The sequence below is a fragment of the Rathayibacter sp. AY1H3 genome (genome assembly GCF_002932015.1).
Genome location: NZ_PSUU01000003.1, coordinates 57,672 through 112,979, shown reverse-complemented (window position 1 = coordinate 112,979; position 55,308 = coordinate 57,672). Strand labels below are relative to the sequence as shown.

Here is a 55,308-nt window from a genome sequence, read left to right as displayed (position 1 = left end):
CGGCGCGCATCCGCCCGCTGATGCGCGCGCACGGGCTCGAGCGCGGCGAGGAGGACCCGGCCACCGGCTCCGTCAAGTCCTCCGCCCTCGGTTCGCTCGGGACGCTGCGGACCCTCGGCGGCGAGCGGCGCTCCCTCCAGCACGACGGGCTGCTGGTCGGGGAGCTCGGGCCGGAGCGCGCCGCGATCCTGCCGGGCGTCGGGCAGCCGACGCTGTTCTGAGCCGGGGGCGGGCCCGGCCGCGGCTAGGATCGTCCGCATGGTCACCCGCTCCGGTGAGCCCTCGGGCTCCTCCGCCCGGAGCGCCCGCGACGCGGCACCCCGTGCGGTCCGGCTCGGCCTGCTCGACCCGCGCGAGGACCTGCTCGCGGCGACGAGCGCGTGGATCCGCACCCACGCCCCGGACTTCGAGGTCGTCGTGGCCGCTTCCACCTGGCACGACCTGGTGACGAGCGATGTCTTCCCCACCCAGGTGGTCGTGATGGACGTCGAGCTGCGCGAGCCGATCTCGATCCAGGCGCGGATCCGGACCTGCCGGGCGGCCGGAGCCGCGGTCGTGGCGCTCTCCGCGAGCGAGGACGACGAGGTCCGCGAGCGCGCCCTGAAGGCCGGAGCGGTGCGGCACCTGGCGAAGTCGCGCCCGCTCGCCGAGGTGATGGAGCAGACCCGCGCCGCTCTCGAGATGCGCTCTGCCGACGTCTCGTCCGCGCAGTGGCGGCCCCTGCCGTCCGGAGTCGCGGCGCAGCAGCGCCCACGGCTCAGCGCCGGCGAGCTGGAGGCGCTGCGCCTCTACGCGTCCGGATCGAGCACCCCCGAGGTCGCCGCCAAGATGAACGTGCAGTTCGAGACCGCGAAGACCTACCTGCAGCGCGTGCGCCGCAAGTACGTCGCCGTCGGCAGGCCCGCGAGCCGCCGGGCCGATCTGATCCGCCGCGCCGGCGAGGACGGGTTCCTCCCGTGACCGGCCCCTGCTCACCCCGGGGGCCCCGCCTCCGGACCCGCCCCGAGGAGACCTGATGGCCAAGCTGTACTTCCGCTACGGAGCGATGAACAGCGGGAAGAGCACGTCGCTCCTGCAGGCCGCGCACAACTACGAGGAGCGCGGGCACCGGGTGCTGCTGGCCAAGCCGGCCGTCGACACGAAGGGCGAGGAGCTGATCGTGTCGCGGCTCGGCGTGACCCGTCCGGTGGACATCCTGTTCGAACCCGACGGGGACCCGGTGGCCGTCTTCACCGCCGCCCGGGCCCGCGTGCTGGCCGAGTCGAAGCGCGACGTGAGTGCTCTGCTCGTCGACGAGGCGCAGTTCCTGCCGGAGTCGCACGTCGACGATCTGCTCCGGATCGCCATCCTCGAGAACGTGCCCGTCCTGGCGTACGGCATCCGCACGGACTTCCGCACCGCCGCGTTCCCGGGAAGCAGGCGGCTCCTGGAGATCGCCCACAGCCTCGAGGAGCTGAAGACGATCTGCCGGTGCGGGCGCAAAGCGATCTTCAACGGGCGCGTCGTGGACGGCCGCTTCGTGTTCGACGGCGATCAGGTCGCGATCGACGGAACGGCGGTCACCTACGAGTCGCTGTGCGGCGCGTGCTACCTCCAGGAGAGCCGCGGCCGGCTCCGCGGGTGACCGGTCGAGCGTTCCTCACCGGCGCGACACCCCTCCGAAACGAGGAAGTGGGTAGCCTGACGACGTGACAACACCGGAAACGGAATTACGCCTTTCGAAGCAGCAGGAAAGGTCGGGGGAAACGATGACGGCGCAAGGGGCACCGCTGAGGCGTCGGCCGTCGTGGGAGCAGGACTACCGGCGACGGCTGCTCATCACGGACGTCGTCGCGATCGTCCTCTCCGTCTTCGGCACGCAGCTCTTCTGGTTCGACCTGAACCTGAACTCGGACCTGGGGTTCAAGAACCCCGCCGACATCGCGGTCAGCTACACCTGGGTGTCCGTCGCCCTGTCGGTCGGCTGGCTCCTCGCCCTCCAGGTCTTCGACACGCGCGACCGCCGGATCGTCGGCACCGGCTACGTCGAGTACCGCCGCGTCGTCGACGCCTCCATCTGGCTCTTCGGCATCGTCGCGATCATCGCCTACCTGCTCCAGATCCTGCTCGCGCGCGGCTACATCATCACGGCGTTCCCCGCCGGGATCGTGCTGATCTGCGTCGGCCGCCTGGTCTGGCGCTCCTGGCTCACCCGGCAGCGCCGGGCGGGCCGCTTCTCGAGCCAGGTCGTGCTCCTCGGCTCCCGCGCGAGCGTCCTGCACACCGCACGCGAGTTGCGCCGCGGCACCGAGGCCGGCTACAAGCTCGTCGGCGCCGTCTCGACCTCGGTCGGCGGTGCGGACGCGCTGCGGAGCGAGCAGGAGCTCTCGGGCCTCGCGGTCCACGGGTTCACCGGGATCGACGGCGTCCGCGCCGTGATGGACGCCACCGGCGCCGACACGGTGGTCGTCACGAGCTCCGACGAGCTGGCGCCGCAGCGGATCCGCGAGCTGAGCTGGACGCTCGAGCCCGGGCGCGAGCACCTCGTCGTGGCGCCGAGCCTCACCGACATCGGCGGTCCGCGCATCCACACCCGCCCCGTCGCGGGCCTTCCGCTGATCCACGTCGAGACCCCGCGCTTCGACGGCCGCCAGCGGTTCGCCAAGCGCCTCTTCGACATCCTCGCGTCGACCATGCTGATCATCCTCAGCGCGCCGGTGCTCGTCGTCGTCGCCGTGCTGGTCAAGGTCACCAGCCCCGGGCCCGTGCTCTTCCGGCAGGAGCGCATCGGTCTGAACGGCGCGACCTTCGAGATGCTGAAGTTCCGCTCGATGGTCGTCGACGCGGAGGCGCGACTGGCGGCTCTCGCGTCGCAGCAGCGTGCGGAGGGGAACTCGATCCTCTTCAAGATGGCGAAGGACCCGCGCGTCACCCGGGTGGGCGCGATCCTCCGGCGCTTCAGCCTCGACGAGCTGCCCCAGTTCCTGAACGTCTTCCGCGGCGACATGTCCCTGATCGGCCCCCGCCCGCCGCTGGCCCGCGAGGTCGAGCAGTACGAGGAGCACGTGCACCGCCGCTTCCTGATGAAGCCGGGCATCACCGGGCTCTGGCAGGTCAGCGGACGCTCGAACCTCTCGTGGGAGGACACCGTCCGCCTCGACCTGTACTACGTCGAGAACTGGTCGATGACCGGCGACATCGTCATCCTCTTCAAGACCGCGCGCGCCGTCCTCGCCCGCGACGGGGCGTACTGATCGCCGGGGGGAGGGGCGCCGAGCCCCGCACCCTGTCCGTCTCGGTCCTCGAGACCCCGTTCCGCGTGGTCTTCGGACGCGGCGTCGGCGACGAGGACGCGGCGCGGATCGCCGACAGCTGGGCCGCCTGCGCGTCCGAGCCCGACGCGGGAGCACGCGACGTCCTCGCCGAGGTGGGGCACGATCCCTCCGTCCCGGTCGACGGCTCGCCCCGGGTCTCGAGCGCCACGCTCGCGCAGCTCGAGGAGTCCCTGACCTCGACCCTGACCCTCGAGGCGATCGGCGCCCGGCGCGCCGACCTGCTGATGCTCCACGCCTGCGGGATCTCCGACGAGTCCGGCCGCGTGCTGGCCTTCGTCGCCGCCTCCGGGACCGGCAAGACCACCATCGCCCGGACGCTCGGGTCCCGCTTCGGCTACGTCACCGACGAGACGGTCGGCGTGACCCCGGAGGGGCGCGTCCTGCCCTATCCCAAGCCGCTGTCGGTGAAGCCGCTGACCGGATCGGCGCCGAAGGCGCAGCTGGCCCCCGGGTCGCTCGCCCTCCGACCGGTCCCGGAGGCGCCCCTGCGTCTGGCGGGCGTCCTCCTGCTCGAGCGCCGCGACGGCGTCGGGACGCCCTTCCTCGAGCACGTCGACCCGGTCGACGCGATCGAGGATCTGGTGCCGCAGACCTCGTACCTCTCGGCCCGACCGCGGCCGATCGCCGATCTCGTCCGCACCCTCTCGGCGCTGGGCGGCGTCCGGCGACTGGTCTACTCCGAGGCCGCGAGCGTGGTGCACCTGGTCGAGGAGGTCTTCGCGTCCCTCGGCGCCGAGGCCCCGTCCGCCTGGTCCGACGTGGTCTCCGTGCAGCTCGACCCTGTGGGCGAGGCCCTGCCCGGCACCGTCCTGCGCACCCCTGCGGACGACGCGGTGGAGCTCGCCGACGGCCAGCTGCTCGTGTTCTGCGGCGGCACCCTCGTGCGCCTGTCCGGCATCGGCCCGACGATCTGGCGCCACGCCGGCCGGGGCTCCGATCTGCCCGGTCTCGTCGCCGCGGTGCTCGAGGAGGCGGGCCCGCCGCCCGCCGGCGTCGATGCGGAGGCGGTCGTCGAGTCGGCGGTCGTCGAGCTCGAGGGCCTCGGAGTGATCACGAGAGGGACTCCGCCGGAGCCCACCCCCGACAGGTGGCACGGTTGACGCGCCTGGCGCCGAGGGCGCGGAAGCGCTGTGTCAGAATTCGGAAGAACCCGTCGCCGGCGCCCGCCGCGTGATCCGTACCAGCGAAGGAAATCTGACTCTGTGGAACTTCGAGACGTCCTCCGGCTGCTGCGCGACCACTGGATCCCGATCGTCGCGGCGATCCTCCTCGGCACTCTCGTCGCCTTCGGCTGGTCGCTGACGCAGAAGCCGCGGTACGTCGCCGACTCGCAGGGCCTGGTCTCCGTCGCCACCACCGGTGCCGACGACAGCCAGGCGATCTACACGCAGCAGATCGCGCAGTCCGTCGCCAAGTCGAGCCTCGCCACGTACGTCCCGATCGCCACCTCGCGCGACGTGGCGCAGATCGCGATCGACAGCCTCGGCCTCGACGTCTCGCCCGCCACGCTGATCTCGGCGATCACGGTGCAGGCCGACACGGTCGCCCCGGTGATGAAGGTCAGCGCCACCGCCTCCACCCCCGAGGGCGCGCAGAAGCTCGCCGACGCCTGGGTCGCGGCCATCGCCACCAAGGTGCAGCAGGTCAACCAGGAGACGGGCGTCGGCGACACGGTCTCCCTCACCGTTCTGCAGGCCGCGGCGCTCCCGTCCTCGCCGGCGTTCCCGAACCTGCGCCTCGTCCTCGCGGTCGGCGCGCTCGCGGGCCTCGTCCTCGGTCTCGTCTACGCGTTCGTCCGCAACACGCTGGACCGGCGCATCCGCACCGCCGAGATGGTCGAGCGCCTGTTCGACCTCCCCGTGGTCGGCACCCTCCCCGTCGACAAGCGCCTCAGCGAGACCAACCGCATCGTCCCCGAGGCCGACACGACCGACTACATCAAGGCCGACGGCAAGCACGCACTCGCCGAGGCGCTGCGCGAGCTCCGCACGAACCTGCAGTTCATGAACATCGACAGCCCGCCGCGCATCATCGTCGTGACGAGCCCGCTGCCCTCGGACGGCAAGTCGACGGTGACCGCGAACCTCGCGGTGACGCTCGCCGCCTCCGGCCAGCGGACCGTCGTCGTCGATGGCGACCTCCGCAAGCCCACCGTCGCCAAGTCGTTCGGCCTCGTTCCCGGCGTCGGCCTGACCGACCTGCTGATCGGCAAGGCGGAACTGCAGGACGTCCTGCAGCCGTGGGGCCCGTCCGGCAACCTCTGGGTGCTCGGAGCCGGGTCGATCCCGCCGAACCCGTCCGAGCTGCTCGGCTCCAACGGCATGGACATCCTCCTGCACGAGATCGCTCGCGAGGCCATCGTGATCGTCGATGCGCCGCCGCTCCTGCCCGTCACGGACGGCGCCATCCTCACCGCCCGCACCGACGGCGCGCTCGTGGTCATCTCCGCGGGCAGGACGACGACCGACGAGCTGGGCAAGGCGATCCAGAACATCGAGCGGGTCAGCGGCCACACCCTCGGCGTGATCCTCAACCGCGTGCCCGCGCGCGGCCAGGTCGGCCGGGGCTACGGCTACTACTACACGAGCTACTACGGCTCCGAGCGATCGGGTGCCCGCCCGGACACGGCCGTCGAGCCCGAGCCCGCGTCGACCTCGGCCTGAGCGCCCCGCGATGATCTTCCCGGGAGACGACTCCGCCCGCCCCGCCCGCCGGAGCTGGCGACCGGACGAACCGGTCGCCGCCTCCGCCGCCCCCGTCTTCACCGTGCTCTCGGTCTGCACCGGCAACATCTGCCGGTCGCCGATGGCGGAGCAGCTGCTGCGCGCCGCACTCGCCGACGCGACATCACCCGCGGGAGGTCCGCTCTTCGCGTTCACGAGCGCCGGAGTGAGGACGCGCGACGGACTGCCGATGGACCCGGTCTCGGCCCGCTTCTCGGCTCAGCACGGGGGAGACCCGGCCGCGCACACGAGCGCGGTGCTCGGCGACGCGATCGTCGGCGACGCCGACCTCCTGCTCACGATGACGCGCGACCACCTGGTCGACGCCTCCCGGCGCTTCCCGTCGCTCCTCCTCCGCGGCTTCACGCTGCTCGAGTTCGCCCGCGTGCTGCCGTTCGTGCTGCGGGAGGTGCCGCTGCCGACGGTCGAGGACCCCGCCGCGCGGCTCCGCGCCGTCGTGCGGCTCGCCGCCGCCCACCGCGGGCGCGCCCCGCGGGGCGAGGGCGGCGACGACATCGAGGACCCGATCGGCCGCAGCGAGGCCGTGCACGAGCGCGTGGCGGCGCAGATCGCGGCGGCTGTCGCCGACGTCTCCCGCGATCTGAGAGCATTGGCGCGGCGGTAGTCGCGCGTCCGCGGGCGCGCTGACGCCTCGCCGCATCGCATCGCTCCTCCTCACCGTCGCGACCGCGACACGAACCCGCCACGATTCGGAGAACCCCTGTGAAGCTTTCTGTCATCGGCTGCGGCTACCTCGGTGCCGTCCACGCTGCCGCCATGGCCGAGCTCGGCCACGACGTCATCGGCATCGACGTCGACCAGAAGAAGATCGACGCCCTGGCCGCCGGCACCGCGCCGTTCTTCGAGCCCGGCCTCCCGGAGCTGCTGTCCTCCGGCGTCGCCTCCGGGCGCCTGCGCTTCTCGACCGACATGGCCGACGCCGCCGGTGCGGCCGTGCACTTCGTCGCCGTCGGCACCCCGCAGAAGCCGGGCGAGAACGCCGCGGACATGACCTACGTCGACTCGGCGATCGACGGTCTCCTGCCCTACCTCGAGGCGGACTCCCTCGTCGTCGGCAAGTCGACCGTCCCCGTCGGCACCGCCGCCCGCCTGGCCGACCGCATCGCCTCCTCCGGTGCGACCCTCGCCTGGAACCCCGAGTTCCTCCGCGAGGGCTTCGCGGTCAAGGACACGATCAGCCCCGACCGGCTCGTCTACGGCGTGCCCGCGGGCGAGGCCGGAGCAGCGGCGAAGGCGACCCTCGACGAGGTCTACGCGACGGCGCTCGCGGCCGAGACCCCGCTCGTGGTCACCGACTACGCCACCGCCGAGCTGGTGAAGGTCTCGGCCAACGCCTTCCTCGCGACCAAGATCTCGTTCATCAACGCGATCGCCGAGATCGCGGAGGTCACCGGCGCGGACGTCACGCAGCTCGCCGACGCGATCGGCTACGACGTGCGGATCGGCCGCCGCTTCCTGAACGCGGGCATCGGCTTCGGAGGCGGCTGCCTCCCGAAGGACATCCGCGCCTTCTCTGCCCGCGCCGACGAGCTCGGCGTCGGCGAGTCCGTCGCCTTCCTCAAAGAGGTCGACGCGATCAACCTGCGTCGCCGTCAGCGCGTCGTCGACCTCGTCACCGAGGGCCTGGGCGGCTCCGTCGAGGGCCGCCGCATCGCGGTGCTCGGTCTGGCGTTCAAGCCGGAGTCGGACGACATCCGCGACTCGCCGTCGCTCGACGTCGCCGCTCGCCTGCACGACCTCGGTGCGACCGTGGTCGCGACCGACCCCGAGGCGATCGAGAACTCGCGCCGCCGCTACCCCGAGATCACCTACACGACCGACGTCGACGAGGCGCTGGCCGGTGCCGACGCCGTGGTCGTCGTGACGGAGTGGAAGCAGTTCCGCGCCCTCGACCCCGCGGCCACGGCGGCGAAGGTGGCCAACACCTTCCTCGTCGACGGTCGCAACTGCCTCGACCCCGCCGCCTGGCGTGCTGCCGGCTGGGAGTACCGCGGCCTCGGCCGCTGACGCGGCGGAGCCGTCGTCTCAGCGGACGCGGCTCGGCTGATCCGCCACCACGCCGGAGGTGCCGCGGAGGGGGATGTGCGCGAAGGCGTCGTCCCACTCCGCCGCCCTCCGGCGTCGTCGTGCGCGGACGACCATCCGGAGCAGGACGCCGGCGACCGCGCCGAGAAGCGCGCCGGAGGTGTTCATCACGACGTCGTCGACGGTCGCGAAGCGCGCCGAGAGGAAGAGCAGCTGGCCCGCCTCGATCAGCGAGCTCACGACGGCGCCGACGGCCACAGCGACCCACGCCCTCCGGAGCCGCAGGTTGAGGGCCAGGAGCAGCCCCAGGGGCACGAACAGGGCGATGTTGGCGGTCGACTCGATGAACGCGTAGTCGACCATCGGGAGGCCGTGCCGGGCGAACCAGGAGGTCACCCGGCCGAGATCCCCCCGCACTCCCGCATCGACGGGCGTCGGCCAGAAGGCGATGGCTGCGAGCGCGACCACGTAGGGCACGCTGATGGCGAGGGTGAGGCGGGTGAGCGACCGGGTCACGGTGCTCCTCTCGTCGGTCGTCGGGCGGGGGCGGCGACGACGGCGGAAGAACAGTCTCGCTCCCGGCTGCTGGGATCGGGCCGGGAGGCGCGGGGGAGTGGGCTGGAGGCACGCCCGTGCGCAGGACGCTCGGGACGCCGTCAGGGGTGCTCGAGCCGGAGAGCGCGGGGCGGTGATCGCGCCGGCTCCGTCGTCGACCAGGCTCCGGCCCGGGCGAGCATCCGCCTGCGGGCGAGCCCCGCCACAGCAGAATTCCGAGAACGCCCCGGGAACGACGAAGCCCGGCCGGATCATCGATCCTGGCCGGGCTTCTCACCGGTCGGGGTAGCGGGATTCGAACCCACGACCTCCTCGTCCCGAACGAGGCGCGCTACCAAGCTGCGCCACACCCCGGTGTGCTCATCACGGAGAACCGCTCACGAGCCTCGACAATAGTAGCCGATTTCCGGACCGCCGTCGGACACCCCTCGTCAGGCCGCCGGAGTGAGCGTGACGAGGGTCACCTCGGGCCGGCAGGCGAAGCGCACCGGTGCGTAGATCGAGGTGCCGACTCCGGCGGACACGTTGAGGTACGAGCTGCGCAGTCCGTTGTCCCACGTCGTCGAGCCGGCGACCTTGTCGCGCGGGATGTCGCAGTTGGTGACGAGGGCGCCGAAGCCCGGGACGCAGACCTGCCCGCCGTGCGTGTGCCCGGCGAGGATCACCTCGGCGCCGCGGGCGACGAAGTCGTCGAGGATGCGCTGGTAGGGCGCGTGCGCCACGCCGATGCTGACCCCGGCCGGTCCGTCCTCCGCGCCGCGCAGCTCGTCCACGGCTCCGGCGACGAGGTCGATGCGGTCGAGGCCGATGTGCGGGTCGTCGACGCCGAAGAACTCGATGCGCGTCCCCTTCACCGTGATGCTCTCGGCGCGGTTGTTGAGGTCCACCCACCCGAGCCCGTCCGAGAAGAAGCCGGTCAGCCCGTCGGTGTCGAGATCGGCCTCGTGCTGCTTGGGGTTCTTGGAGGGGCCGACGAAGTAGCGGAGCGGGTTCTTGATCCGAGGGCCGAAGTAGTCGTTGGATCCGTTGACGAAGGCGCCGGGGATCCCGGCGAAGGGCTCCAGGGCTCGGCGGATGCCGAGCACGCCGTCGCGGTGGCCGAGGTTGTCGCCGGTGTCGACCACGACGTCGGGCGCCAGGGCGAGGAGCGAGCGGATCCACTCCTGCTTCTTCGTCTGCCACGGGGCCATGTGCAGGTCCGACACGTGCAGGACGCGGATCGGCTCGGAACCGGCGGGCAGCACCGGGAACGACGTGCGCCGGACGGTGAACAACGTCCGCTCGACGCCGATGCCCCAGGCCGCGGCGACGGCTCCGGCCGCGGCGACGGTCGCGAGGGCGGTGGTGAGGGGGCGACGGGTGCGTCCGGTCATGGGTCCTTCTCTCGCACGTCGGCCGCGAGCGCGGCCGCGTTCATTCTGCCGGACGCTCCCTCGGGAGCAGCCGGGGGTGCGGGGCTCAGCCCGCGCGGGGCGGGGCGCCCGGTCCGGCGCTGATCTGCAGGGTGATCTCCGCGCCCCGGGAGACGCGCGACCCGGCGGGCGGGTTCGTCTGCGCGACCTTCCCTGCCGGGCGGTCGGAGGGGACCGGAGAAGTGTCGACGCGGACCGTGAAGCCGACGGAGCGCAGGCGTGAGGCCGCCGCAGAGGGGCTCTGGCCGGTGACCTGGGGCACGGCCTCCTGCGGAGCGTCGACGAGCGAGCGGACCGGAGCCGGGAACGCCGTCCCGCCGTACTTGGCGTCGGCGACGCGCATGATGCGCGGCCAGATCTGGTGGCGCACCTGACCGGCGTTCACCCGGTTGAGACTGAATCCGCGCATGGAGGTGAAGCCGGTCACGTTGCCGACCCAGGTGGCGGTGGCGACCTCGGTGCTCGCGCCGACCATCCACGTGTGCAGCGCGTCGTCCGTGGTGCCGGTCTTGCCGATGTGCGGCACCCCGGTGCGGGGGTTGGAGGGGGCGCCGGTGCCGCCCGTCACCACCTGCTGCAGGGCGTAGCCGGCGGTCGCGGCCACCTCCTCGGACATCCCCTGGCTGCACTCGGAGGCGGGCGGCGCGACGTCGGCGCCCGTGCGGTCGACGATGCGGTCGATCGCGATGGGCGTGCAGACGGTGCCCTTGTTCGCGAAGCCGGCGAAGGCCGTGGCCATCGTGAGCGGAGCGATCTCGTTGGTGCCGAGGATGGTCGGCGCGAGCTTCTGCAGCTCGGTCCCGTCGGCACGGTGCACGCCCATCGCCAGCGCCGTGTTGCGGATGCCGCAGAGGTCCAGCTGCTGGGCCATGGCGGCGAACGAGGTGTTGATCGAGCCGGTCGTGGCCTGCAGGGCCGTGGTCACTCCTCCGTTGCCGCCCTCGTCGTTCCCGGGGTTCCAGGACTCGCCGTAGTAGACGCCGTCGGGCTCGCAGCTGTCACGGAAGGTCGTGTAGGCGCGGCGGGTGCCGTCGACGCTCTCGCCGAGCGAGTGCCCCTCCTGCAGCCACTCCGCGAGGGTGAACACCTTGTAGGTCGAGCCGACCTGGAATCCCGAGGAGCCGCCGTACCCGAAGTCGGTGTTGTAGTTGACGCTCGTGTAGTTGGGGCCCGTCAGGTCCGGATCGTTGGAGTAGTCCTTGTTCTGGGTCATCGCGAGGATGCGGCCGGTGCCGACCTCGACCGAGACGCTCGCGCTGCCGATGTTCACGTTCGCCATCGACTTGGGCACCCAGTCGTCGGTGGCCGAGACGGCGGCCTGCTGCAGGTCGGAGTCGAGGGTCGTGTAGATCCGGTAGCCGCCGCGCTTGAAGGTGGCGTCGCGCTCGTCCTGGCTCGCACCGAACGCGTCGTCGTTCTTGATGACCCAGGTGACGTAGTCGCAGAAGAAGGCCGCGACTCCGGCCGTCTGGCAGCCGGTGCTCGGCTCGGTGATGTTCGGCGTCACGGGCTCGGCGACGGCCGCCTGCGCCTGCTCGGACGTCACCTTCGACTCGAGGTCCATGCGGGTGACGATGTAGTCGCGCCGGTCCCGGGTCTGCGGGTAGCCCTCCGCGGCGGGGTTCGCCGGGTCGCCGGGCCGGTCGAAGCGGAACTTCTCGGGGTTGTTCACGATCGCGACGAGCGCGGCGGACTGCGCGAGCGAGAGGTCCTTCGCGCTCACTCCGAAGTAGTAGCGGGCAGCCGCCTCGACGCCGTAGACGGTGCCGCCGAACAGGGCGATGTTGAGGTAGCCCAGCAGGATGTCGTTCTTCGGATACTCCTTCTCGAGCCCGATGGCGAGCCGCATCTCCGCGACCTTGCGCTCCGGAGTGGTCTCCGTGGCCTCGCGGTAGGCCGCGTCGCGCTCGATCGGATCGCTGAGCGCCTCCGCCTTCTGCACGAGCACGTTCTTGACGTACTGCTGCGTGATGGAGGAGCCGCCCTGGACGTCCCCGCCCGTGGCCGTCGTCGCGGCCGCGCGGACGGTGCCGAGCAGATCGATGCCGCCGTGCTCGTAGAAGCGGGGGTCCTCGGAGGCGACCACGGCGTCCTTCACGAACGGCGAGATCTCGTCCCAGCCCACCTCGACGCGGTTCTGGGCGTAGAAGGAGGCGAGCAGCACGTCGCCGCCGGAGGAGTCCTTCGCGTACACGTCGCTCTTCTCGGCGAGCGTGCCGATCTCGAGGTACTCGGGGAGGTTGTCGAACATCTCCACCGTGTTGCCGGCGGCCATGCCGCTCAGCGCGATCGCCGGCGTCACCGAGGCGGCCACCAGGACTCCCGCGACGACGCTCATGGCGACGATGCCGATCAGACCGCCGACGGCGCCCCCGATGGTCTTCACGACTCTGGTCCCGCCCTGCCCCGACATAGAATCAGCGTAGTCGCCGCGCTCGGACGAGCCGCGGCGCTCATCCCGCCGACGCGCGGCGCTCAGCAGTCGTCCCGCACCGGCCGCACCCGAGGAGAGCCATGTCCGTCCCGCGCTGGGAGTACATCACCACCCCGCTGATGATCCACAACACCACGGCGATCCTGAACACCTGGGGATCCGAGGGCTGGGAGCTGGTCCAGATCGTGACCGGTCCCGAGGGCGGCCTCGTCGCGTACCTCAAGCGCCCCGTCGCCGAGGCCGGCGCGTGATCGCCGAGCGCCTCGCGGAGCTCGGCGTCGAGCTGCCCGCGGTCGCGGTCCCCGCCGGCGCCTACGTCCCCGCCGTCGTGCACGGCGGCCTCGTCTACACGGCGGGGCAGATCCCCTTCGTCGACGGCGCTCTGCCGCTGGTCGGCAAGGTCGGCGACGAGGTGTCGCCCGAGCAGGCGAAGGACCTGGCCCGCACCTGCGCCCTCAACGCGCTCGCGGCCGTCGCCGACGCGATCGGATCGCTCGACCGGGTGACGCGGATCGTGAAGCTCACCGGCTTCGTCGCGTCCGCCTCCGGCTTCACCGGGCAGCCCGGCGTGATCAACGGCGCCTCGGAGCTGCTCGGCGACGTGTTCGGCGAGCCCGGCCGTCACGCGCGCTCGGCCGTCGGGGTGGCGGAGCTGCCCCTCGGCGCTCCCGTCGAGGTCGAGCTGATCGTCGCCTTCGACTGACGCACCGCCCCCTCCGGCCCACGCGGTGGGAGGGGGCGTGCGGTGCCCGGTCAGTCCGCGGCGATCGCGGAGGAGATCACCGCCATCACCTGCGTGTCCGCGAGCGTCGTCGTGTCGCCCACGGCGCGTCCCTCCGCAACGTCGCGCAGCAGCCGGCGCATGATCTTCCCCGAGCGGGTCTTGGGCAGCTCCTGCACCACGAAGATCCGCTTCGGGCGGGCGATCGCGCCGATGTGCTCGGCGACGTGCGCCTTCAGGGTGGCCTCGAGCTCGTCGTGTCCGTGGGCCAGCGCCTCGGCCTGGCTCGCCTTCGCGATCACGAACGCGACCACGGCCTGGCCGGTGGTCTCGTCCGCGGCTCCCACGACGGCCGCCTCGGCGACGACCGGGTGGGAGACGAGGGCCGACTCGATCTCGGCGGTCGAGAGGCGGTGGCCGGAGACGTTCATCACGTCGTCCACGCGCCCCAGGAGCCAGAGGTCGCCGTCCTGGTCGCGACGCGCTCCGTCACCCGCGAAGTAGCGGTCGCCGAACTTCGACCAGTAGGTCTCGACGTAGCGCTCCGGGTCGCCCCAGATGCCGCGCAGCATCGCCGGCCAGGGCTCGGTGATCACGAGCAGTCCGCCCTCGTCGGCGCCGACCGGCGTCCCGGAGTCGTCGACCACGTCGATCGAGATGCCCGGCAGAGCGACCTGCGCGGACCCGGGCTTGAGCGTCGTGACGCCGGGCAGAGGGGACACCATCATCGCGCCGGTCTCGGTCTGCCACCACGTGTCGACGATGGGGGTGCGGCCGCCGCCGATGACGTCGCGGTACCAGACCCACGCCTCCGGGTTGATCGGCTCGCCGACCGATCCGAGCAGGCGCAGGCTCGAGAGGTCGAAGCGCTGCGGGATCTGCCGGCCGAGCTTCATGAAGGAGCGGATCGCCGTGGGCGCCGCGTAGAGGATCGTCACGCCGTGCTTCTCGACGATCTCCCACCAGCGGCCGGGATGCGGGCTGTCCGGAGTGCCCTCGTACATAACCTGGGTGGCGCCGTTGGCGAGCGGGCCGTAGACGACGTAGCTGTGCCCGGTGATCCAGCCCACGTCCGCGGTCGACCAGTAGACGTCCGACTCGGGGTGCAGGTCGAAGACCGCGCGGTGCGTGAAGGCGACCTGGGTGAGGTACCCGCCGCTGGTGTGCAGGATGCCCTTGGGCTTACCCGTGGTGCCACTGGTGTAGAGGATGAAGAGGGGCTGCTCGGCGGGGAACGGCTTGGCGACGTGGTCGGCGTCGACCGCCACGATCTCCTCGTGCCACCAGAGGTCGCGCCCCTCGTGCCAGGCGACCTCGTTGCCTCCGCGGCGCACGACCAGGACGTGCTGGACGCTGGACTCGCCGCCGAGGGCGAGCGCGGCGTCGACCGCCGGCTTCAGGGGCGAGACGGCGCCCTTGCGCCAGCCGCCGTCGGCGGTGATGACGAGTGTCGCCTCCGCGTCGTCGATGCGCGCGCGCAGGCTCTCGGCGCTGAAGCCGCCGAAGACGACGGAGTGGACCGCCCCCAGCCGGGCGACGGCCAGCATCGCGATGACCGCCTCCGGGATCATGGGCAGGTAGATCGCGACGCGGTCGCCGGCGCGGACGCCGAGGCTCGTGAGCAGGTTCGCGGCGCGCTTCACCTCGGCGGTGAGCTCGGCGTAGGTGATCGAGCGGGAGTCGCCGGGCTCGCCCTCCCAGTGCAGGGCGACGCGGTCGCCGTGGCCGGCCAGGACGTGGCGGTCGAGGCAGTTGTAGGCCACGTTCAGCTCACCGTCGTCGAACCACTTCGCGAACGGGGGCTCGCTCCAGTCGAGGGTGCGCGTGAACGGTCGGTGCCAGTGCAGGAGCTCTCGGCTCCGGTCGGCCCAGAAGGCGAGGCGGTCGGCCGCGGCCTCGTCGTAGAGCGCGGCGGTCGCGACCGCTCCGGCGGCGAGATCGGCCGGCGGCGGGAACCGGCGGGTCTCGTGGAGGAGGTTGTCGATGGCGTTCCGGTCGGCGGCCGGGGCGTCGGGGGGAGTGGACATCTGCGATTCGCTCCTTCGCGAGTGAGACGTTCGCCGGCCCGCGCGGTCGGCGTCGCACCACCGTAGCGCCCGTCTCCGGCGGGGATCGCTGCGCGCCGCAAGCTGGGTGCGGGGCGGGTGTCGGATAAGAGTCCGCAGAGAACAGGATCCGGGCTTGGCGAATCGCGATCCGTCCCCTACAGTTGCATACGGCCGAATGAACTTCGGCCCAGCGGCGCAAGTGATTCCCCCCAATCCAGCGCCGCCGAGGCGGCACCTGTTCCCCCCAATGGGTGCCGCCCCCTTCTTCCCGCCGGATCCGGCGGAGGGACGCCCCCGCTCGAGCCCTGCTCGCGGGGGCGTTTCCGCGTTGCCGGGACGTCTCCTCGTCGACCGGGCTTCTCTGCGCCGTGGGGCCCCTCCTCGGAGCGGCTCCCTGCCGAGAGCCCCGGGCCGCCCCTGCGCGCGCGTCCGGCCCGGGTCGCTCCTCCACAGGCGCCGACGCGGGCGTCTCTCCTCCGATCGGGCAGGGAGCGCCCCGGCGCGCGGAACGGGCTCCTAGCGTGCCGGGATGACCCGCGACTTCGTCCCCCTCGTCCCCGCCGAGCACCGCCGCGACCCGCTGCCGGTGCGGCCCGCCGCCGCCGGTCTCGGGCTGCTCGCGCCGCACGCCGCGGATCCCGCGGTGACCGACCTCTTCGTGAACGGCGGCGCGGGCCTCTGGATCGACCGGGGCGGTGGTGCGGAGCGGGTTCCGGAGTGGACGCTCGACGCCGCCGGAGCACGGCGGCTGGCCGTCGCGCTGGTCGCGGCCGGTGGACGGCACGTCGACGAGGCGAGCCCGTGCGTGGACGTCAGGCTCCGCCACGGGGTCCGCGTGCATGTCGTGCTGCCGCCGGTGGCTACCGGTGGAGCGCTCGTGTCGGTGCGGGTGCCGCGGTCGGACTCCTGGACGCTCGGGGAGCTGCAGGCGGCCGGGATGCTGGACGACGACGGAGTGCGGCTTCTGCGCCGGGCGGTCCGCGAGCGGTGGAACCTGTTGATCACGGGAGCCGGTGGATCAGGCAAGACCACCCTGCTCGGCGCCCTGCTCGGGTGCGCGGCGCCGACCGAGCGGATCGTCGCCATCGAGGACGTCGGCGAGCTCCGGCCGGCGCACCCGCACGTCGTCTCGCTCGAGGCGCGGCAGCCCAACCTCGAGGGCGCCGGTGCCGTGGGCCTGGACCGGCTCGTGCGGGAGGCGCTGCGGATGCGTCCGGACCGCCTGGTCCTCGGCGAGTGCCGCGGCGTCGAGCTGCGCGAGCTGCTGTCCGCGCTGAACACCGGGCACGACGGCGGTGCGGGGACCCTCCACGCGAACTCCCTCGAGGACGTGCCCGCGCGTCTCGAGGCGCTCGGGGTCCTCGCGGGGCTCGGGCCCGAGGCGATCGCCCGCCAGACGGTCAGCGCGATCGACCTGGTGCTCCACCTCGAGCGCCGCGACGGTCGGCGGCGGCTGGCGGCGTCCGGGACGTTCGCGCTCGACGCGGACGGCCGCCTGAGGGTCGAGGACGGGTCGCTCCCGAGCGCCTCGAGGTCGAGCGCGTGACGGGCCGCGACGGGCTGGACGAGGTCGCGGCCGTCGTGCGCCGACTGGCCGTCCTCCTCGCGGCGGGAGTGGCTCCCGCGTCGGCCCTCGGGCATCTCGCGGGGGCGGAGGGGGCGGACAGCGGGGACGCGCGGCGGCGGCGACTGCTCCGGGCGGTGTCGGAGGAGGCCGGCCGCGGGGGCGACGTGACGGAGGCGCTGCTGCGCGGGACGCCGGTTTCGCGGCGGAGCGGCTCGGAGCGGAAGCGGCCGCGACGGCGAGCGCCGGACACCGGTGAGGCGACCGCGTGGGCGGCGCTGGCCGCCGCGTGGCGGGTGGCCGCCGACTCCGGCGCGCCGGTCGCCGCCGCTCTCGGCGAGCTGGCGGAGTCCCTGCGCGAGCTGGCGCGCGCCCGCCGGGACATCGAGGTGGCTCTGGCCGGTCCCTCCGCCACCGGGAGGGTCGTGAGCGCGCTGCCGCTGGCGGCGCTGGGTCTGGGGGCACTGCTGGGCTTCGACGTGGTCGGCGTGCTCCTCGGGACGGTGCCCGGTGCGGTCTGCCTGGTCGGGGGAGCCGGGTTGATGGCGGCCGCGCACGCGTGGACGCGGCGCCTCGTCCGAAGCGCGGCCCCGGCCGATCCGGCGCCCGGGCTCGCGCTCGACCTCCTCTCGGTGGCGCTGGCCGGTGGCGGCTCGATCGAGTCGTCGCGCGCCCGGGTCGTGGCGGCGCTCGCCGAGTGCGGGCTCGACTCGGGCGAGCGCGTGCTCTCCGACGCGGACCCGGTGCTCGCCCTCTCCGCGGCGGCGGGCGTGCCGGCCGGACGCCTGCTCCGGAGCGAGGCGGCTCTGGTCCGGGCACGGGCGTCCTCCGGGGCGCGGGAGCGAGCCGCTCGGCTCGGCGTGACCCTGATGCTGCCGCTCGGGATCTGCGTGCTGCCGGCGTTCCTGCTGCTCGGAGTGGCTCCGATGGTCGTCTCGGTGCTGCTCTCGACGTTCTCGGTGGCGGCGTGACGCGGTCGACCGCTCCTCCACAGGGGCGGGATCGGGAGGCGTCTCCACGGATCGGCCGGAGGGTCGATCGGTGGGATCGGGAGTCGGCGATCCTCGGAGGAGGGGCATGGAGCGGGGCGGAACGGAGCAGGACACATGAGCAGTGACACGGCGATCAGCGGCGGGGGAGTCTCCCGGAGTCGAGGACTCGGTAGGAGCAGGGATGCGGGAAGTCGTGTGCCCGGAACGAGCCGGGGCTCGAGGAGCGGCGGAGGTGCGGCGTCCGGCGGAGGAACGGGCATCGACGTCTCCGCGGGGCGCGTCGAGTGGCGCCGACCCGGGTGGGGAGGTCTCGGCGCTCTGGGCGACGAGGAGGGGTCGGCGACGGCGGAGTACGCGATCGCGACGATGGCCGCGGTCGGCTTCGCCGGGCTGCTGGTGGTCATCCTCAAGGGCGACGAGGTGCGGAGCATCCTGACCGACCTGGTGACCCGCGCGCTCACCGCGGCGGGATGAGAGGCCTTCCGCTGCTGCGCGGGCGGCTCGTCCAGGAGGAGGGCTCGGCCACTGCCGAGCTCGCGCTCGTGCTCCCGGCGGTGGTCGCGGTGCTGGCGCTGTGCCTGGGGTCGGTAGCGGCCTCGGCGCAGTACGTCCGGCTCGTCGACGCGGCCGCCGACGCGGCCCGGTCCGCGGCCCGGGGCGACGACCCCCGCGCGCCGCTCGCCCGGGTGACGGGGGCGTCGCTCACGGCGGGGGAGCAGGACGGACTGGTCTGCGTCGACGTCGCGGCCCGGCTGCGCCCGCTCCCGGCGGTCTCGCTCCCGGTCTCGGTCCGGTCCTGCGCGCTGGGCGGGGGCGGATGATCCGCCGGCTCCCCGGGGCTGTCCGCGACCGGGAGGAGGGATCGGCCGCGGTCGTGGCGATCGGAGTCGTCGCGGGCACGATCCTGGCGACGGCCGCCGTCCTCGCCGGCTGCGCAGGAGTCGTCGGGCACCAGCGAGCGGTCGCCGCCGCGGACGCCTCGTCCCTGGCAGCGGCCGACGTCGCCTCCGGCCTGCTGGCCGGGGATCCGTGCGGACGTGCCGCCGCCGTAGCCCGCGCGAACGGCGCCGAGCTCGTCCTCTGCGACGTCGACGGCGGCGTCGCGAGAACGGAGGCGGCCGTCACCGCGGGTCCGCTCTCCCTCACGGCGCGGTCGAGGGCCGGCCCGCCGCCCTGAGGGCGGGGGCAGCAGCGGGCGTCGTCCGGACCGAGGTCCGGACGACGCCGCGGGAGCGCGTCAGTCGGAGGAGAGTCGCTGGTACCGGTACGCGGCGGCGGTCGGCAGGGCGCCCGCGCCCTCGTCGTGCTCGAGGCCGCCGGCGAGGAGGTAGATGTAGCGGGAGCCCGCCCTCGCCCCGGGGATCTCGAGGCGTGCGGCGGGGGCCTGATCGTCGCCGTATCCCCGGCGGAGGGTCTTGCCCTCCAGCGGTCCGTCGAGGAGCTTGGCCGTGTAGGCGGAGGTCGTGGTGGTGTGCGTCGTTGCCATGCCTCATCATGCGCCGATCGGCGCCGCGCGTCACCCCCGTCGACGGCAGGCCGGGCAGGCGGCTCCGGGGCCGTGTCCAGCGTCCTCCCGAGGTCCCCGTGTCCTCGGGAGGGGGCAGCACGTCCGGGGTCAGTGTGTATGGTGTGCCTGTCGGGCGCCCCCGCCGATGGGGACGCGTCGCCGTTCCCCGCACCACGTCGCCGCGCACCGTCTCCCCGCAGCAGGGGACGTCGGACCACTGGTCGTCCGACCCGACAGCACCAATCGAGGAGAACTGTGTCCGGCACGAAGAAGCTGGTGATCGTCGAGTCGCCGGCGAAAGCCAAGACCATCGCCCAGTACCTGGGCGACGGCTACGAGGTGCTCGCCTCCGTCGGGCACATCCGCGACCTCATCGAGCCGAAGAACCTCCCCCCGGAGCTGAAGAAGGGCCCGCTGGGCAAGTTCTCCGTCGACGTCGACAACGGCTTCGAGCCCTACTACGTCGTGTCCGACCAGAAGAAGAAGACGGTCGCCGACCTCAAGCGCGCGCTGAAGAACGCCGACGAGCTCTACCTCGCCACTGATGAGGACCGCGAGGGCGAGGCCATCGCGTGGCACCTCCTCGAGGAGCTCAAGCCCAAGGTCCCCGTGCACCGCATGGTCTTCCACGAGATCACGAAGGACGCGATCCAGAAGGCGCGCGACAACACCCGGGACATCGACACCTCCCTGGTCGACGCCCAGGAGACCCGCCGCATCCTCGACCGCCTCTACGGCTACGAGATCTCGCCCGTGCTGTGGCGCAAGGTCGGCCCCGGGCTCTCGGCCGGCCGGGTGCAGTCGGCCGCGACCCGCCTGGTGGTCGACCGCGAGCGGGAGCGCCTGGCGTTCGTGTCGGCGAGCTACTGGGACCTCGCCACCGTGCTGGCGCCCGAGTCGGACGCCGCGGCGGGCTTCGACGCCCGCCTGGCTCGGCTCGACGGCAAGCGGATCGGAAGCGGCCGCGACTTCGACGACCGCGGTCAGCTGAAGGGCGACGTCACCGTCCTCGACGAGTCCACCGCCGGTGCCCTCGCCGAGGCCCTGCGTGACCCCGCCACCACGGTCCGGGTCTCGAACCTCGAGTCCAAGCCGTACTCGCGCCGCCCCGCCGCCCCGTTCACCACGTCCACGCTCCAGCAGGAGGCGGCGCGCAAGCTCCGCTTCTCGGCGCGCCAGACGATGAGCGTCGCGCAGTCGCTCTACGAGAACGGCTTCATCACGTACATGAGGACCGACTCGCCCGGGCTCTCGCAGCAGGCGCTGAACGCCGCACGCACCCAGGCCGCGTCCCTCTACGGAGCCGAGACCGTCCCGGACAAGCCCCGGCTGTACTCCGGCAAGAACAAGAACGCGCAGGAGGCGCACGAGGCCATCCGGCCCGCGGGCGAGACCTTCCGCACCCCGGATCAGCTCTCGGGCACCCTCCGCGGCAACGACCTCCGCCTCTACGAGCTCATCTGGAAGCGCACCGTCGCCTCGCAGATGGCCGACGCCAAGGGCTCGACCGCCACCGTGACGCTGCTCGCCGAGCCGGCCGGCGACGTCGCGAAGACCGCCGAGTTCACCGCCTCCGGAACCGTCATCACCTTCCGCGGATTCCTCCTCGCCTACGAGGAGGGGCGCGACGAGGAGCGTCACGGCGCCCGCGACGAGAAGGACGCCAAGCTGCCGGTGCTCGAGGTCGGCCAGAGCCTGGTCGTCGCCGAGGTCGAGGCCAAGGGCCACGAGACCTCGCCGCCCCCGCGCTACACGGAGGCGAGCCTGGTCAAGGCGCTCGAGGAGCTCGGCATCGGCCGGCCCTCCACCTACGCGTCGATCATCTCCACCATCGTCGACCGCGGCTACGTCACTCCGCGCGGCACCGCCCTCGTGCCCAACTGGATCGCCTTCTCGGTGGTCCGGCTGCTCGAGGACTTCTTCTCCGACCTGGTGGAGTACGACTTCACCGCCGAGATGGAGGGCGACCTCGACCGCATCGCCGGCGGCGAGGAGGACCGCGTCGCCTGGCTCAACCGCTTCTACTTCGGCGGAGGCACGCACCCCGGGCTCCGACACGTCGTGGACAACCTCGGCGAGATCGATGCGAAGAGCATCAACTCCGTCCGGATCACCGACGACATCACCCTGCGCATCGGCAAGTACGGCCCCTACCTCGAGGTGGCCCAGGAGGAGGGGCAGGAGACGCCGCGTCGCGTCAACCTGCCGCTCGAGCTGGCTCCCGACGAGCTCACGCCCGCCAAGGCGCAGGAGCTCGTCGACGCCCCGGTGCAGACCGACCGCGTGCTGGGAAGCAACCCCGACTCGGGCAAGACCGTCGTCGTCAAGGACGGGCGCTTCGGCCCCTACGTGACCGAGGTCGATCCGGAGCCGGAGACCACGGCGGATCCCGCCACCGGGGAGGTCGTCGAGCCCGCGCCCGCGAAGCGCGGCGCGAAGAAGCCCGCTGTCGTGAAGCCGCGCACCTCCTCCCTCTTCAAGTCGATGGACGTCGCGTCGATCGACCTGGCGACGGCGCTGCGCCTGCTCGACCTGCCGCGCACGGTCGGCGACGACCCCGAGAGCGGCGAGCCGATCACGGCTCAGAACGGCCGGTACGGCCCGTACATCAAGAAGGGCACCGACAGCCGGTCGCTCACCAGCGAGGACCAGATCTTCGAGGTCGACCTGCCGACGGCGCTCGAGATCTTCGCCCAGCCGAAGTACGGGGCGCGACGCGCGTCGAGCGCGCTGAAGGAGTTCGAGGCGGACCCCGTCAGCGGCAAGCCGATCCGGATCCGCGACGGACGCTTCGGCGCCTACGTGACCGACGGCGAGACCAACGTCACGATCTCCAAGGGCCTCACGATCGAGGAGATCGACTTCGAGCAGGCGGTCCAGATGCTCGCCGACAAGCGCGCGAAGGGCCCGGCCAAGAAGGCTCCGGCCAAGCGCGCGCCTGCCAGGAAGCCCGCGGCCAAGACCACGGCGGCCAAGACCACGGCGGCCAAGACGACGGCGGCCAAGACGACCGCGGCCAAGACGACCGCGGCGAAGACGACGGCGGCCGCCAAGAAGACGACCGCAGCGAAGAAGCCCGCCGCGCCCCGCGCCACCGCCGCGAGTCGCGCGGCCGCGGCGGCCGCCGCCGAGACGTCGGACGCGACGGAGTCGTGACCGGGCTGTTCGTCACCCTCGAGGGCGGGGACGGCGCGGGCAAGACCACGCAGGCCCGGCTGCTCGAGGAGTGGCTGGGCGCGCGGGGCGAGACCGTCGTCCGCACCCGCGAGCCCGGAGGCACTGAGGTGGGCCTGCAGATCCGCGAGATCGTTCTGCACCACCGCGGCGAGATCGACCCGCGGGCCGAGGCCCTGCTCTACGCGGCGGACCGCGCCCAGCACATCGGGACGCTCGTGCGACCGGCGCTCGAGCGCGGCGAGGTCGTCGTGCAGGACCGCTACATCGACTCCTCCGTCGCCTACCAGGGAGCCGGGCGGGTCCTCGACGCCGTCGAGGTCCGGCGGCTCTCGGAGTGGGCCACCCACGACCTGAGGCCAGACCTCACCGTCCTGCTCGACCTCGACCCCGCCGTCGCGCGGGGCCGGCTCGACGCGGCCCGCACCCGCTTCGACCGGCTGGAGGCCGAGAAGGCGGAGTTCCACGGGCGCGTGCGCGAGGCGTTCCTGGCGATCGCCGAGACGGACGCCGAGCGCTTCCTCGTCGTGGACGCCGGTCTCCCCGTCGAGGAGATCGCGGCCGCGGTGCGGGAGCGGGTCGCCGCGCTCCTCGACGGCGCGTCGGCTGTCGGTGCTCGCGGTTAGCCTGGTGGCATGACCGTCTGGAGCCAGCTCGTCGGGCAGGAGCACGCCATCGGCGCCCTGCAGGACGCCTCGACGCCCCGGGACGACCGTGGCCGGGAGTCGTCGTCGATGACGCACTCCTGGCTCATCACCGGCCCTCCCGGGTCCGGCCGCTCGAACCTCGCCTACGCGTTCGCCTCCGCACTGCTCTGCCGCCACGGCGGCTGCGGGGAGTGCCCCGACTGCCGCCAGGTCGCCGCCCGCTCCCATCCCGACCTCGCCGTGCTGACCACCGAGCGCGTGATCATCTCGATCGACGAGGTGCGGCGGCTGGTCAGCAGCTCGCAGTACTCGCCCTCGGTGTCGCGCTACCGCGTCATGGTTATCGAGGACGCCGACCGGATGAGCGAGCGCACGTCCAACGTGCTGCTGAAGGCGCTCGAAGAGCCGCCGGAGCGCACGGTCTGGATCCTGTGCGCCCCGAGCGAGGCCGATCTGCTCCCCACCATCCGCTCCCGCGTCCGCTCCGTGCGGCTCCGCGTGCCGAGCGTCGAGGACGTCGCCGGTCTCCTCGAGCGCCGCGACGGGGTCGACCCCGAGACCGCCGAGCGCGCCGCCCGCCAGGCTCAGAGCCACATCGGGATGGCGCACCGCCTGGCGACCGACGCGAACGCGCGCGAGCGGCGCGAGGAGACGCTCCGCATCGCCCTGCGCCTCCGCGGCGTCTCGGACGCGGTGCTCGGCGCTGCGCGGATGATCGAGGTCGCGACCGAGGACGCCAAGGCGATCACGCTCGAGCGCGACGAGGCCGAGCGGCAGCAGGCGCTGCGCTCGCTCGGCGTCGAGCCCGGGGGCACCGTGCCCGCGCAGCTCCGCTCGCAGCTGCGGGCGCTCGAGGAGGATCAGAAGCGACGCGCGACGCGGAGCCTCCGCGACGGCCTCGACCGGATCCTCGTCGACCTGCTCTCCCTTTACCGCGACGTGGTGCGCCTCCAGCTCGGAGCGCCCGGCGGCGTCATCAACGAGGAGGTCCGGACCGAGATGACCGCGCTCGCCGACGCGACTCCGCCCGACCGCACGCTCGCCGTCCTCGACGCGATCGCGACAGCCCGGCAGCGGATCGACGCGAACGTCTCCCCGGTCCTCGCTCTCGAGGCGCTGCTCGTCGTCGCGGCGCGCCGCCCGGTGGCCGCGTGAGGCGGGGGCGCCGGTCGGCCGTCGTCGTCGCGCTCGTCGCGGCCGCGTCCCTCCTGACCGGCTGCTTCGCGCCCGGCCCGAGCGTCGACCGGACCTCCACCCCCTATCCGCAGACCGTCGACGACTCCCTGGAGCGCTACTACTCGCAGGTGCTGGTCTGGGACGACTGCGGCGACGGCGCTCTCTGCACCGACGCGACCGTCCCGCTCGACTGGGACGACCCCTCGGGGGAGATCGCGTCGATCGCTCTGGTGCGCCGACCCGCGACGAAGGGCCCGGCGATCGGCTCCCTGCTCGTGAATCCGGGCGGACCGGGAGCGTCGGGCGTCGACTTCGTCCGCGACAGCGCCGACTACGCGGTCGACTCCGCGCTCGCCGCCCGGTACGACGTCGTCGGCTTCGATCCGCGCGGGGTGGGCGCCTCCACCGCGGTCTCCTGCCTCGACGCCGCGGGGCTCGACTCCTACCTCTACGACATCACGCCGGGGGAGCGGGGCAGCGACGAGTGGATCCAGGCGCAGCGCACGACCGCTGCCGCGTTCGCCGCCGCTTGCGAGGAGCGTAGCGGGCCGCTGCTGCCCGAGGTCGGCACCCCGAGCGCCGCCCGTGATCTCGACGTGCTGCGCGCGGCGCTCGGCGACGAGACGCTGCACTACCTCGGCTACTCCTACGGCACGTTCCTCGGAGCGACCTACGCCGGGCTGTTCCCGGACCGGGTCGGCCGCCTCGTCCTCGACGGCGCGATCGACCCGGCGGCCACCTCGTTCGACGTGGTGCGCGAGCAGGCGAAGGGGTTCGAGAGCGCACTGCGCGCCTACCTCTCCGACTGCCTCCGCTCGGACGACTGCCCGTTCACCGGCACCGTCGACGCGGGGATGGCCCAGCTGAAGCGCATGCTCGAGGACGTGGACGCCTCGCCGATCCGGGCCGCCGACGGCCGTGAGCTCGGCGCGAGCACGCTGTTCACCGCGATCGTCTACCCGCTCTACGACGCCACGGCGTGGGGAGCGCTGAGCGAGATGCTGGCCGGCGTCCGCCGGGGCGACCCCGCGGTCGCGTTCCAGTACGCGGACGCCTACAACGGGCGCGACGCGGACGGCCGGTACGCGGACAACACCACCGAGGCGTTCCTCGCGATCAACTGCGTCGACTACCCCTACGACGCCGTCACCGCCTCGATGCGCGCCGACGAGGCCGCTCTCGAGCAGGCCGCGCCGACCATCGGCCGTTACATGGCCTACGGCGACATCCTCTGCAGCGAGTGGCCGGCGGCGTTCGAGGGCTCCCGCGAGCCGATCACCGCGGAGGGCTCGGCGCCCATCCTGGTCGTGGGCACCACGAACGATCCCGCGACGCCCTACGTGTGGGCGCAGGCGCTCGCGGGCGAGCTCTCCGCCGGACACCTGGTCACCTACGACGGCGAGGGCCACACGGCCTACAACAAGTCGACGTCCTGCGTGAACGACGCGGTCGACGCGTACCTGCTCGAGGGGACGGTCCCGGAGGTGGACCCGAAGTGCTGACCGAGCAGGAGCGGTCCCGCGAGCAGCAGCCCGGGCTTCGCGAGCGCAAGCGCCTGGCCACGCGGCGGGCGATCGAGATCGCCGTCCTCCGCCTCGCTAGCGAGCGCGGGCCGGAGCGCGTGACCATCGACGACGTCTCGCGCGCCGCCGACGTCTCCACGCGCACCTTCTTCAACTACTTCGCCTCGAAGGAGGACGCGCTGGTCGGCGGGCTCCCGGTCATCGCCGACGAGACGGCGGCGGCGTTCGTCGCGGGCCGGGGCGCCGTGCTCGAGGACCTGCAGCGGGTCTTCGTCGCCGCGATGGAGGAGCCGCTCGAGGAGGACCGGGAGCTGCACGTCCTCCGCCGCGCGCTCTTCCGCGAGCACCCGCATCTGGTCGGTCTGAAGATCGCGGGCATGCGCGAGTTAGAGCTCGCGGTCGAGGGGCTCGTCGCCGAGCGTCTCGGCCAGGAGGACGACGACGCGGAGCGGGTGCGCAGCCGGGCGCGGATGCTGACGCTCCTCGGGCTCGCCGCCGTCCGCCACGCCTGGGCGGCCTGGGTCGATCACGACGGCCGGGAGGCCCTGCCCGGACGCATCGCCCGCTCCTTCGAGGAGCTCCGCGGCGCGCTCGCCTGAGCCGAGCGCGGCGGTCGCCGCCGCCGTCGCGGAGCCTCTGCTCGACCGCGCCGTCCTGATTCACGCCCGGGGGCGCGAGCAGGCTATGCTGTGTAATCGTGTCCGGGGCTCAGGCCCCGCGTGCACGCCGCCTTAGCTCAGTCGGCAGAGCGTCTCACTCGTAATGAGAAGGTCGTGGGTTCGATTCCCACAGGCGGCTCCCTCTCCCGTCATCCGCGACGTCCCGGCCGGATCCGCGAGTTCCCGGCCTCATCCGCGGCGTCCAGGTCGCGTCGAACTCGCGTCGCTACCCTGTTGCGGATGACCGACACGCCTCCTCCCCGCCGACGCCGCACTCTCGTGGTCGCCGCGGTGCTCGTGGCCGCCGTGGTCGGTGGCGGCGCCTTCGGCGTGGGGACGGCCCTCGGCAGCGCCGCGGAGCCCGGGGCGCTGCCCGTCGTCTCGACCCCGACCGCCACCGCGACTCCCGCACCGACGCCGACGGCCACGGCGCGGCCCACCGCCGAAGCGGCGGCCGAGGCGCTCCGCACCTGCTCGGTGGCGGGGCTCGCCGCCGACCCGCGCCTGGGCTCGATGCAGGCGCGTGTGGTCGACGCCGCGACGGGCGAGGTCCTGTTCGACCGCGGGGGCGGGACCGCGTCCCGCACCGCCTCCGCCCTCAAGATCCTCACGGCCGCGTCGGCGCTCGCGGTCCTCGGCCCGGACACGCGCATCGCCACCACCGTGGTCCGCGGGAGCGAGCCCGGAAGCGTCGTCCTCGTCGGCGGGGGAGACCTCACCCTGACCCGGCTCCCGACCGGCCGGGAGTCGACCTACGCCGGAGCGGCCCACCTCGACGACCTCGCGGCGCAGGTCGAGAGCGCCTGGGAGGCGGACCCGTCCACCGCCGGGACGCCGATCACGTCGCTGGTGCTCGACTCCTCCCTCTACTCGGGCGAGACCTGGCAGCCGAGCTGGAACCGCAAGGAGCAGGTCGACGGCTACATGCCCGAGATCACGGCGCTCCAGGTGGACGGCGATCGCGAGGACCCCACGGCCTCGACCTCCGAGCGCGGCACGGATCCGGTCGGCCGGGCCGGAGAGGCGTTCGCCGACGAGCTGGACGGCTCGCCCGTGGTCTCCACCGGGACCGCTCCCGCGGGCGCCGCGGTTCTCGGCACAGTGGAGTCGGCTCCGGTCGGCACGCTCGTGCAGCAGATGCTGCTCGTCTCCGACAATGCGATCGCCGAGATGCTCGCGCGGCTCGTCGCGATCCGCACCGGCGCGGGCAGCGACTTCGCTGCCGAGCAGGCCGGTGTGCTGCAGGGGCTCGCCGGTTACGGCGTCGACACGTCCGGGATCGCGATCGTCGACGGCTCCGGCCTGAGCGACGACAACGCGGTCGCGCCGGCGTACTTCACCGAGCTGCTCCGGAAGGTGCAGGCCCGCGAGGGGCAGCTGGGGATCCTCCTGGACGGCCTGCCGGTGTCGGGCCGGACGGGCTCGCTCTCCTACTCCGACCGCTTCGCCGGCGACAACGCCGCGGCCGACGGCGCGGTGCGCGCGAAGACGGGCTGGATCGACACCGGCTACACACTGGCCGGCGTGGTCACCGCGGCGGACGGCACCGAGCTGACCTTCGCGGTCTACGCTCTCGGCGACGTCTCCGACTCGGCGAAGACCGCGATCGACACCCTCGTGACGGGCGTCTACCGCTGCGGATCCTCGCTCTCCGATTCCTGACGCGGGCGGGTCGACCTCCCGCGCCTCCTCCTCCTCCACCTCCTCCCGGAAGGCCCACGATGACCACCGCACTCCTGATCGTCGACGTGCAGAACGACTTCACCGAGGGCGGCGCGCTCGCCGTCACAGGCGGCGCGGCCGTCGCCCGGGGAATCACCGCGCATCTGGCGGCGCACGCCGACCGCTACTCCGCGGTGCTGGCCTCCCGCGACTGGCACAAGGGCGACTCCGACAACGGCGGCCACTTCGCGGTGGAGCCGGACTTCGTCGACAGCTGGCCCGTCCACTGCGTCGCCGGCACGGACGGCGCGCGGTTCCACCCGGCCCTGGACATCGCTCTGATCGACGTGCAGATCCTCAAGGGGCAGGGCCGCCCCTCCTACTCGGCCTTCGAGGGCATGACGGAGGCGGGCGAGGAGCTCGGCGCCGTGCTCGCGGAGCGGGGCGTCACCGCGCTCGACGTCGTGGGACTCGCGACCGACCACTGCGTGCGCGCCTCGGCGCTCGACGCGCGACGGGCGGGGCTCGAGGTCCGCGTGCTCCAGGACCTGGTCGCAGGCGTCTCCGAGGAGGCGAGTGCCGCGGCGCTGCGCGAGCTGACGGAGGTGGGAGTCCGCGTCGAGCGGTCCGTCTGAGCGCTCGTCCCTTCACAGGGCTCAGGGAGGCGCAGGTCCTCGCGGCTCCCGGCGACCCCGCCCCCGGAGCGATCGCCCGTCCTACACTGGGAGGACGAGAAGCTCCTCCCGGCGCGGTCTGCGCGCTCCGATCCGAAGAAGTGGTTCCCTCCTGTGACTGATTCCGTCGCGTCCCGCGCCGCCGAGACCGCTCTGCTCGCCCGCATCCCCACGCAGCTGCTGATCGGCGGTGAGTGGGTGGACGCCTCCGGCGGCGGCTCGATCGACGTCGAGGACCCGGCCACCGGAGCGGTCCTGGTCTCGATCGCCGACGCGACTCCGGAGGACGGGGTCCGGGCGCTCGACGCCGCCGTCGCCGCCGGTCCGTCGTGGGCCGCGACGGCGCCGCGGAAGCGGGGCGAGATCCTCCGGCGGGCGTTCGACCTCCTGCAGGAGCGCACCGAGGAGTTCGCGCTCCTGATGGCGCTCGAGATGGGCAAGCCGGTCGCGGAGGCGAGGGGCGAGGTCGTGTACGGCGGCGAATTCCTCCGCTGGTTCAGCGAGGAGGCGGTGCGCATCAGCGGACGCTACGGAGTCTCGCCCGAGGGCAGCGGCCGGATGATCGTCTCGCAGCACCCGGTGGGCCCCTGCTACCTCATCACGCCCTGGAACTTCCCGCTCGCGATGGCGACGCGGAAGATCGCTCCGGCGCTGGCGGCGGGCTGCACCGTCGTCGTGAAGCCGGCCGAGCTCACTCCGCTCACCACGCTCGCCTTCGCGGCGCTGCTCGCCGAGGCGGGGCTCCCCGACGGCGTGCTCAACGTGGTCACCACGTCCTCGGCGGGAGCCGTGTCGGCTCCGATCCTGTCGGATCCCCGCCTGCGGAAGGTGTCCTTCACTGGCTCCACTCCCGTCGGGCGCACGCTGCTGCAGCAGGCGTCCGAGAACGTGCTGCGGACCTCGATGGAGCTGGGCGGCAACGCGCCCTTCGTCGTGTTCGAGGACGCCGACCTCGACCGGGCGGTCGAGGGCGCGATGCTCGCGAAGTTCCGCAACATCGGCCAGGCCTGCACGGCCGCCAACCGCTTCTTCGTGCACGAGTCGATCGCCGAGGAGTTCGCCGCGCGGATCGTGGAGCGCGTGCGCGCTCTGCGCGTCGGCCGCGGCACCGAGGACGGGGTGACCATCGGCCCGCTGATCGACGAGCGCGCGGTCGAGAAGGCGTCCGCGCTGGTGGAGGACGCCGTCTCCCGCGGCGCGCGCCTGCTCACCGGCGGCGATCGGATCGAGGGGGCCGGCCACTTCTACCGGCCGACCGTGCTCGCGGGGGTCGACCGGGAGAGCGAGATCCTGCGCACGGAGATCTTCGGCCCGGTGCTCGCGATCGTGCCGTTCACCGACGAGGACGACGCCGTCGAGCTCGCCAACGACACCGAGTACGGACTGGTGTCCTACGTCTTCACGCGCGACCTCGCCCGCGGTCAGCGGATGATCGAGCGGCTCGCCACCGGGATGATGGGCCTCAACGTCGGCGTGGTGTCGAACGCGGCGGCACCCTTCGGCGGGGTGAAGCAGTCGGGCCTCGGCCGCGAGGGCGGACTCGAGGGGATCCACGAGTACCTCAGCACCAAGTACACGCTCACCCCCGACCCCTTCGCCTGATCCGGTGGAGCGGATCGAGGTCACCGCGCTCGACGACCCGAGGCTGCGCGACTACGCGCACGCCACGGACGTCGCGCTGAAGAACGCCCGCGGCCCGCACGGCCTGTACATCGCGGAGTCGGCGCTCGTGCTCGAGCGTGCGCTCGCCGCCGGGCACCGGCCGCGCTCGGTGCTCGCCCTCGGCGGATCGGCAGGCGAGGCCGAGCGCCTGGTCGGCTGCTTCGACGTCCCCGTCTTCACGGGCCCGGGTGAGCTCCTGGCCGAGCTCACCGGGTACACCCTGCACCGCGGCCTGATCGCGGCGATGGACCGGCCCGTGCTGCCCGACCCGTCCGACCTGCTCGCGGGAGCGCGCCGCGTCGTCGTGCTCGAGGACGTGGTCGACCCGACGAACGTCGGCGCGATCTTCCGCTCCGTCGGGGCCATCGGAGCCGATGCGGTGCTGGTGACGCCGCGCTGCTCCGATCCGTACTACCGCCGCGCCATCCGCGTGAGCATGGGAACGGTCCTCCAGGTGCCCTGGACACGCGTCGGCGACTGGCCGTCGACGCAGCGGCTCCTGCACGGAGCGGGCTTCACGATCGCGGCGATGGCTCTGACCCCGGAGGCGGTGCCCCTGCGGGACTTCGCCGCCCGCGCTCCGGAGCGCGTCGCCCTCGTGCTCGGCACCGAGGGGCAGGGTCTCACCGCCGACGCGCTCGCCGCCGCCGATGTCGCCGTCCAGATCCCGATGCGGCACGGGATCGACTCGCTCAACGTCGCTGCGGCGTCGGCGGTCGCGATGTGGGCGCTCGCCGAGCCCTCCTGAGAGGCGCGCCTGTGCCCCGTTGGGGGTGCCACTGGGGCGTGAGAGCGCGCCCAGCGCTCGCCGGAAGCATCGACTGCGCTACCGTGGCCGCACTCCTGCCCGCAGCCGTCACGAACGAGGTCGTCCATGCTCCTGCGCACGACGCTCCGCCCGCCCGTCGCGCTGCTCGTCGGAGTCGCGCTCGCACTGAGCCTCACCGCCTGCTCCGGTCCCGCCGCGGAGGTGCCGGACGGGTCCGTGCGCGACTCGGGCTCCGTCGCGACCGCCGCCCCGGCGCCCACCGGCACAGCCGATCCCGAGAGCGGCGCGCGCATGACCCGCCTGATCAGCGACTGCCTCGCCCGCTACGGCCTGAGCGACCGGCCGCCGCTCGCGAGCCCGCTCGCGGAGGAGGAGGTCCGCCTGGCGGCGCAGCGCGCCCGTGACGCCTACGACGCCACCCTGACCGACTGCTCGGCGCAGGCGCTCGCGTCCGGAGAGCCGAGCAGTGATCCGACGGGGGAGCCCGGCAGCGAGCCGACCGACGAGCCCGACGCCGACTCCACCCCCGCTCCGGCGGGCTGACCGTGCGACTCGAGGGGACGTCCGCGCTGATCGCGGGGGGAGCATCCGGACTGGGAGCCGCGACGGCGACGGCGCTCGACGCCGCAGGAGCGCACGTGGTCGTGCTCGACCTGCCGCACGCGGTGGAGGCCGCGCGTCTGCCCGCCTCCGTGCAGCTGATCGCCGGGGACGTCCTCGATCCGGACGCCGTCTCGCGCGCCGTGGAGGCGGCGGGGGAGCTGCGCGTCGCCGTGAGCTGTGCGGGCGTGGCCACACCCGGGCGGCTGCTCGGACGCGACGGGCCGCTGCCGCTCGAGCAGTTCGAGCAGGTGCTGCGGATCAACACGACCGGGACGCTCAACGTGCTGCGCCTCGCCGCGGCGTCGATCGCCGAGCGGGAGCCGATCGACGGGGAGCGGGGAGTCCTGGTCACGACCGCCTCCGTCGCCGCCTTCGAGGGGCAGATCGGACAGGCGGCCTACGCCGCGTCGAAGGGAGCCGTGGCGGCGATGACCCTGCCGCTCGCGCGCGAGCTCGCGGCCCGGCTCGTGCGCGTGGTGTCGATCGCACCGGGCACGTTCGACACGCCCCTGCTCGCCGGGCTGCCGGACAGGGCCCGCGAGGCGCTCGGCTCGGCGACGCCGCATCCGGCTCGCCTCGGACGCCCCGAGGAGTTCGCGGCCCTGGTGCGGCACATCGTCGAGAACCCCATGATCAACGGCGAGACCATCCGGCTCGACGGGGCTCTGCGGCTGCCGCCGCGCTGAGGGACGAGCAGGCGCAGGCTGCCGGTCGAGACGTGCGGGCGTCTCGACACGCCGCTGCGCGGCTGGTCGACCGGCATGAGGCGGCGGCGGTCGCGAGACGCCGCTGCGGCGTCCGTCAGACGAGCAGCTGGTGCTTGGCGAGGTCCCGGTAGAGCGGCGTCGACTCGACGAGCTCGGAGTGGGTGCCGACTCCCACGACCTCGCCCTTCTGCAGCACGACGATGCGGTCGGAATCGACCACCGTCGACAGGCGGTGCGCGATCACCAGCAGGGTCCGGTTCTCGGCGACCGCGTCGATCGCCAGGCGCAGGCGCTGCTCGTTGAGTCCGTCGAGGCTCGACGTGGACTCGTCCAGTAGCAGGATCGGCGGGGCCGCCAGGAGCGCGCGGCCGATCGCGAGGCGCTGACGCTCACCGCCCGAGAGCATCACTCCGCTCTCGCCCACCGGCGCGTGCAGGCCGAGCGGGTTGCGCTCGAGCACGTCGGTCAGGTTCACCGCCTCGAGCACCCGGAGGCAGTCGGCGTCGTCGGCGTCGGGGCGGCCGAGGACGAGGTTCTCGCGGATGGTGCCGGCCAGGACGGGGGCGTCCTGCTCGACGTAGCCGATCTGCGCGCGGAGCGCGTCGCGGTCGATGGCCGTGATGTCGACACCGCCGAGTCGGACGACGCCGGCCTCCGGGTCGTAGAACCGCTCGATGAGGGCGAGGATCGTGCTCTTGCCCGCTCCCGACGGTCCGACCAGGGCGGTGCGCTTGCCGCGCGGCACGGTGAAGGAGACGCCGCGCAGGACGGTGCGGTCGCGCTCGTCCGCTACGGCCGCCGCGTCGGGCACGGCGCCCTCCTCGTAGGAGAACACCACGTCCTCGAAGGAGATGGCCTCCTCCGCCACGCCGGCGCCGAGGCCGCCCGCGGAGGCGTCGCCGTCGCCCTCGATCGGCAGATCGATGATCTCCTGGATGCGGCCGAGGGCGCCCAGCGCCGAGTTCACCGAGGTGATGGCGCCGATGAAGTTGCCGAGCGGCATCACCATCATGAAGAGGAAGAGGATGAACGAGACCAGCTGGGCGATGTCGATCGCGCCGGACGCGACGCGGAAACCGCCGACGCCGAGGACGGCGAGGAAGGCGACCTGCATGGCGATCCCCGCCACCGGCACCACGAGGGCCGAGACGTGCGCGACGCGGATCCCGAGGCGGTACGCCTCCGTCGCGTGCTGGTCGACGACCGCGATCTCGCGATCGGTGGCTCCGGCGGCACGGATCGTCCGGACGGCGCTGATGGCGCGCTCGACGGCCGCGGCCAGATCGCCGACCTTCTCCTGCGCCTTGCGGCTGGCGGTGCGGATGCCGCGGCCGAGGGTCAGCGCGAGCCCGAGGGCCACCGCCACCACCGCCACGATGATCAGCAGCAGCACCCAGTCGATGACGGCCATCGCGATGATCGCGCCGACGAAGACGAGGGAGCCCGCGATCGAGTCGACGAGCCCCTGGGTCAGCACCGCGCGCAGGAGCGTGGAGTCGGAGCCGACGCGCGAGACGAGGTCGCCGGTGCGGCGCGCGTCGAACTCCCGGATGGGGAGGCGCAGCAGCCGTGCGACGAGGCGGCGGCGGCTCGAGAGCACGATCCCCTCGCCGGTGCGCTGGAGCAGGTAGTGCGCGAAGCCCGAGATGAGCCCGGAGGCCACGACCAGGCCGACGAGGGCCCACACCAGCGGGCCGAGATCGAGACCGGACTGGACCCGGGTGATGACCTGGCCGACGAGCAGGGGCTGGCCGAGGCTCGCCGCCGCTCCGAACAGGCTGAGGACCACGACGACCGAGAGGATGCCGCGGTGCTCGAGCAGGTAGGGCACGAGCTGCGAGAAGGAGGCGCGGGGTCCGTCGTCGCGGGAGGGTCGTCGTCCGCCGCGCCGGGAGGTGGTGGTGCTCATCGCCGTCCATTCTGCCCCGTCGTCGCTGCGAGCAGGCCGCCAGAGGGCGGGCCCGGTGCTCAGGGAGGGAGCGGAGACGCGGACGGCCCGCCGGGGGATCCCGTCGGGCCGTCCTCTGCAGGGAGTCCTACGAGACGTTGTCGTGGTACGACGCGTTCTTCGTCTCCTTGGAGAGCAGGAGCGCGATCAGCGTCAGCACGGCCGCGGCGCTGAGGTAGAGGCCGACCAGCACGGTGCTGCCGCCCGCCGCCCTCCACAGCGCGACCGCGATGATCGGCGCGAGGGCCGCTCCGAGGATCGATGCGAGGTTGTACGCCATCGCCGAGCCGGTGTAGCGGACGTTGGTCGGGAACAGCTCGGGGAGGACGGCGCCCATCGGGCCGAAGGTCAGGCCCATCAGCGTGAAGCCGAGGATCAGGACGGCCATGACGCCCGCGAAGCCGGCGCTGAACAGGGGCACGAAGAGCAGGCCGAACACGAGGATCGCCGCGGTCACCACGAGCAGCGTCCGCCGGCGGCCGAAGCGCTCCGCGAGCGGGCCGGAGACGAGCGTGAAGATCCCGAAGAACACCACGCCGACGATCAGCATGACGAGGAAGTCGTTGCGCGTGTAGCCGAGGCCCGGAACCGCGCCGTCGACGGGTGAGGTGCCGTAGGTCAGCGTGAACGTGGTCATCAGGTAGAAGAGCACGTAGGTCGCCAGCATGATGAAGGTGCCCAGGATGAGCGGGCGCCAGCTGGTGACGAAGACGCGGGCGAGGGGCAGCTTGGCGACCTCGCCCTTCTCGACGACCTTCTGGAACGCGGGCGTCTCGACGAGCTTGAACCGCACGTAGAGCCCGATGATCACGAGCACGGCGCTCGCCAGGAACGGCACGCGCCAGCCCCAGGCCGCGAACGTCTCGTCGCTCATCGTGCTCGCGAGCACCAGGAACAGGACGTTGGCGACGATGAAGCCGATCGGTGCGCCCAGCTGCGGGAAGGTGCCGTAGATGGCGCGCTTGCCGGCCGGTGCGTTCTCGGTCGCGAGCAGCGCGGCTCCGGACCACTCGCCGCCGAGGCCGAGGCCCTGGCAGAAGCGCATCACCACGAGCAGGAACGGAGCGAGGAACTCCCAGCCGGGCGTGAGCGCGGTGGGCAGGCAGCCGATCAGGAAGGTCGCGACGCCCATGGTGAGCAGTGAGGCGACGAGGGTGCCCTTGCGGCCGACGCGGTCGCCGAAGTGGCCGAAGATGATCGACCCGATCGGGCGCGCGATGAACGCGACGCCGAAGACGGCGAAGGAGGCGAGGAGGGCCGTGGCCGGGTCCTCGTTGACGAAGAAGAGCGACGGGAAAACCAGGACGGCGGCGGTCGCGTAGGCGTAGAAGTCGTAGAACTCGATCGAGGTGCCGATGAGGCTGGCGAGGATGACGCGGCCGCGGGAGTTCTGCGGGGCGGCTGCTGGCGCGTCGGAGACGGCGGGAGAGGACATGAGGGAGGGGCTCCGTGTGGACGGCGACTCCCCCTGAGCCGGCGGGGCGGGGCGTCGATCGGGCGTCGCGGACCGCTGGGGCGAGGGGGAGGAGAGAGGGGTCGCTCGTGACGACCCGACCACTTTACTCCGTGTTCTCCCAGGTTCGTGTGCGGGCGGCCCCAGGACGGGGGCCGCCCGCAGTGGTTCAGCTGCGCAGCGAGCGGAGGAGCAGAGCGGTCGAGACCGCCGCCTCGGCCGCCTCGCGCCCCTTGTCCTCCTTCGAGCCGGGAAGGCCCGCGCGATCGATGCCCTGCTGCTCGGTGTCGAGGGTGAGCACGCCGAAGCCGACCGGCTTGCCCGTCAGGATCGAGACGGTGGTGAGCCCGGAGGTGGCGGCGTCCGAGACGTACTCGAAGTGCGGGGTGCCGCCGCGGATGATCACGCCGAGGGCGACGACCGCGTCGGCCCCCGCCTCCAGGGCCGCCTTCGAGGCGACGGGCAGCTCGAACGAGCCGGGCACGCGCACGAGCGACCAGGACGCTCCGGCCTCGTCGAGGGCTCGGCCCGCTCCGGCGATCAGACCGTCGCTGATCTGCTCGTGCCAGGTCCCCGCGATGACGACGACGCGCAGTCCCGCGCCGTCGAGAGGGGAGGTGGTGGGGGCGCCGCTACCGGCCATTGCTACTCCTTCGTGGTGGCGCCGGCGATCCCGGCGTCGAGGGCGAGGCCGGAGATCCCGGCGTCGAGGGGGTCGTGGTCGAGGACGCTGTCGAGGGTGTGGCCCATGCGGTCGCGCTTGGTCTCGAGGTAGCCCTCGTTGAAGGCGCCGACCCCGACGACGAGCGGCACGCGCTCGGCGACGACGATGCCGCGGTCGGTGAGCTGGCGGACCTTCTCGGGGTTGTTGGTGAGCAGGCGCACCTCGGTGAGGCCGAGGTCCTCGAGGATCCCGACCGCCGCTCCGTAGTCCCGCGCGTCGGCGGGGAGCCCGAGGGCGAGGTTCGCGTCGAGGGTGTCGAGGCCGTCCTCCTGCAGGCGGTAGGCGCGCAGCTTGTTGATCAGGCCGATGCCCCGGCCCTCGTGACCGCGGAGGTAGACGACGACGCCGCCGTCCCGCTGGATCGTGTCGAGGGCGGCGTCGAGCTGGGGCCCGCACTCGCACTTCAGCGAGCCGAACGCCTCGCCGGTCAGGCACTCGGAGTGCACGCGCACCAGGACGGGCCGCCCCGCGGCGACCTCTCCCGCGAGGATCGCGACGTGATCCGCTCCGGTCTGCCGGTCGCGGTAGGCGCGGATCCGGAACGGGCCGTGGGTGGTCGGCACCGTGGTCTCGACCTCGAAGCTCACCCGCGCGCTCTCCGGGACCGCGACCGTGACGGGCACCTCCGCGTCGCAGTGGAACTCCTGCAGGTACGCGATGAGGGCCGCGACCGTGGTCACCGGCACGCCCTCGCGCTCGCCGAGAGCGATCAGCCCGGGCAGCCGCATCATCTCGCCGTCCTCGGCGACGATCTCGGAGATCGCGCCCACGGGGTACAGGCCGGCGAGCTTCATCAGGTCGACCGCCGCCTCCGTGTGCCCGTCGCGCTCGCGCACGCCGCCGTCGACGGCGCGCAGCGGCAGGATGTGGCCGGGGCGGTTCAGGCGGGACGGGGTCGCCTCGGGGTCGGCCAGCACGCGGAGGGTGTGCGCGCGGTCGGAGGCGCTGATGCCGGTGGAGAGCCGGTCGGCCGCGTCGACGGACAGCGTGTAGGCGGTGCCGCGCGGGTCCTCGTTCTCGACCACCATCAGCGGCAGGGCGAGGCGGTCGGCGATCTCGTTGGTCATCGGCGCGCAGATGAACCCGGAGGAGTGGCGGACCATCCAGGCGATCGTCTCCTGGCTGGCGAGCTGGGCCGAGACGATGACATCGCCCTCGTTCTCGCGGCCCTCGTCGTCCGCGACGATGATCGGGCGCCCGGCGCGCAGCGCCTCGACGGCCTCGGGGATGGTGGCGAGGCTCATGAGCGGGCCTCCGCGATCGAGCGCAGCGCGAGCATCCGCTCGACGTGGCGGGCCAGGACGTCGGTCTCGATGTTGACCTGATCGCCGATCGCGCGCGCGCCCAGCGTGGTGACGGCGAGCGTCTCGGGGATCAGCGAGACCTCGAACCACTGCTCCGGCTCGGCGGCGGGGCTGATCGCCGAGACGGTCAGCGAGACGCCGTCCACCGCGATCGAGCCCTTGTCGACGACGAGCGGAGCGATGCCGGTCGGCAGCGAGAACCGCAGCACCCGCCACGCCTCGCCCGGTGCGATGGCGAGCAGCGTCGCCGTGCCGTCGATGTGGCCCTGGACGATGTGGCCGCCGAGCCGGTCGCCGACCAGCGCGGCGCGCTCGAGGTTCACGGGGTCGCCGACGCCCACGCCGTCGAGGGTCGACATCCGCAGGGTCTGCGCCATGACGTCGGCGGTGAAGCCCTGGTCGGTGTGCTCGACCACGGTGAGGCAGACGCCCGAGACCGCGATCGAGTCGCCGTGCCGCACGCCCTCGACGGCGAGGGGCCCGCGGATGCTGAGGCGGATCGCGTCGGCGCCCGCCTCGACGGCGGTCACGACGCCCTTCTCCTCGATGATTCCGGTGAACATCAGTGGGTCTCCATCTGCAGGGCGTGGGGGAGGCGGGCCGGGGTGCCGGCACCGCCCGCGGGGAGGACGTCGGGGCGCGCGGTCACGAGGAGGTCGTCGCCGAGGATCTCGACCGAGCGGAGGGAGAGGCGCCGGGCCCCGCCGATGCTCTCCACGCCGAGGTCGCCGAGCGCGAGGCGGGGGCCGCCGAGGAGCGCGGGCGCGAGGAACACGAGGTACTCGTCGACCAGTCCGGCGGCGACGAGCGCGGAGGCGAGGGTCGGTCCGGCCTCGACGTAGACGCTGCGGATCTCGGCGGAGTAGAGGTGCGCGAGGACCGCGGCGAGGTCGCGGGTGCGCTCGACCACGACGGCGCGGGGGTGCTCGTGCAGGCGGGCGCCCGGCGGCACGGGGCGCGTGCCGACGACGACGGGCACCGGCTGGTGGGCGAGGAGCTCGCCTCCGTCGCCGCGGGCGGTGAGCGCGGGATCGTCGGCGAGGACGGTCCCGGTGCCGACGAGGATCGCGTCGTGCGCGGCACGCTGCTCGTGCACGCGCTGCCGGGCCGCCGCTCCGGTGATCCAGCGGCTGCTGCCGTCCGCCGCCGCGGTGCGGCCGTCGAGGGTCGAGGCCCACTTGAGCGTGACGAAGGGGCGGTGCAGGCGGGTCGCGGTGAGCCACGGGTGGAGGAACTGCTCTCCCTCCTCGGCGAGCACGCCCTCGATCACCTCGACGCCGGCCTCGCGGAGGGTGCGACCGCCGCCGGCCGAGCGCTCGCCCGGGTCCGGCGCGGCGTAGACGACGCGGGAGACGCCCGCCTCGATCAGGGCGAGGCTGCAGGGACCCGTGCGCCCGGTGTGGTCGCACGGCTCGAGCGAGACGACGGCCGTCGCGCCCTCGGCGGCGCCCGCCGCGACGTGCGACAGGGCGTCGACCTCGGCGTGCGCGGTGCCGGCTCCGTGGTGCCAGCCCTCGCCGAGGACGGTGCCGTCGGGCGCGAGGATCACGCAGCCCACGCGCGGGTTGGGTCCGCGAGCGGGCCCGCGCTCGGCGAGCGCCAGCGCCCGGCGCATCTCGTGCTCGTAGTCGATCGTCATTCCCGGTTCTTCCGTTCGTCGCCGAACTCCGGGGTCTCGATCGAGGGTGCGCGGGCACCGTCGCTCAGCATCGCGCGGTGACGCGCGACGCTCGTGCTGCCTCTCCTCCGGACTTTCACCGTCGGTCCTGGAGTTCCACCAGGTCAACCGCCGCCCCTCTCGAGGGGCTGCGGCTCGCGGACTGTGACCGCCGGTTCGGAATTCCCACCGACCCCGGAGCACGTGCTGTCCGGTCAGCCTACCCACCCGCCGCCCGGAGGGAGCCTCCGCGCGTCACACTCCCGGCGCACGGTCGGCTCCGTGCGTCCCGGAGCCCGTCGGCGCTGCGGTCGCCCGTCGTCTCCGCACGGAGGACGGCCGCGCTGCGTCCCCTCCGTCGATCACTCTTCGTTTGCCGTAGATGTCGGTTGCATCCCAAATTGGATAGTCCGATCGTTCGACTCCGGTTGGCGTATACCGGCCGGGCTGGTCAGACACGGAATGTCCTCCACCGGCGACGGAGATTTTCGCCGCTCAATGGCGCGACGAGAATCTCCGTCGATCGAGGCTCCGAGGTCAGCTCTCCCGCTCCTCCGCGCGCATGCGCCTCCTAGCGCGTCGAGCTACCTCCACGGTAAAAGCAGTGAGGACCAGTCCCGTTCCAGGCCCGACGAAGGGCGTGAGAACGGCGCGTGCATCGGTGAACCAGAACAGAAGCAATAGAACCGCTGTACCGCCGAACAGCAGAAGCGCCAATCCTCCAAGGATGGGATTGCGCAATTCTCGGCGCATCGCCCGACTGAGATCGTGATCAGAGGCCATTGAATCTCCTTCGCTGTTCTTCGCGCGCTCTAACAGCGCTGGATGACCGGGTGCAGAGAGCCACCTATAGTGAGGTAGCGTGCGCCGAGGCACTGGCCAGAGTTGTTCGCTTGAACTGCGGCGACGTGGAATACGGCGCCGTAAGCGCCGCACACCGCTCCGAGGGGGGCGAATGCGGCCGTCATTGATCCGCACAGTAATCCTGCCGCTGCTGCGGTAGATTGCGACGCGGTTTTCGTCTCGGTTCTGTTGAGCATGATTGTACAGAATGCGATGTCACAGGCGAGGCTGGGGTCGGCGACCACGGGATAGGATGCGCCCGTGTGATGCACTCTCTGCACCAGCGTGCCGCCGTCGATCGAGAAACTGGTCCTGACAGGAGCGCCGGTGGAATCTGAGGCCCAGGCCGGATTTATGAAGTTGACGGTCCGTCCGTGTGAATCCTTCACCGCAACCGAGTGGTCGATGAACTCAAGGATGGCGGGTTCTCCATCCACGGTCACGTCGAATCTGTAATCAGATGGGGCTGCCTGGTCCTTGATGAGAGCAAAGCCCGCATTGAGAACATGGCCTGCCCCTGTGAACGCGTAATCGTAGGAGCCGCTCATGTTGTAGACGAGCGCGCCTGAAGGCCCGACGCTCGCCGATCGGACAGCGGTTCCTGGAGTGATGCCGACGCTGTGGTTCCTGTATTCGACCGTGAGGCCGGACTTCGTCGAGAGGGAGCCGCTCGGCTCCAGGTGCTCTTATTCGGAGCTTAGTCGAGCGGCGCGTTCACTGGAGGCGGCGATAGGCGTGAGCAAGCCGAAAGATTGCATTGTCGATTCTGCTGTTCGGGTCGCTGTGACGACTCCCGGATCGGCCGTCGCAGGTGTCGCGACCAATGAAGTGAAAGCAAGTACGGTGCCCATGAGCAGCGCTCGAACCGATCTTCTGGTGCCTGGCAAGAACATCTCCTTCTCTCAACGTCATCTTTGACACCAGTCACAATTGCAGGGTTATCGCAGATCATCAATGATCGGGCGGGTTCCAGAAGTCCGATGGCGCGTTCGGAGGACCATTCGCCTAATGGTGTCCTTGGCGGGTCGCTCTCGTCGAGTCCCGCGCGACGGAGGGCGCTCGGTTCAGTTCCGGTGCTCGTCCACCCAGCGCGGGAAGGGGTCCGCGTACTCCGCCCAGGCGGCGGGGCCGGCCAGCAGCTCCTCGGGGGTGAGCAGGCAGCTCTGCAGGACGGCGGTCAGCCTCCCGGTGTCCAGGCCCGTCCCGAAGAAGGCGAGCTCCTGGCCGAGAGGCGCGTCCTCGTCCCAGCTGAGCAGGCTGGTCGGGTCCAGCGTCAGCACGTCGCCGGCGACCGACCACGAGCCGACCCGGTCGGCGCGCGTCGCCAGGCGCACCAGGCCGCGGGAGCGGAGGATGCGGCCCACCTTCTCCGCCACCAGCTCCCCGTGGACCGCCGCGCTCAGGCGGCCGGGGTGGAAGGGCAGCGGATCGCGGAACACGAACTCCTCGACGGTCGTGCCCGAGGCGCGGCGCCGCGAGGTCCCGTTGAGGGCGCACTGCCAGCCCATCGAGGAGGCGATCGCGTGCGCGCGCCGGGGGTGGAGCCTCCGTGGCGCCGCCGGGAGCTCACCGGCGGGGAGGAGATCGGCGGTGGGGGCGAGTGCTCGCAGGAGGTCGCGGACGAGTGCGGTCCGCTCGGGGTCGCTCTCGGAGAGGGGCTCGGCGAGGGCGATGAGGCTCGAGAACTCCAGGCGGGCGGCGAGGCGCTCCGCCGAGTCGAAGGAGGGGCCCGCGCCGCCGCAGAGCACGCGCAGGATCTCCTCCGTCGACGTCACGGCGACCACGTCGAGGATCGCGATGCGGGTGTCGGCGGGATGCCGCTGCGCGCAGAGGTGCTCGAGCACGAGTCCGATCTCGAGCGGGTCGGCCTGGCCATCGAGGGCGACGACCGTGTGACCGCCGTGGCCGTCGTCGGCGTCGGCCGCGAGGCGCCGGTGGAGCTCCTCGGCGAGAGCGGGAACGTCGGCGCCGGGCGGATCGACCTCGAAGGCGATCCGGGACTCGGGCCTGCCGGCGAGGAGCGCGGCGGTCCGCCCGGCGTCCCGGGGGTCGGTCGCGCTGACGAGGGTGACGGCGAGGACGGGGGGTGCGGGGTGGTGGGGCTCCATGGACCGCTACTCTATCGATAACAGTTCTCATTAACGACAGGAGCATCCGTGAAGGTCCGCAACTCCCTCAGGTCGGCGAAGGCGCAGCCCGGCTCGCAGGTGGTCCGCCGCCGCGGCCGCGTCTTCGTGATCAACGCACTGAACCCGCGCTTCAAGGCCCGTCAGGGCTGAGCGCCGACGGGAGGGTGCGAGCCCTCCCGTCGCGCACGGCCTCAGTGCTCGTCGTAGTGGCCGGCGTGAGCGGCGTGCTTGTGGCCGTCGTGGACGAAGTCGACGTGGTCGTCGTGCTGCACGGTCTCGTGGCCGCAGGCGTCGCCGTGCTCGTGGTCGGCGGTCGAGTGCTCGGCCTCCGACTCGTGCTCGTCGTAGTGGTCGCCGTGCAGGGCGTGGTGGTGCGTGCCGTGGACGTAGTCGACGTGGTCCTCGTGCTGCACGGCCGGGTGGCCGCAGCCCTCGCCGTGCTCGTGCTCGGTGACGGGGTGCTCGGCGTGGAGATCGGTGGTGCTCATGGTGCTGCCTTTCCGGATGCGGGGGCCGCGGACGCGACGGGCTCCAGTCGACCAGATCCATAAACGCATTGCAATGGATGCGCCTAATCGAGAGCGATCATCGTTCCCGACAGGGACGGAGGTCACCCCTCCAGGGCGTGCCGGACAGCGTCGTCGACGATGTGCGTGACGTGGGTGTCGGCGACGGAGTAGTGCGCCTCGCGGCCCACGCGCTCGACCGCGACCAGCCCGGCGGTGCGCAGCATCCGCAGGTGCTGCGAGACCAGCGGCTGCGAGAGCCCGGTCACCTCGGCCAGCCGCCCGACCGTCGACGTCTCCTCGGCGAGGGCCCGGAGCAGGCGCAGCCGGGAGGAGGAGGACAGCACCTTGAAGAGCTCGGCGGCGGGTTCGAGGTCCTCGGTCATCTGCTCATGTAAGCAGAGGTGCATGCGCCGTGTCCGCGCGGCGCCCCGCGCGCCTCCGGCTACCCTCGGTGCGATGGACGAGGACAGGTACGGGCAGGACGTGCTCGCCGGCGACTGGCGCGCCCGCGGCAGGGTCGAGGTGGCGGTGGTCGAGGCCGAGCGCGATCTGGTGGTCGAGGAGATCGCCTCCGGCTTCGTGGGTGCCGTGCTCGGCGTGGAGCTGCGGATGGTGCGGCTGGAGGACCGGTTCGGCAAGGTCCGCGTGTTCCCGCTGGGGCCCGGGTTCCTCCTCGAGGGGAAGCCCGTGTCGCTCAAGGCGCCCGGGCTGAAGCGCGACACCGGCCTCGGTCGCGCGCGCTCCGCCTCCGGCTCCTTCCACGTCGCCGACGCGAAGGCGCGGGTCGCCCTGCCCAGCCGCATCTACGTCGAGGGCCGGCACGACGCCGAGCTGGTCGAGAAGGTCTGGGGCCACGACCTGCGGGTCGAGGGCGTCGTCGTCGAGTACATCGAGGGCGTCGACAACCTCGACGAGCTGGTGCGCGAGTTCCGGCCCGGTCCGGGGCGCCGCATCGGCGTGCTCGTCGACCACCTGGTGCGCGGCTCGAAGGAGTCGCGGATCGCCGAGCAGGTCGCCGCCGGTCCGCACGGCGCCCACGTCCTCGTCGTCGGCCACCCCTACATCGACGTCTGGCAGGCCGTGAAGCCCGGCCGGATCGGCCTGGAGCGCTGGCCCGAGATCCCTCGCGGAACCGAGTGGAAGCACGGGATCTGCGAGGCGCTCGGCTGGCCGCACGAGGAGCAGGCCGACATCGCGCGCGCCTGGCAGCGCATCCTCGGCCGGGTGCGCACCTTCCAGGACCTGGAGCCGGCGCTGCTGGGCCGGGTCGAGCAGCTCATCGACTTCGTGACGGAGCCCGCATGACCCGGCACGCGGGGCTCGGCTTCGCCCTCGACGCCGTGCTCGTCCTGGTCTTCGTGCTGATCGGCCGCGGGAGCCACGACGAGGGGTCGGCGCTGATCGGCCTGCTCACCACGCTCTGGCCGTTCCTGGCGGCGCTCCTGCTCGGCTGGGTCGTCACGCGCTCGTGGCGCTCCCCGGACCGGATCGTGCCCGCCGGGCTCGTCGTCTGGGCGGTGACCGTCGCGGGCGGGATGCTCCTGCGGATCGCCTCCGGGCAGGGCGTGCAGTGGAGCTTCGTGATCGTGACGGCCGTCGTGCTGGCCGTGTTCCTCCTCGGCCGCCGCGCTCTGACGCGGCTGATCGCCCGTCGGCGCTAGGCGGACCGGCGGCTCAGCCCACCCGCACCCCGAAGTGCTCCGCGAAGAGCGGCAGCAGGAGGCTGAGCTGCAGCTCGGAGAGGGTGGCGCCGCGGAGGCCGTCCAGCCCGGTGAGCACGTGCAGCTCGGCGCCGCGCAGATCGAGGTGCTCGATCCGGGCCCGGGAGAGATCGAGGGAGCGGACGTCGCAGTCGACCAGGCTCAGCCGCGTGCCGGTCGCACCCGCCAGGTCGAGCTCGTCGATCGTGCAGCGCTCGAGCAGCACGTCGCGCACCGCGGCGCCGCGGAGGTTCAGGTAGCCGAGCTTGCAGTCGGCCACGCGCACCTGCTCCCAGGTGCTCTCGTAGAGCTCGGCCGAGCCCAGCCGCGAGGCGAGCAGCTCGACGGATCGGAGCCGGCTCCGCGGCGCCGAGAGCCCGGGGACGTCCAGCCGCTCGAGCCGCGACTCCGCGATCGACGCGGCCCGCAGCAGGGCGCCGTCCAGGACCACTCCCTCCAGCGCGCACTCGCTGAAGGAGGCCGCGGTGAGATCGGCGCCGGTGAGGTCGGTGCCGGCGAAGCGCAGCCCTTCGGCGTGCTCCCGGGCGCCCGTGTTCCCGGCGTACCCCTCGGCGAGGCCGTCGAGGAGGAGGGGGTCGAGCCGGGGAGGAGCGGTCGCGTCGCGCACGCGGCGAGCCTAGTGCTGGCACCATGGCGGCATGCCCCGCCTGCTCGCCGTGTGCCGCGTCGCCCGCCTCCTGCCCGACTCCGGCACGGTCGGCGTGACCGCGATCGACAAGCGGCCGGTCGAGGGTCCCGTCGGAGTGCGCGACCTGGGCCTCTACGGCGACGTGCAGGCCGATCGCGCGCACCACGGCGGCCTCGACAAGGCGCTCTACGCCTACTCCGACGAGGACGCGCTCTGGTGGGCGGAGCGCCTGGGGCGGCCGGTTGCCGCGGGGATGTTCGGCGAGAACCTGCGGATCGCGGGCCTCGACGTGAGCGGAGCCGCGATCGGCGAGCGCTGGCGGATCGGCGAGGCGGTCGAGGTCGAGGTGACGATGCCGCGGACGCCGTGCGCGACGTTCCAGCGGGCCCTCGGAGAGCCGCAGTGGGTGAAGCGCTTCGCCGACGAGGGGCGCACCGGCGCGTACCTGCGGGTGCTGCACCGCGGATCGGTGGAGGCGGGCGACGCCGTCGAGGTCCTGAGCCGGCCCGGGCACGGCGTCCCGGTCGACCGCTGGTACCGCGAGCACAGCCCGGCGGACGCGCAGGCGCTCCTCGAGGCGGAGGAGGCGGGCGCGTTCCGGCCGGCTCCGGCGCTGCGGGCGTCGATCGAGCGGGCGCTCGCCTGACCCGGTCTACTCCCCGCGCGCCTCGCGCTTGAGGCGGCGCTTGACCGCTCGCTCCGTGAGCACCGTCAGGTAGTCCTGCACGGGCCGGTCCTGCAGGTCCGCGAGCTCCTCGCGCACGAGCGGCGCGACCTGCTCCTCGGAGTGGTCGGGGAACTTCTTGCGCACGTTCGCGGTCACGTCGCGCACCACCTGGTCGAGATCGAAGTCGGTCGTCATGCGGAGATCCTGGCCCCTCGAGGTGAACAGGAGGGGCGCGGAGCCCACGGCCCCGCGCCCCTCCTCCGTGCCGATGGTCAGCTCGCGGCGACGGCGATCTCGTTCGGCGTGACGTCGAGCTCGCCCGTGGCGACGACCTCTCCCGTGGTGAGGTCGACGGCGTGGATGCTGTCGGCGGCCGGGTCGGTCACGTAGGCGATGTCCCCGGCGACCGTGATCGCGGGGTGCGGGTCCTGCCACTCGACCGGGCTCTCCCAGGCGTCGACGACGGGGTAGGAGGCGGTCAGCTCGCCGGTCTCGGGGTCGAGGACGTGGATCGCGCCGTCCGAGGCGATCATGTACGCCAGGTCGTCGGGGCCGCGGGCGACGCCGCGGAAGGTGTACTCGACGCCCTCGGGCAGGTCGACGACGTCGAGGGTCTTCGCCTCGGTGTCGATCAGCGCTACGCGGTGCAGGAGGTAGCCCTCGGCGTCGCGGTCGTCCTTGTAGTCGCCGACGATGATCGGGCTGGTCTCGCTGACCCAGGCGTTGCCCATGCGACCGTACGGCTGGTCCGGAGCCTCGAGCTTCGTGATCTCGCCGCCGTCGTAGACCAGGGCGCCGTTCTCGCAGCCGAAGACGACGACCTCGTTCTCAGCCGTGCCCTCTCCGTGGACACCGGGGCACTGGTCGTTCGTGGCCGTCACGGCGCCGGAGGCGTCGCGCACCTCGATGCCGGTGCGCCCGTCGGCGTCACCGACCGTGGTGAGGAAGGTGCCGTCCTCGAGGACGATAGAGACGCCGTGGTGCGCCTCGACTCCCGGGATGGTCTCGGTCTCGGGCATCCCGTCCGAGGACGCCAGGTCGGCGGTCGCGAGGACGGTCGTGTCGCTCGTGCCGTCGGCGTAGAGGACGGTCTTCCCGGCGTGCCGGACGACGTGGCCCGGGGTGTCCGCGGGGAAGACGATGTCCGTCAGCTCCGGCTCGCCGCTGGTGCCGGCGGCGGTGTCGAGGAGCTGGAACCCCTTGCTCATGGTGACCATGACGTGGCGGTCGTCGCCGGCGGGGTTGAGGCGGGTGAACTCCTCGGAGTCCAGGTCCGCGACGGTCTCGAGGGTCTCGCCGTCGAGGACGAGGATGCCGCCCTCGTAGGCGACGGCGACGCGGGCGCCGGAGGCCGCCGCGGCCTCGGTGGCCGGCGCGGTGGACGCGGAGGACTCGGCGGCCGGGGTCGAGCTCGACGAGCAGGCCGCGAGGACCGTGATCGAGCAGGCGGCGATCAGGCCGAGGCCCGCCCGCCGGACGTGGGGATTCTGCATGGGTGCTTCTTCTTCCTGGTGGTGGATCGGAGGGCTCACGGGGAGAGCCCGGTGGCGATGCGCTGCGTGTTGACGCGCATCATGGCGAGGTAGTCGGGAGCGCCGCCCTCGGGCCCCGTCAGGGACTCCGTGAACAGCTCGACCACCTCCACGCGGATGTCGGCCTCGCTCGCCAGCGCCTGGACCAGGCGGTCGGGAGACGAGGACTCCGCGAAGATCGTGGGGACGCCGGTCTGCTCGACCGCGTCGACGAGATCGGCGAGGTCGGAGGCGGACGGCGCCGCGAGGGTCGTGCCTCCCGGGATGACGGCGCCGACGACGTCGAAGTCGAAGCGGTCGGCAAGGTACCCGAAGACGTGGTGGTTGGTGACGAGGGCGCGGCGCTCGGCGGGGATCGCGGCGAACGCCGCGGCCATCTCGGAGTCGAGCCGCTCGAGCTCGGCGCGGTAGCCGACCGTCCGGTCCCGGACGGCGGCCGGATCGACGCCGTCGAGCGCGGCGAGCACGGGCCCGAGGGAGTCGACGACGTCGATCATCCGGCCGGGGTCCGTCCAGAAGTGCGAGTCCGGGCTCCCCTCCGCGTCGCCCTCGATGTAGTCGAGGACGTCGACGGCGTCGCCGGCGACGAACGCGGGGACGTCCTCACCGGAGGCCTCGTCGAGGTGCTGCTGCAGGCCCTCTTCGAGTCCGAGCCCGTTCGAGACGACGAGGTCGGCGGAGCGCAGGCGCGCCGCCTCCTGCGCCGAGATCTCGAAGGAGTGCGGGTCGGCGTCGGGCTTCATCAGCGTGACGACCTGCGCCTCGTCGCCGACGAGCTCGCCCACGACGTCGCCGAGGATGTTGGTGGAGACGATGACGAGGGGCCTCTCGTCCTCCTCCGCGGACGTGCAGCCCGACAGGAGCAGGACCGCCGCGGCGGACGCGACGGCCCAGCGGCGCCTCACCGGCCCGTCTCCGCCGTGAAGGCCGGCTCGGTGGCGGTCTCGAAGGTGCGGGCGAGGCGCGCGCCGTCCGCGTAGTCGATCTCGTGCAGCTTCCGCTCGGCGGGCGCGCTGAGGTAGGCCCGCTGCTGGTCGGCGATCAGGACGGGCCGCGAGCCGTCCGCGGTCGTGTCGGCGACGAGGGGCGCGGTCTCGGCGAGGACCGCGCCGTCGGAGCCGTCGAGCACCAGCACGCGGCCGTCGGCGGCGAGGGCGAGGACGGTCTCGTCCGCGTCGTCCACCGCGGTGACCTGCGCCAGCGGGGCGGGAGAGGGGAGGAGGCTCCAGGAGCGCTCCCGGGTGTCGAGGAGCCAGATGCCCGCGTCCCCGGCGAGGCCGGCGACCGTGGGGCGGCCCTCGCGGTTGTCGAAGGAGGCGGCGGGTGGCGCGGTGGTGCCGGCGGGGTAGGGGATCCGCTCGACGATGAGCTCCTCGTCCTCGATCGACGCCAGGAGTGCGCCGTCGGAGCAGCCGATGACGGCGCCGACGCGGGTGGTGATCGTCCCGGCGGGGTCGGGGCAGGCCTCGCGGAGGCCCGTCGGCTCGCCGTCCGAGTCGTAGCCGGCGACGGCCGCTCCGGATCCGGACCCCTCGGTCACCAGTGCGGACGAGCCGACGGGCACGACCATCCCGGGTCCGGGCTCGACGTCCTTCCGGAACCGCTCGACGATCGCGCCCTTCGACAGCGCCTCGGTGTCGAGGAGGACCGCCTCGCCGGAGTCGGGGAAGAAGAGTCCGGTTCCGCCGGTGGTCGAGAGGTTCGTCGTGGCGACGACGGCCGTCCCGGAGCCCTCGACCGTGCCGATCAGGCGGGGGTCCGCGCGGTAGTAGTGGAAGTGGTCCACGTGGTCCCAGGTCCACACGCCGCTGTCGACGATCTCGACGCCCGCATCGGTCTGGGCGAAGAGGTAGCGGCCGTCGGTCGTCATCGCGCTGGGTGCGCCGATGGTGCCGAGGCCGGTGACCGTCTCGTCGAGGAGGTCGAGGTGCGACACGGCGCCCGACGGGTCGATCGACGTCAGCCCCAGGCGCGGCTCGGCGAGCTCGGCGGCGTTCGCGACGGCGCCGTGGCCGGAACCCGTGTCGTCCGCGGCCGGCGCGGAGGCATCGGTCGAGCAGGCGGCCAGGCCCAGCGCGAGAGCGCCCAGGAGGACGGTGGAGGCGGTGGTTCGGGAGTGCACGGAGTCCTTTCGAGGGTGAGCGGGGGAGGAGCGGTGCCGGCAGGGCCTCATGCGGCGACCGGCTGAGGGCCCGACCGGGACGCGAGGGCCGACGCGGCCGAGCGGACCGCCCAGGACACCGCGGCGACCGCGATGGCCGTGCCGGCGACCGAGGCGCCCGCGGCCGTGGCCTGGTGCCAGGAGACGAGCAGGCCGACGAGTACGGAGGCCGCGCCGAGGATCGACGCGAGCAGCATCCGGGTCGGGATGCGGGTGGTCCAGTGCCCGGCGGCCACCGCGGGAGCCAGAAGGAGCCCGACGACGAGGAGCGAGCCGACCGCCTGGTAGGAGGCGACGACGGCGAGGGTCACCAGGCCGACCAGCACGGCCTGAGCCGAGCGCGGACCGAGGCCGAGCACCGCGGCTATGCGCGGATCCAGCGCCAGGGCGACGAGCGGGCGGTGGAAGGCCGCTGCGACGAGGAGGCCGGCTCCGGCGGCGGCGGCGAGCAGCCCGATGTCGACGGGGGTGATCGCGAGGATGTCGCCGAAGAGGATCGAGGTCGCGTCCGTGGCGAAGCTGCCCGAGTGCGAGATCACGATGACCCCCAGCGCCAGCATGGCGACGAAGAGCAGGCCGATGCTGGTGTCGTAGGACAGTCGTCCGCGCCGCTGCAGGGCCGCGATGCCGAGGCTCATCAGCACCGCGCTGGCTGCGCCGCCCACGAGGACGGGCGCGCCGAGCACCGTCGCGAGGGCGACGCCGGGGAGCATCCCGTGGGCGAGCGCCTCGCCGAGGAAGGCCATCCCGCGGAGGACCACCCAGGTGCCGACGACGCCGCAGAGGACCGCGACGAGGACGCCGCCGAGGAGGGCGCGCTGGAGGAAGTCGAGAGCGAACGGCTCGAGGATTCCGGCGAGGAGGCTGGGCATGGTGCCCGACCGTACACGATAATGAGAACAGTTATCACTCCTGTACGCTCGTCGGGATGGACGTCTCACCCCTGCCCGAGCCCCCGGTCCGCCTCCGAGGCGCTCACGTCGACTTCGGCTCCCGCCGCGCTCTCGCGGGGGTGGATCTCGACGTCGCCGCGCGCTCGCTGACCGTGATCGCCGGGCCGAACGGCGCCGGCAAGTCGACGCTCCTGGAGGTGATCGCGGGAGTGCGTCCACTGACGTCCGGCACGCGGGACGTCACCGGAGCGATCGCCTTCGTGCCGCAGCGGGCGTCGATCCCGGACCTCCTCCCGGTGACGGTGCGCGACGTGGTCGCGGTGGGCACCTGGGGTCGGCTCGGCCGCCTCCGCCGCAGCGACGCGCGCGCGGCGGACGCGATCGCCGCCGCGCTCGAGCGGATGGAGATCGCCGCGCTCGCCCGGGAGCCCTTCGCGGTGCTCTCCGGCGGTCAGCGGCAGCGGGCGCTCCTCGCCCAGGGGCTCGCCCGCGGGGCCGGCCTGCTGCTCCTGGACGAGCCCACCACCGGTCTCGATTCAGCGAGTGCGGAGCGGATCCGGTCGGTCCTGCGCGCGGAGGCGGACCGCGGCGCGACCGTGGTCTGCGTCTCGCACGACCCCGCCGTGCTGGCCGACGCGGACCGCGTCGTCGGACTCGTCGACGGGGCCCTCGCTCCGGCGGACCGATCCGTCACCCGCGGCCCGTGAGGCGAGGGCGCCCGGGCCGTCCGTGACGGATCGCACCCGAGCGACGGGCCGCGGGCTGGGAGGATGGGGGGATGACCTCGACGCTGCTCGACCGGATGCCGACGCCCGACGCGGACGGGCGCGTCGACGACGACGCGGTCTACCTGGCCTTCACCGAGTGGGCGGAGTCGCGCGGCCTCCCGCTCTACCCGGCGCAGGACGAGTCCATGCTCGAGATCGCCTCCGGCTCCAACCTGATCCTCTCGACGCCCACCGGCACCGGCAAGTCGCTCGTCGCGATCGGCGCGCACGCCGCGGCGCTCGCCTCCGGGCGCCGCAGCTTCTACACGGCACCGATCAAGGCGCTCGTCTCCGAGAAGTTCTTCGCGCTGGTCGACGTCTTCGGCGCCTCCAACGTCGGGATGGTCACCGGCGACTCCTCGGTGAACGCCGACGCGCCGATCATCTGCTGCACGGCCGAGATCCTCGCGAACCTCGCGCTCCGGCACGGCGAGGACACCCCGGTCGACCAGGTCGTGATGGACGAGTTCCACTTCTACGCGGACCCGGCGCGCGGCTGGGCCTGGCAGGTGCCGCTGCTCACCCTCCCTCACGTGCAGTTCGTGCTGATGTCGGCCACCCTCGGCGACGTGACGGCGCTCGCCGCCGACCTCAGCCGCCGTACGGGCCGGGAGACCGCCCGGATCACCGGCGTGGAGCGCCCGGTGCCGCTGCACTACTTCTACGAGATCGCGCCGATCCACGACTCCATCGAGGAGCTGCTCTCGACGAACCAGTCGCCGGTCTACGTCGTGCACTTCTCGCAGGCGGCCGCTCTCGAGCGTGCGCAGGCGCTCACCAGCGCGAACATCGCCACCCGCGAGCACCGCGACCGCATCGCCGAGGTGATCGGCGGCTTCCGCTTCACCACCGCGTTCGGCAAGACCCTCTCCCGGCTGCTCCGGCTGGGGATCGGCGTGCACCACGCGGGCATGCTGCCGAAGTACCGCCGCCTGGTCGAGCAGCTCGCCCAGCAGGGCATGCTGCGCGTGATCTGCGGCACGGACACCCTCGGCGTCGGCATCAACGTCCCGATCCGCACCGTGCTGCTCACCGCGCTGACCAAGTACGACGGCACCCGGACCCGCCAGCTCTCGGCCCGCGAGTTCCACCAGATCGCCGGCCGCGCCGGTCGCGCGGGGTACGACACCGCCGGGACCGTGGTCGTGCAGGCCCCCGAGCACGAGTCCGAGAACCGGAAGGCTCTCGACAAGATGGGCGACGACCCGAAGAAGCGGAGGAAGTGGGTCGCCAAGCGCGCGCCGCAGGGCTTCGTCAGCTGGGGCGAGCCGAGCTTCCGCAAGCTCGTCGACGCCGAGCCCGAGACGCTGACCTCGCACATGACGATCACGTCGGCGATGCTGCTGAACGTGATCGCCCGCGGCGGCGACGCCTACGCGAACGTGCACGCCCTGATCTTCGACAACCACGAGCCGTGGAAGCGGCAGCTGCAGCTCGCCCGCCGGGCGCTCGGCATCTACCGGACGCTGCGGGAGGCGGGCGTGGTCGAGCAGAGCGTCGGCGCCGACGGTGTGACCCGCATCCGCCTGACCGTCGACCTGCAGCCGAACTTCGCGCTCAACCAGCCGCTCTCGCCGTTCGCGCTGGCCGTGTTCGACGTTCTCGACCCGGAGTCGCCGAGCTTCGCGCTCGACGTGATCTCGGTGCTCGAGGCGACCCTCGACGACCCGCGCCCGATCCTGGGGGCCCAGCAGTTCCAGGCCCGCGGCGAGGCGGTCGCCGCGATGAAGGCCGAGGGGATCGAGTACGAGGAGCGGATGGAGCTGCTCGAGTCCGTCACGCACCCCAAGCCGCTCGAGGAGCTCCTCGAGGCGACCTTCGAGACCTACACCGCCGCGCAGCCGTGGGTGAAGGACTTCGAGCTCTCGCCGAAGTCGGTCGTGCGCGACATGTACGAGCGGGCGATGTCCTTCGGCGAGTACACCGCGTTCTACAAGCTCTCCCGCTCGGAGGGACTGGTGCTGCGCTACCTGTCCGACGCGTTCCGCGCGGCCCGGCAGACCATCCCCGACGAGCTGAAGAACGAGGAGCTGCACGACCTGATCGAGTGGCTGGGCGAGCTCGTGCGCCAGGTCGACTCCTCGCTGGTCGACGAGTGGGAGGAGCTGGTCAATCCGGCGCTCCACGCGGCGGACCAGGCGATCGTGCCGCCCGCTCCGCGCCGCCTCACCGCGAACCACCGCGCCTTCCGCGTGCTGGTGCGCAACGAGATGTTCCGCCGGGTGACCCTCGCCGCCCTCGACGACCACGAGGCGCTCGGCGAGCTCGACGCCGCCGCCGACTTCGACGCCGACGCGTGGGGCGCCGCGCTGGACGACTACTACGACGAGCACGACAGCATCGGCATCGGGCCCGACGCCCGGGGGCCGAAGATGCTGCTCGTCACGGAGGAGCCGACGCAGTGGCTCGTGCGGCAGATCCTCGACGATCCGGCCGGCGACCACGACTGGGGGATCTCGGCGACCGTCGACCTCGCCGAGTCGGACGAGCAGGGTGCGGCCGTCGTCCGCGTCACCTCGGTCGGCCGCCTGGACTGATCAGCGGCCGCGCTTCTCCCGGCGCTGCATCTCGGCGGCGATGTCCGCCTCGGTGATCTCCTTGCGGGCGGGACCCCAGATCGACGCGGCCTGGCCGACGACGCCGATCCCGATCCCGATCATCGGCCAGATCGGCCAGAAGTAGCCGTCGGCCCCTGTGCCGACCCAGACGGCGGTCGTGATCGCCGAGACGCTCGCCCATCCGCCGACCGATCCCAGGAAGTCGCGGCGCCGCTTGACCTCGCGCACAGCGAGCGCGCGCTCGGCGTCCTCGACGCGGGCGGTCTCCACCTCCTCGCCGGAGGCGGCCGCCGGGACGACCTCCGCGGACCGGTCTCGCCGGGCGGACGGATCCGGAGTTCCCCACTCGTTCGTCATGCGGCCAGCCTACGCACGGGCCGTCGGCAGCGGTACGCGGGCTTCAGGCGGCGGTACGCGGGCTCAGGGGGCGGCCGCCTGCTCCGGCTGGCAGTGCGGGCACCACCAGGTGCGGCGCTGCTCGGGGTCGTCGCGGACCTCGTCGCGGACGAGCACCGTCGTGCCGCAGCGCAGGCACGGGCGCCCGGCGCGCCCCGCGACCCAGTGCCGCTCGCCGCGGCGGGTGTCACCGGTGGTGGTCTGGAACATCCCCGGGATCGTGACGGAGGCGCGGAGGCCTCTCGCCGCGGTCGCCACGAGGGCGCGGACGTCGAGGGAGCCGATCGGCCGCCAGGGCCAGACCCCGCGGAGGAAGCAGACCTCGTTGGCCCAGAGGTTGCCGAGACCCGCGAGGCAGCGCTGGTCGAGGAGTGCGGCGACGACGGGCCGGTCCGGGAGGCGGGAGAGGCGCCGGACGGCCTCGTCGGCGTCCCAGTCCGCGCGGAGCGGGTCGGGCCCGAGGTGCCCGACGGCGCGCGGCTCGTCGCGGGTGGCGAGGAGCTCGACGACCGGGAGGTCGATGCCCCACACGGTCGAGTCGTCGTCGAGGCGGAGGCGGACGCGGACGTCCTTCTGCACCGAGCGGGGGACCGCTCGGCCGGGAGCGGTCACGGTCCAGGAGCCCTGCATCCGCAGGTGGGTGTGCAGGGTCGTTCCGCCGGAGAAGCGGGTGAGGAGGTGCTTGCCGTGGGTGTCGTGCTCGAGGATCCTCAGCCCGGCGAGGGAGTCGCCGGCCGCGTCCCCGGAGCGCAGCTCGCCCTCGAGGACGGTGCGACCGTCCGCCGCCCGCCTGAGGCGGGCGGCGAGACGGTGCACACTGTCTCCCTCGGGCATCCCCGAACTCTA

56 protein-coding genes, 2 tRNA genes and 1 riboswitch (1 of these 59 cut by a window edge) are annotated in these 55,308 nt (G+C 72.8%); of the genes, 33 read left to right on the top strand and 25 right to left on the bottom strand.

Annotation, left to right across the window (positions count from 1 at the left end):
- The 8 genes from C5C33_RS02855 to C5C33_RS02820 all read left to right on the top strand — a co-directional run.
- Positions 1-221, top strand: partial view of an Rv2578c family radical SAM protein gene (locus C5C33_RS02855; protein WP_104233745.1) — the 3' portion only. 907 nt of this gene lie to the left of the window's left edge; 221 of the gene's 1,128 nt are visible here — the last part of the coding sequence; its start codon lies off the left edge, out of view; it ends in the stop codon at positions 219-221.
- 37 nt (positions 222-258) lie between these two features.
- Positions 259-960: a LuxR C-terminal-related transcriptional regulator gene (locus C5C33_RS02850; protein ID WP_104260361.1), complete on the top strand. Its 702-nt coding sequence runs from the start codon at positions 259-261 to the stop codon at positions 958-960.
- Positions 961-1,015: 55 nt separating this feature from the next.
- Positions 1,016-1,624: a thymidine kinase gene (locus C5C33_RS02845; RefSeq protein ID WP_104227256.1), complete on the top strand. Its 609-nt coding sequence runs from the start codon at positions 1,016-1,018 to the stop codon at positions 1,622-1,624.
- A 124-nt stretch (positions 1,625-1,748) separates the two neighbouring features.
- The gene (locus C5C33_RS02840; protein WP_104222171.1) at positions 1,749-3,233 is read left to right on the top strand and encodes a sugar transferase; all 1,485 of its coding nucleotides are present in this window, start codon (positions 1,749-1,751) and stop codon (positions 3,231-3,233) included.
- A 65-nt stretch (positions 3,234-3,298) separates the two neighbouring features.
- On the top strand, positions 3,299-4,414 hold the full coding sequence (locus C5C33_RS02835; RefSeq protein WP_104227255.1) for a hypothetical protein: 1,116 nt from the start codon (positions 3,299-3,301) through the stop codon (positions 4,412-4,414).
- 102 nt (positions 4,415-4,516) lie between these two features.
- Positions 4,517-5,977, top strand: a complete 1,461-nt coding sequence (locus C5C33_RS02830; RefSeq protein WP_181027156.1) for a polysaccharide biosynthesis tyrosine autokinase — start codon at positions 4,517-4,519, stop codon at positions 5,975-5,977.
- Between the two features lie 10 nt (positions 5,978-5,987).
- Positions 5,988-6,662 carry a low molecular weight phosphatase family protein gene (locus C5C33_RS02825; protein ID WP_104227254.1) on the top strand — a complete coding sequence of 225 codons (675 nt, stop codon included), beginning with the start codon at positions 5,988-5,990 and terminating at the stop codon, positions 6,660-6,662.
- Positions 6,663-6,760: 98 nt separating this feature from the next.
- Positions 6,761-8,065 carry a UDP-glucose/GDP-mannose dehydrogenase family protein gene (locus C5C33_RS02820; protein WP_104222179.1) on the top strand — a complete coding sequence of 435 codons (1,305 nt, stop codon included), beginning with the start codon at positions 6,761-6,763 and terminating at the stop codon, positions 8,063-8,065.
- Positions 8,066-8,083: 18 nt separating this feature from the next.
- On the opposite strand, the gene C5C33_RS18895 is transcribed toward C5C33_RS02820, so the two are convergent.
- From C5C33_RS18895 to C5C33_RS02800, 4 genes are all read right to left on the bottom strand, one after another.
- A complete protein-coding gene (locus tag C5C33_RS18895) occupies positions 8,084-8,599 on the bottom strand; it encodes a VanZ family protein (RefSeq protein ID WP_258059527.1) in 516 nt (171 codons plus the stop codon).
- A 319-nt stretch (positions 8,600-8,918) separates the two neighbouring features.
- Positions 8,919-8,992: transfer RNA gene (locus C5C33_RS02810), tRNA-Pro, on the bottom strand.
- Positions 8,993-9,069: 77 nt separating this feature from the next.
- Positions 9,070-10,011 (bottom strand): metallophosphoesterase, encoded by a 942-nt coding sequence (locus tag C5C33_RS02805; protein ID WP_104222183.1) that lies wholly within the window; start codon positions 10,009-10,011, stop codon positions 9,070-9,072.
- A gap of 85 nt (positions 10,012-10,096) precedes the next feature.
- Positions 10,097-12,463, bottom strand: coding sequence for a transglycosylase domain-containing protein (locus tag C5C33_RS02800; protein WP_104260359.1), 2,367 nt, complete (start codon positions 12,461-12,463; stop codon positions 10,097-10,099).
- Between the two features lie 101 nt (positions 12,464-12,564).
- Here C5C33_RS02800 and C5C33_RS18355 point away from each other — a divergent pair, with 101 nt between their 5' ends.
- Positions 12,565-12,735 carry a hypothetical protein gene (locus tag C5C33_RS18355; RefSeq protein WP_164861113.1) on the top strand — a complete coding sequence of 57 codons (171 nt, stop codon included), beginning with the start codon at positions 12,565-12,567 and terminating at the stop codon, positions 12,733-12,735.
- Positions 12,732-13,187, top strand: coding sequence for a RidA family protein (locus C5C33_RS02795; RefSeq protein ID WP_219813481.1), 456 nt, complete (start codon positions 12,732-12,734; stop codon positions 13,185-13,187). Before C5C33_RS18355 ends, C5C33_RS02795 begins: the two co-directional genes overlap by 4 nt.
- A gap of 50 nt (positions 13,188-13,237) precedes the next feature.
- Here the strand turns inward: C5C33_RS02795 and acs are convergent, their stop codons facing one another.
- Positions 13,238-15,232 carry an acetate--CoA ligase gene (acs, locus tag C5C33_RS02790; protein ID WP_104233737.1) on the bottom strand — a complete coding sequence of 665 codons (1,995 nt, stop codon included), beginning with the start codon at positions 15,230-15,232 and terminating at the stop codon, positions 13,238-13,240.
- Positions 15,233-15,782: 550 nt separating this feature from the next.
- On the opposite strand from acs, the gene C5C33_RS02785 reads away from it, so the two are divergent.
- From C5C33_RS02785 to C5C33_RS02765, 5 genes are all read left to right on the top strand, one after another.
- Positions 15,783-16,799 (top strand): TadA family conjugal transfer-associated ATPase, encoded by a 1,017-nt coding sequence (locus C5C33_RS02785; protein WP_104260358.1) that lies wholly within the window; start codon positions 15,783-15,785, stop codon positions 16,797-16,799.
- Complete coding sequence (locus C5C33_RS02780) at positions 16,796-17,788, top strand: type II secretion system F family protein (RefSeq protein WP_104260357.1); 993 nt, start codon at positions 16,796-16,798, stop codon at positions 17,786-17,788. The genes C5C33_RS02785 and C5C33_RS02780 overlap by 4 nt, the downstream gene beginning before the upstream one ends.
- Before the next feature lie 216 nt (positions 17,789-18,004).
- On the top strand, positions 18,005-18,283 hold the full coding sequence (locus C5C33_RS02775; protein ID WP_244229600.1) for a DUF4244 domain-containing protein: 279 nt from the start codon (positions 18,005-18,007) through the stop codon (positions 18,281-18,283).
- Entirely contained in the window at positions 18,280-18,630 is a 351-nt protein-coding gene (locus tag C5C33_RS02770) for a TadE family type IV pilus minor pilin (RefSeq protein ID WP_104222193.1), read from the top strand. The genes C5C33_RS02775 and C5C33_RS02770 overlap by 4 nt, the downstream gene beginning before the upstream one ends.
- Positions 18,627-18,986 carry an Rv3654c family TadE-like protein gene (locus tag C5C33_RS02765; RefSeq protein WP_104260355.1) on the top strand — a complete coding sequence of 120 codons (360 nt, stop codon included), beginning with the start codon at positions 18,627-18,629 and terminating at the stop codon, positions 18,984-18,986. The genes C5C33_RS02770 and C5C33_RS02765 overlap by 4 nt, the downstream gene beginning before the upstream one ends.
- Before the next feature lie 60 nt (positions 18,987-19,046).
- On the opposite strand, the gene C5C33_RS02760 is transcribed toward C5C33_RS02765, so the two are convergent.
- Complete coding sequence (locus tag C5C33_RS02760) at positions 19,047-19,295, bottom strand: hypothetical protein (protein ID WP_104222197.1); 249 nt, start codon at positions 19,293-19,295, stop codon at positions 19,047-19,049.
- 276 nt (positions 19,296-19,571) lie between these two features.
- Here C5C33_RS02760 and topA point away from each other — a divergent pair, with 276 nt between their 5' ends.
- From topA to C5C33_RS02700, 12 genes are all read left to right on the top strand, one after another.
- Positions 19,572-22,472, top strand: coding sequence for a type I DNA topoisomerase (gene topA, locus C5C33_RS02755; RefSeq protein WP_104260354.1), 2,901 nt, complete (start codon positions 19,572-19,574; stop codon positions 22,470-22,472).
- Entirely contained in the window at positions 22,469-23,116 is a 648-nt protein-coding gene (tmk, locus tag C5C33_RS02750) for a dTMP kinase (RefSeq protein WP_104260353.1), read from the top strand. Before topA ends, tmk begins: the two co-directional genes overlap by 4 nt.
- Before the next feature lie 9 nt (positions 23,117-23,125).
- Entirely contained in the window at positions 23,126-24,292 is a 1,167-nt protein-coding gene (locus tag C5C33_RS02745; RefSeq protein ID WP_104222203.1) for a DNA polymerase III subunit delta', read from the top strand.
- A complete protein-coding gene (locus tag C5C33_RS02740; RefSeq protein ID WP_104260352.1) occupies positions 24,289-25,815 on the top strand; it encodes an alpha/beta hydrolase in 1,527 nt (508 codons plus the stop codon). Before C5C33_RS02745 ends, C5C33_RS02740 begins: the two co-directional genes overlap by 4 nt.
- Positions 25,809-26,435, top strand: coding sequence for a TetR/AcrR family transcriptional regulator (locus C5C33_RS18350; protein WP_219814933.1), 627 nt, complete (start codon positions 25,809-25,811; stop codon positions 26,433-26,435). The genes C5C33_RS02740 and C5C33_RS18350 overlap by 7 nt, the downstream gene beginning before the upstream one ends.
- A gap of 126 nt (positions 26,436-26,561) precedes the next feature.
- A tRNA-Thr gene (locus C5C33_RS02730) sits at positions 26,562-26,634 on the top strand.
- 101 nt (positions 26,635-26,735) lie between these two features.
- A complete protein-coding gene (gene dacB, locus C5C33_RS02725; protein ID WP_104260351.1) occupies positions 26,736-28,157 on the top strand; it encodes a D-alanyl-D-alanine carboxypeptidase/D-alanyl-D-alanine-endopeptidase in 1,422 nt (473 codons plus the stop codon).
- A gap of 59 nt (positions 28,158-28,216) precedes the next feature.
- Positions 28,217-28,792: an isochorismatase family protein gene (locus C5C33_RS02720; protein WP_104260350.1), complete on the top strand. Its 576-nt coding sequence runs from the start codon at positions 28,217-28,219 to the stop codon at positions 28,790-28,792.
- Positions 28,793-28,945: 153 nt separating this feature from the next.
- Complete coding sequence (locus C5C33_RS02715; RefSeq protein ID WP_104260349.1) at positions 28,946-30,433, top strand: NAD-dependent succinate-semialdehyde dehydrogenase; 1,488 nt, start codon at positions 28,946-28,948, stop codon at positions 30,431-30,433.
- A 4-nt stretch (positions 30,434-30,437) separates the two neighbouring features.
- A complete protein-coding gene (locus C5C33_RS02710; protein WP_104260348.1) occupies positions 30,438-31,241 on the top strand; it encodes an RNA methyltransferase in 804 nt (267 codons plus the stop codon).
- Between the two features lie 126 nt (positions 31,242-31,367).
- Complete coding sequence (locus tag C5C33_RS02705) at positions 31,368-31,805, top strand: hypothetical protein (RefSeq protein WP_104233723.1); 438 nt, start codon at positions 31,368-31,370, stop codon at positions 31,803-31,805.
- Positions 31,806-31,807: 2 nt separating this feature from the next.
- Positions 31,808-32,551 (top strand): SDR family NAD(P)-dependent oxidoreductase, encoded by a 744-nt coding sequence (locus tag C5C33_RS02700; RefSeq protein ID WP_104260347.1) that lies wholly within the window; start codon positions 31,808-31,810, stop codon positions 32,549-32,551.
- Between the two features lie 115 nt (positions 32,552-32,666).
- On the opposite strand, the gene C5C33_RS02695 is transcribed toward C5C33_RS02700, so the two are convergent.
- From C5C33_RS02695 to C5C33_RS02665, 9 genes are all read right to left on the bottom strand, one after another.
- Positions 32,667-34,481 carry an ABC transporter ATP-binding protein gene (locus C5C33_RS02695; protein ID WP_104260346.1) on the bottom strand — a complete coding sequence of 605 codons (1,815 nt, stop codon included), beginning with the start codon at positions 34,479-34,481 and terminating at the stop codon, positions 32,667-32,669.
- Between the two features lie 127 nt (positions 34,482-34,608).
- Entirely contained in the window at positions 34,609-35,955 is a 1,347-nt protein-coding gene (locus tag C5C33_RS02690; RefSeq protein ID WP_104222221.1) for an MFS transporter, read from the bottom strand.
- Between the two features lie 187 nt (positions 35,956-36,142).
- Positions 36,143-36,616 (bottom strand): 6,7-dimethyl-8-ribityllumazine synthase, encoded by a 474-nt coding sequence (ribH, locus tag C5C33_RS02685; RefSeq protein WP_104222223.1) that lies wholly within the window; start codon positions 36,614-36,616, stop codon positions 36,143-36,145.
- Between the two features lie 2 nt (positions 36,617-36,618).
- The gene (ribA, locus tag C5C33_RS02680; protein WP_104260345.1) at positions 36,619-37,941 is read right to left on the bottom strand and encodes a GTP cyclohydrolase II; all 1,323 of its coding nucleotides are present in this window, start codon (positions 37,939-37,941) and stop codon (positions 36,619-36,621) included.
- Complete coding sequence (locus tag C5C33_RS02675; RefSeq protein WP_104260344.1) at positions 37,938-38,564, bottom strand: riboflavin synthase; 627 nt, start codon at positions 38,562-38,564, stop codon at positions 37,938-37,940. Before C5C33_RS02675 ends, ribA begins: the two co-directional genes overlap by 4 nt.
- Positions 38,564-39,640 (bottom strand): bifunctional diaminohydroxyphosphoribosylaminopyrimidine deaminase/5-amino-6-(5-phosphoribosylamino)uracil reductase RibD, encoded by a 1,077-nt coding sequence (gene ribD / locus C5C33_RS02670; RefSeq protein WP_258069164.1) that lies wholly within the window; start codon positions 39,638-39,640, stop codon positions 38,564-38,566. The genes C5C33_RS02675 and ribD overlap by 1 nt, the downstream gene beginning before the upstream one ends.
- 91 nt (positions 39,641-39,731) lie before the next feature.
- Positions 39,732-39,864, bottom strand: a riboswitch (FMN riboswitch).
- A gap of 331 nt (positions 39,865-40,195) precedes the next feature.
- Positions 40,196-40,441 carry a hypothetical protein gene (locus C5C33_RS18160; RefSeq protein ID WP_146078468.1) on the bottom strand — a complete coding sequence of 82 codons (246 nt, stop codon included), beginning with the start codon at positions 40,439-40,441 and terminating at the stop codon, positions 40,196-40,198.
- Between the two features lie 29 nt (positions 40,442-40,470).
- Positions 40,471-41,049, bottom strand: a complete 579-nt coding sequence (locus C5C33_RS18155) for a hypothetical protein (protein WP_146085740.1) — start codon at positions 41,047-41,049, stop codon at positions 40,471-40,473.
- A 516-nt stretch (positions 41,050-41,565) separates the two neighbouring features.
- Complete coding sequence (locus C5C33_RS02665; protein WP_104260343.1) at positions 41,566-42,609, bottom strand: GTP-binding protein; 1,044 nt, start codon at positions 42,607-42,609, stop codon at positions 41,566-41,568.
- Between the two features lie 48 nt (positions 42,610-42,657).
- Between C5C33_RS02665 and ykgO the strand changes: the two genes are divergently transcribed.
- A complete protein-coding gene (gene ykgO / locus C5C33_RS02660) occupies positions 42,658-42,780 on the top strand; it encodes a type B 50S ribosomal protein L36 (protein WP_104260342.1) in 123 nt (40 codons plus the stop codon).
- 41 nt (positions 42,781-42,821) lie between these two features.
- Here ykgO and C5C33_RS18890 read toward each other — a convergent pair whose 3' ends face one another.
- Together C5C33_RS18890 and C5C33_RS02650 are read right to left on the bottom strand one after the other, a co-directional pair.
- Entirely contained in the window at positions 42,822-43,118 is a 297-nt protein-coding gene (locus tag C5C33_RS18890) for a hypothetical protein (protein ID WP_104222233.1), read from the bottom strand.
- Positions 43,119-43,240: 122 nt separating this feature from the next.
- The gene (locus C5C33_RS02650) at positions 43,241-43,522 is read right to left on the bottom strand and encodes a helix-turn-helix transcriptional regulator (RefSeq protein ID WP_104222235.1); all 282 of its coding nucleotides are present in this window, start codon (positions 43,520-43,522) and stop codon (positions 43,241-43,243) included.
- Positions 43,523-43,595: 73 nt separating this feature from the next.
- Between C5C33_RS02650 and C5C33_RS02645 the strand changes: the two genes are divergently transcribed.
- Positions 43,596-44,444 carry a DUF3097 domain-containing protein gene (locus C5C33_RS02645; RefSeq protein WP_104260341.1) on the top strand — a complete coding sequence of 283 codons (849 nt, stop codon included), beginning with the start codon at positions 43,596-43,598 and terminating at the stop codon, positions 44,442-44,444.
- Positions 44,441-44,800: a DUF3054 domain-containing protein gene (locus tag C5C33_RS02640; protein ID WP_104250613.1), complete on the top strand. Its 360-nt coding sequence runs from the start codon at positions 44,441-44,443 to the stop codon at positions 44,798-44,800. The genes C5C33_RS02645 and C5C33_RS02640 overlap by 4 nt, the downstream gene beginning before the upstream one ends.
- Before the next feature lie 13 nt (positions 44,801-44,813).
- Here C5C33_RS02640 and C5C33_RS02635 read toward each other — a convergent pair whose 3' ends face one another.
- The gene (locus C5C33_RS02635) at positions 44,814-45,467 is read right to left on the bottom strand and encodes a pentapeptide repeat-containing protein (protein ID WP_104260340.1); all 654 of its coding nucleotides are present in this window, start codon (positions 45,465-45,467) and stop codon (positions 44,814-44,816) included.
- 31 nt (positions 45,468-45,498) lie between these two features.
- Between C5C33_RS02635 and C5C33_RS02630 the strand changes: the two genes are divergently transcribed.
- Entirely contained in the window at positions 45,499-46,134 is a 636-nt protein-coding gene (locus C5C33_RS02630) for an MOSC domain-containing protein (protein ID WP_104260339.1), read from the top strand.
- A gap of 6 nt (positions 46,135-46,140) precedes the next feature.
- Here the strand turns inward: C5C33_RS02630 and C5C33_RS02625 are convergent, their stop codons facing one another.
- The 5 genes from C5C33_RS02625 to aztB all read right to left on the bottom strand — a co-directional run bounded on the left by C5C33_RS02625 (position 46,141) and on the right by aztB (position 50,720).
- A complete protein-coding gene (locus C5C33_RS02625; RefSeq protein WP_104262881.1) occupies positions 46,141-46,350 on the bottom strand; it encodes a three-helix bundle dimerization domain-containing protein in 210 nt (69 codons plus the stop codon).
- 77 nt (positions 46,351-46,427) lie between these two features.
- The gene (aztD, locus tag C5C33_RS02620) at positions 46,428-47,648 is read right to left on the bottom strand and encodes a zinc metallochaperone AztD (protein ID WP_104260338.1); all 1,221 of its coding nucleotides are present in this window, start codon (positions 47,646-47,648) and stop codon (positions 46,428-46,430) included.
- 35 nt (positions 47,649-47,683) lie between these two features.
- On the bottom strand, positions 47,684-48,592 hold the full coding sequence (gene aztC / locus C5C33_RS02615; RefSeq protein WP_104260337.1) for a zinc ABC transporter substrate-binding protein AztC: 909 nt from the start codon (positions 48,590-48,592) through the stop codon (positions 47,684-47,686).
- Complete coding sequence (locus C5C33_RS02610) at positions 48,589-49,809, bottom strand: ABC transporter (RefSeq protein WP_104250618.1); 1,221 nt, start codon at positions 49,807-49,809, stop codon at positions 48,589-48,591. Before C5C33_RS02610 ends, aztC begins: the two co-directional genes overlap by 4 nt.
- Positions 49,810-49,856: 47 nt before the next feature.
- The gene (gene aztB / locus C5C33_RS02605) at positions 49,857-50,720 is read right to left on the bottom strand and encodes a zinc ABC transporter permease AztB (RefSeq protein WP_104260336.1); all 864 of its coding nucleotides are present in this window, start codon (positions 50,718-50,720) and stop codon (positions 49,857-49,859) included.
- A 56-nt stretch (positions 50,721-50,776) separates the two neighbouring features.
- Between aztB and aztA the strand changes: the two genes are divergently transcribed.
- A complete protein-coding gene (gene aztA / locus C5C33_RS02600) occupies positions 50,777-51,448 on the top strand; it encodes a zinc ABC transporter ATP-binding protein AztA (protein WP_104260335.1) in 672 nt (223 codons plus the stop codon).
- Between the two features lie 71 nt (positions 51,449-51,519).
- Positions 51,520-54,045: an RNA helicase gene (locus tag C5C33_RS02595; RefSeq protein WP_104260334.1), complete on the top strand. Its 2,526-nt coding sequence runs from the start codon at positions 51,520-51,522 to the stop codon at positions 54,043-54,045.
- Here the strand turns inward: C5C33_RS02595 and C5C33_RS02590 are convergent, their stop codons facing one another.
- Both C5C33_RS02590 and C5C33_RS02585 read right to left on the bottom strand, forming a co-directional pair.
- Positions 54,046-54,423, bottom strand: a complete 378-nt coding sequence (locus C5C33_RS02590; protein ID WP_104222259.1) for a 2TM domain-containing protein — start codon at positions 54,421-54,423, stop codon at positions 54,046-54,048.
- Between the two features lie 63 nt (positions 54,424-54,486).
- Complete coding sequence (locus C5C33_RS02585; protein WP_104260333.1) at positions 54,487-55,296, bottom strand: DNA-formamidopyrimidine glycosylase family protein; 810 nt, start codon at positions 55,294-55,296, stop codon at positions 54,487-54,489.
- Between the last annotated feature and the right edge of the window lie 12 nt (positions 55,297-55,308).

What these genes read in the sequence shown, in the direction of transcription:
- C5C33_RS02850 (WP_104260361.1), top strand. Translation starts at nt 259, where the DNA reads ATGGTCACCCGCTCCGGTGAGCCCTCGGGCTCCTCCGCCCGGAGCGCC.
- C5C33_RS02845 (WP_104227256.1), top strand. Translation starts at nt 1,016, where the DNA reads ATGGCCAAGCTGTACTTCCGCTACGGAGCGATGAACAGCGGGAAGAGC.
- C5C33_RS02840 (WP_104222171.1), top strand. Translation starts at nt 1,749, where the DNA reads ATGACGGCGCAAGGGGCACCGCTGAGGCGTCGGCCGTCGTGGGAGCAG.
- C5C33_RS02825 (WP_104227254.1), top strand. Translation starts at nt 5,988, where the DNA reads ATGATCTTCCCGGGAGACGACTCCGCCCGCCCCGCCCGCCGGAGCTGG.
- C5C33_RS02805 (WP_104222183.1), bottom strand. Translation starts at nt 10,011, where the DNA reads ATGACCGGACGCACCCGTCGCCCCCTCACCACCGCCCTCGCGACCGTC.
- C5C33_RS02800 (WP_104260359.1), bottom strand. Translation starts at nt 12,463, where the DNA reads ATGTCGGGGCAGGGCGGGACCAGAGTCGTGAAGACCATCGGGGGCGCC.
- C5C33_RS18355 (WP_164861113.1), top strand. Translation starts at nt 12,565, where the DNA reads ATGTCCGTCCCGCGCTGGGAGTACATCACCACCCCGCTGATGATCCAC.
- acs (WP_104233737.1), bottom strand. Translation starts at nt 15,232, where the DNA reads ATGTCCACTCCCCCCGACGCCCCGGCCGCCGACCGGAACGCCATCGAC.
- C5C33_RS02785 (WP_104260358.1), top strand. Translation starts at nt 15,783, where the DNA reads ATGACCCGCGACTTCGTCCCCCTCGTCCCCGCCGAGCACCGCCGCGAC.
- C5C33_RS02770 (WP_104222193.1), top strand. Translation starts at nt 18,280, where the DNA reads ATGAGAGGCCTTCCGCTGCTGCGCGGGCGGCTCGTCCAGGAGGAGGGC.
- C5C33_RS02765 (WP_104260355.1), top strand. Translation starts at nt 18,627, where the DNA reads ATGATCCGCCGGCTCCCCGGGGCTGTCCGCGACCGGGAGGAGGGATCG.
- C5C33_RS02760 (WP_104222197.1), bottom strand. Translation starts at nt 19,295, where the DNA reads ATGGCAACGACGCACACCACCACGACCTCCGCCTACACGGCCAAGCTC.
- C5C33_RS02745 (WP_104222203.1), top strand. Translation starts at nt 23,126, where the DNA reads ATGACCGTCTGGAGCCAGCTCGTCGGGCAGGAGCACGCCATCGGCGCC.
- dacB (WP_104260351.1), top strand. Translation starts at nt 26,736, where the DNA reads ATGACCGACACGCCTCCTCCCCGCCGACGCCGCACTCTCGTGGTCGCC.
- C5C33_RS02720 (WP_104260350.1), top strand. Translation starts at nt 28,217, where the DNA reads ATGACCACCGCACTCCTGATCGTCGACGTGCAGAACGACTTCACCGAG.
- C5C33_RS02705 (WP_104233723.1), top strand. Translation starts at nt 31,368, where the DNA reads ATGCTCCTGCGCACGACGCTCCGCCCGCCCGTCGCGCTGCTCGTCGGA.
- C5C33_RS02695 (WP_104260346.1), bottom strand. Translation starts at nt 34,481, where the DNA reads ATGAGCACCACCACCTCCCGGCGCGGCGGACGACGACCCTCCCGCGAC.
- C5C33_RS02690 (WP_104222221.1), bottom strand. Translation starts at nt 35,955, where the DNA reads ATGTCCTCTCCCGCCGTCTCCGACGCGCCAGCAGCCGCCCCGCAGAAC.
- ribH (WP_104222223.1), bottom strand. Translation starts at nt 36,616, where the DNA reads ATGGCCGGTAGCGGCGCCCCCACCACCTCCCCTCTCGACGGCGCGGGA.
- ribA (WP_104260345.1), bottom strand. Translation starts at nt 37,941, where the DNA reads ATGAGCCTCGCCACCATCCCCGAGGCCGTCGAGGCGCTGCGCGCCGGG.
- C5C33_RS02675 (WP_104260344.1), bottom strand. Translation starts at nt 38,564, where the DNA reads ATGTTCACCGGAATCATCGAGGAGAAGGGCGTCGTGACCGCCGTCGAG.
- ribD (WP_258069164.1), bottom strand. Translation starts at nt 39,640, where the DNA reads ATGACGATCGACTACGAGCACGAGATGCGCCGGGCGCTGGCGCTCGCC.
- C5C33_RS18160 (WP_146078468.1), bottom strand. Translation starts at nt 40,441, where the DNA reads ATGGCCTCTGATCACGATCTCAGTCGGGCGATGCGCCGAGAATTGCGC.
- C5C33_RS18155 (WP_146085740.1), bottom strand. Translation starts at nt 41,049, where the DNA reads ATGAGCGGCTCCTACGATTACGCGTTCACAGGGGCAGGCCATGTTCTC.
- C5C33_RS02665 (WP_104260343.1), bottom strand. Translation starts at nt 42,609, where the DNA reads ATGGAGCCCCACCACCCCGCACCCCCCGTCCTCGCCGTCACCCTCGTC.
- C5C33_RS18890 (WP_104222233.1), bottom strand. Translation starts at nt 43,118, where the DNA reads ATGAGCACCACCGATCTCCACGCCGAGCACCCCGTCACCGAGCACGAG.
- C5C33_RS02650 (WP_104222235.1), bottom strand. Translation starts at nt 43,522, where the DNA reads ATGACCGAGGACCTCGAACCCGCCGCCGAGCTCTTCAAGGTGCTGTCC.
- C5C33_RS02645 (WP_104260341.1), top strand. Translation starts at nt 43,596, where the DNA reads ATGGACGAGGACAGGTACGGGCAGGACGTGCTCGCCGGCGACTGGCGC.
- C5C33_RS02640 (WP_104250613.1), top strand. Translation starts at nt 44,441, where the DNA reads ATGACCCGGCACGCGGGGCTCGGCTTCGCCCTCGACGCCGTGCTCGTC.
- C5C33_RS02630 (WP_104260339.1), top strand. Translation starts at nt 45,499, where the DNA reads ATGCCCCGCCTGCTCGCCGTGTGCCGCGTCGCCCGCCTCCTGCCCGAC.
- C5C33_RS02625 (WP_104262881.1), bottom strand. Translation starts at nt 46,350, where the DNA reads ATGACGACCGACTTCGATCTCGACCAGGTGGTGCGCGACGTGACCGCG.
- aztD (WP_104260338.1), bottom strand. Translation starts at nt 47,648, where the DNA reads ATGCAGAATCCCCACGTCCGGCGGGCGGGCCTCGGCCTGATCGCCGCC.
- aztB (WP_104260336.1), bottom strand. Translation starts at nt 50,720, where the DNA reads ATGCCCAGCCTCCTCGCCGGAATCCTCGAGCCGTTCGCTCTCGACTTC.
- aztA (WP_104260335.1), top strand. Translation starts at nt 50,777, where the DNA reads ATGGACGTCTCACCCCTGCCCGAGCCCCCGGTCCGCCTCCGAGGCGCT.
- C5C33_RS02595 (WP_104260334.1), top strand. Translation starts at nt 51,520, where the DNA reads ATGACCTCGACGCTGCTCGACCGGATGCCGACGCCCGACGCGGACGGG.
- C5C33_RS02590 (WP_104222259.1), bottom strand. Translation starts at nt 54,423, where the DNA reads ATGACGAACGAGTGGGGAACTCCGGATCCGTCCGCCCGGCGAGACCGG.
- C5C33_RS02585 (WP_104260333.1), bottom strand. Translation starts at nt 55,296, where the DNA reads ATGCCCGAGGGAGACAGTGTGCACCGTCTCGCCGCCCGCCTCAGGCGG.